The sequence below is a fragment of the Clostridium oceanicum genome, assembly GCF_039521385.1.
Classification (GTDB): Bacteria; Bacillota; Clostridia; order Clostridiales; family Clostridiaceae; genus Clostridium_F; species Clostridium_F oceanicum.
Window position 1 is genome coordinate 1 of record NZ_BAAACG010000016.1, and the last position, 57,671, is coordinate 57,671.

The window sequence follows — 57,671 nt, forward strand, 5'->3', positions numbered from 1 at the left end:
CCTTAATTACTGGTTGGTTTATAAGAATTCATTCTTATCCTCTGTTTAATTTTCAAAGACCTTGTCGCTTCATGCGACTTTTATATAGTAACATGTTTGAATTTGTTTGTCAACATGTTTTTTATTGACTTATTTGTCAATTTCTTGCCGTCTTTCGTGACGACAATTGATATTGTATCATAAAAGCTCGAAAAATAGTAATGCTGTATTGTTATATTTTAAAATTAAATTAAAAATTCTTTAATTTATTTATATTTTTTTCATTTTAAACATACTGATACACTAGGTATAGTTGCATAAATAACAATAAAACCACTTTAATCAATATAAGGCTATATTGATTAAAGTGGTTTATATATACCTAGTTATAACTTTTAACTAAATCATTTTTTTCTATCAATTTATATGTTATTAACTATTTCTTTAAACTTATTTCCTCTTATTTCAAAGTTTGAGAACATATCAAAACTTGCACAGGCCGGTGAAAGTGTTACTATATCCCCTTTATTTGAAATACTTCTAGCTACCTTTACTGCTTCTTCAAGTGATTCTACTATTTTTATAGGAATTTGAATTTTTTCTTTATCTATTACTTTTTTAAAAGCATCATATATTTTTTCTTTAGTATCTCCCATAAGTATTAAAGTTTTTACTTTTTTATAACCACCTTCTGCTAAAGGTTTAAAAGGTATTTTTTTATCATAACCTCCTGCTATTAAAATAACTGGTTTTTCAAAAGCATTAAGACCAGCTAAAGTTCTACTAGGACTAGATGCTATAGAATCATTATAATATTTTACTCCGTCAATTTCTCTTACTAGCTCACATCTATGTTCTACCCCTTTAAAATTAGTGGCTACATATCTCATACTATCTACTGATACATATTCATAAACCATACAAAATGCTGCTAATAAATTAGCTACATTATGCATCCCTTTTAATTTAACATCCTCTATTTTACATATTTTATCACCATATATAGTTAAAAATCCATCTTGTAAACATGCTCCATTTTCTATTTTTTCCTTTAAACTAAACTTAATTACTTTCCCTTTACTTTCTTTATCTATAGAATTAGTTAATTCATCATCCTTATTTAAAACTAATAAATCTTCTTTGTCTTGATGTTTAAATATGCTCTTTTTAGCTTCTACATATTCATTAAAATCTTTATGAACATCTAAATGATTAGGACTTAAATTAGTTATTAATGAAATTTCAGGTGATACATCTATAGTCATAAGTTGAAAACTTGAAAGCTCTAAAACCACCATATCTTCTTTTGTCATTTCTTCTATATTAGAAAAAAGAGGTGTTCCTATATTACCGCCTACCCATGTTTTATATCCATGCTTTTTTAATATTTCATATGCTAAGGTAGTTGTTGTTGTTTTTCCATCACTTCCTGTTACTCCAAGAACCTTTGCTGGGCAGTATTTTATAAACTCTTCCATTTCTGAAGTTATATATGCCCCTTCCTCTTTTGCACTTAAAAGTTCTGGTATATCCATTCTCATAGATGGAGTTTTAAATATAACATCGTATCCTTTTAAGTTATCTAAATAATTTTCTCCTAAAACTAATTTAACACCTATGTTAGTTAATTCATTATAAGTTTCTCCTAAATCTTCTTTAGTTTTTTTATCAAAACCGCTAACCTTAGCTCCTAATTTAGCTAAAAAATGAATTAATGGCTTATTACTTACACCTATACCTACAACAGCTGTCTTTTTACCTTTTATATATTCTTTAAATTCACTAAAATCTCTATTCATTTATAAACCTCCATAGTAAAAAACATAATGTTTATCTATCAATTTTATAATACTTGAGTTTATTTATATATGGTTAAAATATTAAAATCATATATTAACTAATCCCTCTACATTATATCATTTTAAAAATATATATAAATATCTTAATAGAATAAAATATATTTGTATTTGATATATTTATTTTATAACATATTTTTTAACTACAAACTAAATTACATAGATTATTATACATTATTTTAAAATGTAATAATAATCAAATAATTAATTTTTTTCTGAAAAGTAACTTTAATACATATTAATCATTTTTTCTTAAAAAAAATATCATATATTGTTGAAAATTAAAATAAAAAGTGGTATAATTTTTTTCGTGCCGTAAGAATCTAATATAATTCCCCAAGTTTTATTTAAACATATAACATATCCCCATGATTAAACCCTATTTCATTCTCAGGTGATTTAAAAATATCACCTGATTTTTTTATATTAAAATTTAAAAACCCTATATAATAAACTTTTTAAAGGTTTATTATATAGGGTTTTACTATATTTACATTAAAGTACTATTTTTATATAGTGTTTTAAATTAGAAATCCACTTTTTCTTCTAAGAATTTATCTAATTCATCTATCTTAACTCTAACTTGATCCATTGTATCTCTATCTCTTATTGTTACTGATTCATCTTCTAAAGTATCAAAGTCTATAGTTATACAATAAGGTGTTCCAATTTCATCTTCTCTTCTATATCTTTTTCCTATACTTCCAGCTTCATCATAATCAATATTGAATTTTTTACTTAACTTTTTATATACATCTAAAGCTTTATCAGATAATTTCTTACTTAATGGTAATATAGCAGCTTTATATGGTGCTAATGCTGGATGGAAATGAAGTACTTTTCTTACGTCACCATTTTCTAATTCTTCTTCATCATATGCATCTGCTAAAAATGCTAAAACAACTCTATCTGCTCCTAATGAAGGTTCTATACAATAAGGGATATATCTTTCATTAGTAGTAGGGTCTAAATATCTTAAATCCTCTCCTGAATGCTCTAAATGTTGTTTTAAATCATAATCTGTTCTATCAGCTACTCCCCATAGTTCACCCCATCCAAATGGGAATAAGAATTCAATGTCAGAAGTACAACTACTATAATGAGATAACTCTTCTTTACTATGATCTCTAAATCTTATATTTTCTTTTGTCATATTTAAATTTAATAAGAAATTCCAGCAATAGTCTTTCCAGTATTTAAACCATTCTAAATCTGTACCTGGTTTGCAGAAAAATTCTACTTCCATTTGTTCAAATTCTCTTGTTCTAAAAGTAAAGTTACCTGGTGTTATTTCATTTCTAAAAGATTTTCCTATTTGAGCTATACCAAAAGGTATTTTCTTTCTAGCAGATCTTTGGACATTCTTAAAATTAACAAATATACCTTGAGCTGTTTCTGGTCTTAAATATATTTCTGATTTAGCATCATCTGTTACTCCTTGGAAAGTTTTAAACATAAGATTAAACTGTCTTATATCTGTAAAATTCTTTTCTCCACATTTAGGACAAACTATTCCATTATCATCTATATATTGTTTTAACTTTTCATTTGACCAGCCATCTGCACTTGCTTTTTCTACTCCTTGCTCTGTCATATGCTCTTCTACTAACTTATCCGCTCTAAATCTTGATTTACATTCTTTACAATCCATAAGAGGATCAGAAAAACCTCCTACATGGCCTGAAGCTACCCATACTTCTCTATTCATTAATATTCCTGCATCAATTCCTATGTTTTGTGGAATTTCTTGAACAAATTTTCTCCACCAAGCTTTTTTTACGTTATTTTTAAGTTCTACTCCTAAAGGACCATAATCCCATGAGTTTGCTAGTCCTCCATATATTTGTGAACCTGGGAATATAAATCCTCTATTTTTGCAAAGTGATCCTATCTTATCCATAGTTTTTTCAAAAGCCATAAAATTTCCTCCTCGTATTTTAAAAATTTATATAAATGTTTAAAAATATATAACAAAAGGGCTATGCCATTAAAGGGACGAAAATATTCGCGGTTCCACCCTTTTTGGCAATAGCCCTACTTTTACAAAATATTACTCAAAAGCGCCTTTCATAATAAGTAATTAGTTGTTTTCACCTACCACAACTTCTCTAAAAACACTTATTATTACTCCTCTTTATCATCGCATTCTTATATTTAATTATTATTATAATATTATACTCTTAAATTTATTTATTATTCTGAGGTTTCATAGTTGGGAATAATATAACGTCTCTTATAGAATAAGTATCTGTTAAGAACATTATAAGTCTATCTACACCTATTCCAAGTCCTCCTGTTGGTGGCATACCTATTTCTAATGAATTTATGAAATCGTCATCCATCATATAAGCTTCATCGTCACCTAGTTCTCTTTCTTTAAGTTGTTGAACAAATCTATCCCTTTGAACTATAGGATCATTTAATTCTGAGTAAGCATTACATACTTCTCTTCCAAATACAAATCCTTCAAATCTTTCAGTAAATTCTTCGTTTCCTCTTTTTTTCTTAGTTAATGGTGATATTTCAACAGGGTAATCACATATAAAAGTTGGCTCGATAAGTTTTTCTTCTGCATATTCTTCGAATAATGCATTTAATATATCACCTTTTGTGCAGTCTTTTAAGTCTTTCTTTAATTCTACACCTTTTTCTTTAGCTACTTCCCTAGCTTCTTCATGTGTTTTTATTTCATTGAAATCTACACCAGAATATTTTTTAACTGCATCTACCATAGTTACTCTGTTCCATGGTGGAGTAAAATCTATTTCTGTTCCTTGGTACTGAACTTTTGTAGTACCTAATACTTTTTCACAAATATAAGCTACCATGTTTTCTGTTATTTCCATCATGTCATTATAATCTGCATAGGCTTCATATAATTCTATAGAAGTAAATTCAGGATTATGTCTTACATCCATTCCTTCATTTCTGAAATTCTTACCTATTTCATATACTTTTTCAAATCCACCAACAATTAATCTTTTTAAATAAAGTTCTGGTGCTATTCTAAGATACATATCCATATTTAATGCATTGTGGTGAGTTATAAACGGTTTTGCAGCTGCACCACCTGCTATAGGTGATAACACTGGTGTTTCAACTTCCATAAATCCTTTATTATCTAAAAATTCTCTCATAGATTTTATTATTGCTGTTCTTTTCATGAAAGTATCTTTAACTTCACTATTCATTATTAAATCTACATATCTTTGTCTATATCTTAAATCAGGATCCTTTAAACCATGAAATTTTTCAGGTAATGGTCTTAATGATTTAGCTGCAAGTTCAAAATCTGTTATGTGTATTGTAGTTTCTCCAGTTCTTGTTTTGAAAACAGTTCCTGTTATACTTACTATATCACCTATATCAAAAGATTTAAACTCTTTAAGTTTTTCTTCCCCTACATCATTTATCTTTATGTATAACTGAATTTTTCCATATCTATCATGGATATCAGAGAACCCAGCTTTTCCATGTACCCTTTTAGACATAAGTCTACCAGCTACAGTTACACTTTTTCCTTCTAATTCTTCATAATTTTCTTTAACTTCTTTTGAAGTATGAGTTCTTTCTACTTTATAAACATCGAATGGATCTTTGCCTTTTGATTGTAAATCTTTAAACTTTTGAAGTCTTTCCTTTATTAATTCATTTGATTCCTCTTCTATGCTGTGCATTATGTTATCTTCATTTGACATTACACTTTTCCCTCCAATATTTGATTAATGTCTCTTTATTTCTAGTATTTCATACTTACTTACTCCGTCTGGTACTGGAATTTCAATTATATCTCCAACTTTTTTACCTAAAAGACCTTTTCCCACAGGAGATTCATTAGATATTTTATTATTCATAGGATCAGCCTCTGCAGAACCTACTAAGCTATATTCTTCTTCGTCATCAAATTCATAATCTTTTACTCTAACTATTGTTCCAACACTTACAACATCTTTTGGAATTTCACTTTCATCTACTACAGTAGCATTCTTAAGCATATTAGATATTTGTATTATTCTTCCTTCTACAAAAGCTTGTTCATTTTTAGCTTCATCATACTCTGAGTTTTCACTTAGATCTCCAAAAGAAAGAGCAACTTTTATTTTCTCAGTAATTTCTTTTCTTTTTGTAGTCTTTAAATATTCTAATTCGTCCTCTAGTTTTTTTATACCTTCATAGGTCATAACATATTTTTTTGGCTCACTCATTTTACTCTCCCCTTCATATTGTACTAAATTCACATTTATCTATCAATTCATTTATAGTATTATTCTAAATCATATGAACATCAACATTTAAGTTATTATAAATCAGGGATATTCTTCTGTCAACATTTTACTTATAGGATTTCATATAATACTATAAATCTATAACATAATCATTATATTTTATTTTATCTATTGAAATTCCATTATATATAAGAGACTTTTCTATATCTTTCTCTTCCATCTGACAAAGTATACCTCCTAATAACTCTGGAGTAAAATCAATATCATATACATCCCATGGAACTTTATAGGTTACACTATTTACCTGCATAGATAAATTATTTAAATTCATATTATTTATATACCATATAGGAACTTCTTTATATATTTTTTCATTACCAGAATATATAAAAAAATCCGCTTTATTTAATGCGTTCTCTAAATTCTTAGTAATTATAGGTGTTATACCGTAATTAGCAATTATATATTCACTTATACTTACAAGCTTTTTCATATTTTCTGATACTAAAATCATATACTTTATCTTAGTAGATAAAAACTCTATAATTTTAAAATTTATTACATCTGCTGCATCATATATAACTATATAGGAATTCTTTATATTTCTTTTGTTTAATGTAAGTATTGTCTTTATACTTTCTACAACACTATATGAAAATAAATTCTTTTGAAAACTATTTAAAACTCTGTAATCTAATAATCTAATTGTATTAGGTGCAACTATACATTCTTTACTTTTTGATATCTTTAAAGCTTTATTTAAATTATTATAGTAAGATTTCTTATTATAATTACAGGGAAATTTAATCTTTATTATATCTAAATCTAAATCACTTATTCTATTTTCCTTTTGAAATATTATACTATATCTATCTTTTATCTTTGATATAAAACTATCCTTTGAATAGGCCTTTTTAATATCTGAATTTAAATGTAATACAGGTATCATATAACCATCCTAATTTATTAATATAGTATAATATTATGCTTTAAATATATTTAAATTCCTTTTAAATATTCTCTATATTTTTCTAGTACTTTAATCACATTTTCACTATTACCTTCAGCATTTATCTTATCTTTTACATCGGTACAATTTCTTAAACCTTTTATGTATGCAGCTAAATGCTTTCTCATTTCCCTAACAGCCTTGTACTCACCAAAATACCCTATGGCTTTTTTGTAATGGCTAATACATTTATCTATTCTTTCTGATGGAGTTGGATAATATACATCTAATCCCTTTATCTTTTGATAAATCTGTTTAAAAATCCAAGGGTTCCCTTGGCATCCTCTTCCTATCATTATTCCATCACAATTTGTTTTATTTATAAGCTTTAAAGCATCTTCAGCGGTAAACACATCGCCGTTACCTATAACAGGAATGCTTACTGAATTTTTTACATCCTTTATTATTTCCCAATCAGCTTTTCCTTCATACATCTGATCTCTTGTTCTACCATGAATAGCTATAGCATCTGCACCAGAATCTTCTAATACTTTAGCAAATTCTGTTGCATTTATATTATTTTTATCAAAACCTTTTCTTATCTTAACAGTAATAGGCTTTTTAGAAACTTTTTTCATAGCCTTTACAATTTGAGAAGCTAATTTAGGATCTTTCATTAAAGAAGATCCATCTCCGTTTTTAACTATTTTAGGAGCTGGACAACCCATATTTACATCTATAATAGCTACATCCTCAATGTCATTAAAAAATTCTACAGCACTAGCCATTATTTCTGGTTCATGACCAAATAGTTGAAGTGCCACAGGCTTTTCTTTATCTGATATTTTGCATAACTTTTTAGTATTTTCACTTCCATGATACAAAGCCTTAGAACTAACCATTTCAGTATAAACTAATCCGCATTGTTCTTCTTTACAGATTTCTCTAAATGCTATATCTGTAAATCCTGCCATTGGAGCTAAAAATACATTGTTTTCAAATAATATATTTCCTATATTCACAGTATCACCTTATCTATTCTTCTCATATATTACTCTAAGGCCTTCTAAAGTTAAAATATGATTTATTTCATCTATACTCTTAGATTCTTGTTTTATAAATTTAGCAAGCCCTCCTGTAGCTACTACAAAAGGCTCTTCTTGTCCTAAGTCTATCATTTCTTGTTTCATCTTGGTTACTATATAATCTACCTGCCCTGCATATCCATAGGCTATTCCTGCTTGTATACTAGATACTGTATTTCTACATATAATTGTAGGAGTTTTTACAAGTTCTACCCTTGGAAGTTTTGCTGCTCTTTCAAATAAAGCATCTGAAGATATTTTTATTCCTGGACATATAGTTCCCCCTAAATAATTTGCTTCTTTAGTTACTGCACAAAATGTAGTTGCAGTACCAAAATCAATAATTATCAAAGGTTTTTTATAAAGTTCATGAGCAGCTACAGCATTAACTATTCTATCTGCTCCTACTTCTCTTGGATTATCATATTTTATATTAATACCAGTTTTTACTCCTGGGCCTACAATTATAGGTTTTAATTTAAAGTATTTTAATATCATATGTTCTAAAGAATACATAATATTAGGAACAACAGAAGATATAATAACTCCTTCTATATCCTTAATATGGAAATCGCTATTAGTAAACAAATCCATAACTTGTATACCATATTCATCAGCGGTTCTTTTATCATCTGTAGCTAATCTCCAATTAACCATTAACTTTTCATTTTTATATATACCTAAAACTATATTAGTATTCCCAACGTCTAGCACTAAAACCACTTAAAGCACCACCTTCTATTTTGCAATATACAAAAACTAAATATAATTAATAAAGGGCAGCAACCTTTGCTGCCCTTTTCTTCATTTAACGTCAATTTAACAATTTTATTTTATCAGCTAAAATTATTTTGTCAAGTTTAAATTATACTTAGAATAATCCTAATATTTCACCATCTTTGGTTATATCCATCTTATTAGCCGCTGGTACTTTAGGTAATCCTGGCATAGTCATTATATTACCAGTTAATACAACTATAAATCCTGCTCCGCTTGATACCCTAACTTCCTTTACTGTTATATCAAAGCCACTTGGCTTTCCTAATAAACTTGGATCATCAGATAAAGAGTACTGAGTTTTAGCTACACATATAGGTTTATTTTGTAAATTTAATTTTTCTATTTCTTTTATTTGCTTTTCTGCAGCTTTTGTGTAATTAACAGCTTTTGCACCATATATTTTCTCGGAAATAATCTGAACTTTTTCTTTTATAGGTAAGTTTTCATCATATAAAGTAGTAAAATTAGATTTTTCTTTTTCCATAACATCTACTACCTTTTCTCCTAATTCTATTCCACCTTCTCCGCCTTTTTCCCATACTTCAGTTAAGGCAACATCTACTCCTAAATCTTTACAATACTCTTTTATATAATTTAACTCTTCATCACTATCTGTAATAAATTTATTTATAGAAACAACAATAGGAACATTATATTGTTTTATGTTTTCTATATGTTTTTCTAAGTTTTTGATTCCAAGTTTAACTGCTTCTACATTAGATTCATTTAATTCACCTTTTGCTACTCCTCCATGATGTTTAATAGCTCTTACTGTAGCTACTATAACAACACAATCTGGCTTTAAATTTGCAGCTCTACATTTTATATCCAAAAACTTTTCAGCTCCAAGATCTGCACCAAATCCAGCTTCTGTTATAGCATAATCACCTAGTTTTAAAGCAGCTTTTGTAGCTAAAACACTGTTACATCCATGAGCAATATTCGCAAAAGGTCCTCCGTGTATTATAGCTGGAGTATTTTCTAAAGTTTGAACTAAATTAGGCTTAATTGCATCCTTCATAAGTAATGCCATAGCTCCATTTATCCCTAATTCCTTGCAATATACAGGATCTCCCTCTAAATTGTATGCAACTAATATGTTACCCATTCTTTCTTTTAAATCTTCAAGATCTTTAGCTAAACATAATATAGCCATTATTTCTGAAGCAACTGTTATCATAAATCCATCTTCTCTTGGAAATCCGTTAACCTTTCCTCCTAAAGCAACTACTATATTTCTTAAAGCTCTATCGTTCATATCTAAAACTCTTTTAAATAGAATTCTTCTTTCATCTATTTTAAGTTTATTTCCTTGGTGAATGTGATTATCTATAGCTGCTGATAATAGATTATTAGCAGAAGTTATGGCATGCATATCTCCTGTAAAATGTAAATTTATATCTTCCATTGGCACTACCTGTGAGTATCCACCTCCAGCTGCCCCTCCTTTTATTCCAAATACTGGTCCTAAGGAAGGTTCTCTAAGGGCTATTACTGCATTTTTACCCATTTTACATAGTGCTTGGCCAAGTCCTACTGTTACTGTAGATTTTCCTTCTCCAGCTGGTGTAGGGTTTATTGCTGTAACTAAAATTAATTTACCATCTTTTTTATCTTTTAATCTATTAAACACATCTAAAGATATTTTACACTTATAGTTTCCATATAACTCTATTTCATCATCTTTTAGTCCTATTTTATCAGCAATCTTTGTTATTTTTTCCATATTAGCTTCTTGAGCAATTTGTATATCTGATTTACACATAACTATCCAACCTTTCAAATATAAGTAAAATTTTGAAATATTCTAAATTATTTATCTATATGTATTATGCCATTCCGTTCTTTTTCATAAACTCTTTAGAATTAACTATATATCTTACGTGATTTCCCTCTCCAATTTTTCCTACTTCATCCCATGCTTTAACATTAAAATATAGTTTTTTTCCATCAATCTTTGTAAGTGTAGCTTCACATTTAACTTTTAATCCAACAGCTGTAGCTTTTATATGTTTTATATCCACAGCTATGCCTACTGTTGAATATTCACTATCTAACTTAGAATCCACACAACTTTTAGCCGTATTTTCCATAAGTCCTATCATAGCAGGTGTAGCATATACTTCTAAGCTACCAGATCCATATTTGCTAGCAGTATCTTCAGAAGTTACTGTAGTCTCAAGTACACTCTCCATGCCTTCTTTTAGGTTTAATTCCATTACACATCCCTCATTTCTAAGTATCATATCCATAAAATTATTATACACAAAATTAATTGCAACATCTATATTATATAAAAAAGAACAGGAATATTCCTGTTCTTTTGTTTGTTAACCAGCATTAAAAATTTCTTCAAATTCATCTGCTTCTAATTTTTCTTTTTCAAGTAATGCCTTAGCTACTGAATGAAGTTTTGATATGTTGTCATTTAATAATGTTTCAGCATTATTATAAGCTTTATCTATAAATTGTTTTATTTCTTCATCTATTTTAAATGCTACATCTTCACTAAAACTTCTTTCTTTTCCAAGGTCTCTACCTAAGAATACTTCATCATGGCCTGAACTAAAGTTTATAGGTCCTAACTTTTCACTCATACCATAATCCATAACCATCTTTTTAGCTATTGTTGTTGCTCTTTGTATATCATTTTGAGCTCCAGTACTTATGTCACCTATTATAAGTTTTTCTGCAACTCTTCCTCCTAATAAACCAACTATCTCTTCTTGAAGCTTAGACTTAGACATATATGATCTATCTTTTTCCGGTAAGTGCATAGTATATCCACCAGCTCTTCCTCTTGGTACTATACTTATTTGGTGAACAGGATCTGCATGAGGTAAAAGCTTCATAACAACTGCATGACCTGCTTCATGATAAGCTGTTAATCTTCTATCCTCTTCATCTATTACTCTACTTTTCTTTTCAGGTCCTGCTATAACTCTTGTTACTGCTTCTTCAAGTTCATCCATACTTATTATAGATTTTCTTTTTCTAACTGAAAGAAGCGCTGCTTCATTCATTAGATTTTCAAGATCTGCACCTGTAAATCCTGGAGTTCTCTTTGCAAGTATATCTAATTTAACTTCATCTGATAAAGGTTTGTTTCTACAATGAACTTTTAATATTTCTTCTCTTCCTTTAACATCTGGAGCTCCTACAACTATTTGTCTATCAAATCTACCTGGTCTTAATAATGCTGGATCTAATATGTCTGGTCTATTAGTTGCAGCTATCATTATGATACCTTCATTAACACCAAAACCATCCATTTCAACCAACAATTGATTTAATGTTTGTTCTCTTTCATCATGTCCACCGCCAAGACCAGCTCCTCTTTGTCTACCTACCGCATCTATTTCATCGATAAATATAATACAAGGAGAATTCTTCTTAGCTTGCTCAAATAAGTCTCTAACTCTTGATGCACCTACACCTACAAACATTTCTACGAAATCTGAACCAGAAATACTGAAAAATGGAACTCCTGCTTCTCCTGAAATAGCTTTTGCAAGTAAAGTCTTACCTGTTCCTGGAGGACCTACTAATAAAACACCTTTAGGTATTCTTGCCCCCATTTCTATATATCTTTTCGGTAATTTAAGAAAGTCAACTATCTCTGCTAACTCTTGTTTTTCTTCATCTGCACCTGCAACATCGTTAAAGGTAACTTTTTTCTTGTCTGGAGTAGCCATTTTAGCTTTACTCTTTCCAAAATTCATTACTCCTCTATTTCCACCGCCACCTTGGGCCTGCTGCATGAATATAAACCAAAAACCTAAAAGCATAAGCACTATTAGTATCATTGGTAGATACTGAACCCACGCTGGAATTGATGTTGGCTTTACATAAATTTCTTTAACTTGACCATTCTTAGGATGTTCATTTATAAATTGAAACAATCTTTCTGAAGGAACTACTGTTTCATATTGAGTACCATCCTTCAAAGTACCAGAAACTGTCATTCTATCTTCTTTTACTTGAAAACTTTTAACATTATTTCCTATCCAACTTTTCTGAAATTCACTGAAGTTGATTACTGTAGAGTTATCACCAGTTCTAGCAAGCATCACTGCTGAAACTATAACTAGCACAAACACAATGACCCAGGCCGTTGCACTTGAAACTTTTTTCATATAGGCCAACCTCTCTTTCTAGTTTTATAATGTAAAATTGTATCACATGGAATATATGTTTACAACAATCTTATTATAAATTATTTATAAATTTCTTCTTTTAATATACCGATATAAGGTAAGTTTCTATAATGTTCTGCATAATCTAGTCCATATCCTACAAGAAATTCATCTGGAACATCATATCCTAGATATTTTACATCTAAATCAGCTTTCCTTCTATCTGGTTTATTTAATAAACAAGCTATATCTATACTTAAAGGCTTTCTGCCTTTTAGATACTTTAATAAATAACTTAAAGTAATTCCTGAATCAATTATATCTTCTACTATAAGAAGGTGTTTTCCTTCTATTTCAAAGTCTAAATCTTTAAGTATTCTAACAACCCCTGATGATGTAGTAGAATTTCCATAACTAGAAACAGCCATAAAATCCATAGTACATGGAATTGTTATTTCTTTCATTAAATGTGCCATAAAAGGGACAGATCCTTTTAATATACCAATTAGCATTAGATCTTTTCCTGCATAATCTTTGCTTATCTTTTTTCCTATTTCGGATACTTTATCTTTTATTTTTTCTTCTGATATTAGAACCCTTTCTATATCACTTGCCATATCCTTCATTTATATCCCACCTTTGATTATTATTTGTAAAATATTTTTTGTGTCTTTATCTACTTTAAATTTATTGCTTGTTCTATAACCTGTAATCCACGCTATTTCATCTTTAAAACATATAATATTTATTTTATCTCTTTCTTCTCTAGGTATCTTTAAATCTATAAATAAATCTTTTAATTTTTTATTTCCTTTCATGCCTAAAGGTGTAAACTTATCACCAGGTTTTCTATTTCTTAGTATAATATCTTTAGTATTAACTTTGTCAAAATCAAAATACTGAACTAATTCATTATCTTTATTTTTATAATTATCTTTATAAGATATATTCACCAAATTAAGTTTAACTAAAATATCTAATTTTTTCAAATAGTTATCTCCTAATTTTAAATTATAAAAAGATAATTCTTTTTCTTTTTTATTTTTACCATTTATAAATATATGTATATCTTTATATACATTTTCTGCCTTTATATTATTAGGAAGCATTATTGATTTTCCTGTTTCACTTTTTTGAATATTTATAATATCACTTATGTGCTTACTTTCAAAATTATATAAATTACCCTTTATATTATAAAAAACTTTTCTTATTATACGTGATAAGATAGCCTCTGGCTGTAAAAAGGCCTCCTTGGATATTATAACCTTTTTTCCTTTTCTATCACAGTATATTTTATATTTTTCATTAGCTATTTCTTTTAAGTATTCATTATCTTTAGAAACAGATAAAGAAAGCTTATTTAATGTTCCTATTATATCTTCATTAAAATTTTCCTTTATAAAAGGAATTAGCTGTAATCTTATTTTATTTCTAGTGTATATAGTCTCCAAATTAGTTCTATCTATTCTAGGTTTTAAATTATTGCTATCACAATAGTTTTCTATATCTTTTCTTAAGACGGAAATTAAAGGCCTTATATATATTCCTTCTCTTATAGCTTTTATTCCCCCAAGTCCTTCAAGACCTGTTCCTCTCATAATTCTCATAAGTACTGTTTCTGCTTGATCATTACAATTATGTGCTAAAGCAATTTTTTGAGCATTTAATTTTTCTTTTAATTCATAGAAAAATGAGTATCTTATTTCTCTACCTATACTTTCTGAAGATACACCCTTTTCTTTTGCTAATTTATTTATATTTGCTCTCTTTGAAAAAAACTTTATATTATTTTGAAGACAAAAATTTTCCACAAATTTTTCATCCTGATCTGCTTCTTTTCCTCTTATACAGTGATTTATATGCGCTACAAAAATTTCCTTTATTCTTAAATCTTCTCTTAATGAATATAAAAGATGTAACAAACACATAGAATCTGGTCCTCCAGAAACTCCTACTATAATTTTATCTCCTTTTTCTATCATATTATATTTTTTTATAGTATTTATAACTACATTTTTCACATTCAACACGTCCTAATCATTTATATTAACTTATTATATCATAAAATAAATGTAGCTTGAAAAATTTGAAATAAAAAAAAGAATATTAAAAACTAAGTAATAAAACTTAATATTAATAATATTCTACTAAAAAATTAATATAAAGAATAAACTTTCTGAACAACTATAGAAACGTCATCTTTAACTTTACCATTACTTAGTTTTTTTACTTGATTAATAAGTTTTTTACATAATTTTTCTGGATCAATACAATCTGTTTCTCTTAAATAATTTAATATCCAATCTACTTTTCCTGCAGATTTTGCCTCATAATCTAAAACACCATCACTTATCATTACAATTATATCTCCATTTTTTATATCTCTATTTTCAATATCAACATCAACTTTATCTAATACTCCAATAGGCAAAGTTTTAGATTTTATAACTTCTACCGCTTCCTCTCTTTTTATAAAACTAGCTACAGATCCTACTTTCATAAAATCTATTTTTCCTTCATATAAATCTATATTAGTTAAATCTACTGTAGAAAATTTTTCGTCTTCTGAAAATTTAATTCCCATTATAGAATTAATAGTATTTATAGCTGTCATTTTACTAAATCCTGCCTCTGTAAATTTCTGTATTAGCTCTACTACAGCTGTACTTTCTTTACCAGCCTCAGGACCTGATCCCATACCATCACTTATTATAGAAATAAAATTACCATCTTTTAATTTTTCAAAGACATAACTATCTCCATTATACCTTTCTCCATCTTTACATAAAGTATTTCCAAAGGCTTTTACATGATATTTTGGTGTTTCTTCAAATACTACTCTACATCCTTCTTTTTCTTTATCTATATTACACCCATCATCTCTTATTCTCATAAGTTTATTTGTTACTTTATTTATTAAAGGTAAAATTTCCTTTGAACATATTTGTCTTCCTCCACAAATATCCATTGATAAACTTATTATTAATCTGTTTTTTTCATCATTATAGCAAAACACATCTTTATACTTTATATCATTTTTATTTAAAATTCTTCTTATATTGTTATCTATTAAATTACTAAACTTTATTCTCTCATCAAAATCATCAATTATTTCTTTAACAGCACTTCCCATATTGTTCATTTGAGAAGATAAGACTTGTCTACATTCTCCAAGTCTTTTTTGCCACATTTCATTTACTATAAAATTATTAGTTAATTCTTTAGTATTTTTTATCATCTGTGTTCTCTTAACACACTTTTTTTGCAATTCATTAGGAATACCTTTTTTATTATCTTGATAATTTTCAATAAGTTCTGCTAAAGCATTATATGTGTAGTAAGTTTCCTTTTTCCAACACACATTTCTCATATTACAATTACTACAAACTCTATCTGCTAAATTTTGTACTAAAGAATCACTCTTTCCTTTCATTGCTAACTTTTGATTTTCTGCAAGCTTTGCTAAAACATCTCCTACATTGAATAAAATATCAGAAAAATTTTCTAGCTTATCATTTACTAAAGATTTTATCTTACCTATTTGATTATCTTGAATATTTTCTCTTTTCTTTTGAGCATCTAATTCAACTTCTAACTTTCTATAAATTTTTTTAGGTATAGCCCAAAATACAATAAGACCTAATAAAGCTTCTATTATTTTAAACTCATTCCCTATATTAGAATAAAATTTTAAAACACAAAAACCAATTATATATGCTGTTCCTGTTATTAACTTTCCTGTATCTTTAAAAGTTCCTGCTATAAGTCCACAAAGTCCATATACAGAAATAAATGTTAACATATCCTTTGAACCAAGTCCTACTATAGCTCCCATTGCTATTCCTATTGCAGCTGCACTGGTACTTCCTTTTACATAACCAATAATTACTATCAAAGTTAATGCTATAAAATTTCTTAAAGATACATTATTTATACTTATTCCCCATGTTCCTGAAACTGCTAAGGCCAAAGTTATTGCCATACTTATTATTTCTTCATTACTATAAAGATGCATAGTATTTATATCTCTAAAGCATATAATAGAATAGTTAATAATAAAATATATAGGAAATAAACATGCTATTTCAAATATTGAATTTAATAAAGAGATGTTAATAGATAAATTTAAAATAAATGCTTTATATAGTACTAATTCTGAAAATATAACAATATACATTATAGTAATAGTCTTTGTATTTTTTATATTTTTTGATATGTATCTAGCAGTAAGTATTGTTCCTATAATAGTTATATATATAGGCAAATCCTTTATACTATTGTACAAAGATACATATCCTATAAGTGTTCCAAAAGCAGAAAATAATACATATTTATACTCCTTTTGAAAAGACACTGCTAATAAAAAAGCTATGCCAAAAGGCGCCATAAGATTTATAAATTTAACTCTACTTATTAACAAAGCAGATACAAAATATAAAGTTATTCCTAATATATAATTAAAACTCAATGCATTCTTCTTTTTATGTTTGTCCACTTTTTTTGTCCTTTGATATGGGGATACCTCTGCACCATACTGCATGTATATAATCACCTCCGCTTAAATTTCTATTTCATTATAACAAAGGTAACTGGAAATTATTGTCATAAGCTGAGATGAGAGCAAATTTTTTTTAGGACATTTATTTCTATTATTCTTTTTTATTATTTCTTTTAGACATTTATATAAAAAATAATACAGTAAGATAAATAATTATATTTTTTTAAAGCTATTCTGGTGTAAAAATCCTTATAATTTTTACATAAACTAAAAATTAGTCGTTTAAAACAGTTTAATATAATATTTTTTAAAATTTTAAAACACATATTGATAACAAATCCTTCATCTCTACTTTTTAAATATAAATAAAACTTAAAAAATATTATTTATGGCAAAACAAAAGAGACTCATATATATATGAGTCTCTTTAATATATCATTGGTAGCGGGAATAGGACTTGAACCTACGACCCTTCGGGTATGAACCGAATGCTCTAGCCAGCTGAGCTATCCCGCCAAAAAATAGTCAAAAAATAAAATGGTTGCGGGGATAGGACTTGAACCTACGACCTTCGGGTTATGAGCCCGACGAGCTACCAACTGCTCCACCCCGCGATATTGGTGCTGAAGACCGGAATCGAACCGGTACGGGCTTATAAGGCCCGCAGGATTTTAAGTCCTGTGCGTCTGCCAGTTCCGCCACTCCAGCACATTAATATGCAATGAAATTATTAAATTTTAAATGGTAGCGGGAATAGGACTTGAACCTACGACCCTTCGGGTATGAACCGAATGCTCTAGCCAGCTGAGCTATCCCGCCACATGGTTGCGGGGATAGGACTTGAACCTACGACCTTCGGGTTATGAGCCCGACGAGCTACCAACTGCTCCACCCCGCGATAATTTGGTGCTGAAGACCGGAATCGAACCGGTACGGGCTTATAAGGCCCGCAGGATTTTAAGTCCTGTGCGTCTGCCAGTTCCGCCACTCCAGCACATTATTGCTTAATATTTCATGTCGTTTTTTCTGACGACATAAGTTATTATATATTATTATTCATCCCATGTCAACACTTTTTATAAATTATTTTGTATTTTTTATTATAAAAAGAAGAAATTAATAAAAAGGCCAATTTTGGCCTTTTCACTAACTAAGATTTTTTTTGTATCCTTTACTTCTAGAATCTTTATGTCTTTTTAAATCTTGGAATCTTTCTTCACTATCTTTTAAAAATTTTGATATTCTATCTTCAAAATTACCATCATTATTATTTTTCTTAGTCTTTTCTTTGTTCCAGTCTATTTCTATTGGTCTTGAAGATTTTTTTTGTTGTGGTTCTGCTTGCTTCATAGATAAACTAATTTTACCTTTTTCATCTATTGAAATAACTTTTACTTTCACTTTATCTTTTTCTTTCAAATATTCTCTTATGTCTTTTACATAGTTATTTGATACCTCAGATATGTGAACTAAACCAGTTTGACCATCTACTTCTACAAAAGCTCCAAAACTTGTAATATTTACTACTGTACCTTCAAGTATACTACCTGCCTTTAAAGTCATATTAATAAGACTCCTCCTTAAAATATATATATATTAAATTAAATTTAAAACTTTACTACTTGTTGTTTATTACAGGAGTCTCGCCTTCTTTTATAAATCTTAGTCTTTCTCTAGCTAATCGTTCCCTATAGTCTTTAGATTTTGACAATTTGACCTCATCCTGTAATTTCTGGTTCTTTTTCTTAGCTTTATCTAGTTGAACTTCTTTTTTATCAATCTCATTATTTATTTTATGCATAGTTATCCTTTGGGTTACAAATATAAAACACATATATACAAATAATAAAATTAACACTATATTCTTGAGCTTAAATTTATTCTTCATCAAATTTACTCCTTTATAAAGCATAAGCCTATAAGTATATTTTATTATATTTAAAATTTTCTTCAACCTATTTGGAGTAAATTTATTATATTTTTTATTTTAACTTATAAATAATAAATTTAAATGGGTATAAAATTATATTTTTCAATATTCTAAAAAACTTTCCTAAAAAAAACATTATATGTTTTAATATCTTTATATTATATCTGCTCAACAATATTAAATACAAATACAAGGCTACAAAAATCCATAAATAAATATACATTCCTATAAAAGCACAATCATTATATAACAAAAATATAAATACAACAATAGCAGATAAAACCCAAAATAGTATATCTTCTATAATTTTAATAAACTTTTTCAAGTTTTGGTTTCCTCTTATTATTCTATATATGTCAAAAAAAGATCCTATTATCAATCCTGATAATAGACTAAAAAATAATAACCCTAGTTGCTTACTTATAGATATAATCATATTATAAAGACTCCTATTTAAATAATCTTGATATTAAACCGTCTTTTTTCTTTTTTATTGTATCCCCAATATAAATACAAGAGTTGACAGTTCCAACTATAATTACATCTCCATTTTGTACATCTAATTTGTTCATTTTAAGGCCTTCACCTTTTATGTCTAAAGTTCCTAAGCTTGTATTTAAAGTTATTCTTTCTTCATTAAAACTCATAACTTCAATTACTCCGCTTAATACTAATTTTTTTCTATTTTCTAAATTTAAGTTACTTTTTTTATCTTCATATTTAATTTCTTTCTTTTCCATATATATCCCTCCACTTGTAAATATATATGCTTTAATTCCATTTCCTATTACTAAAGAAATTATAGATTTTTAAAATTAAAAAGCAAAATGCTTTAATTCATTTTGCTTTCACCTAAAGATATTTATATTAAGTCTATCCTACTATCTCATACATTTTACTAGCATCTTCTTTTCTAACATGTTCTGCTACAGCTAGAACCTTATATTTCAAACTTTTATTTGCATATTGTATTTCTATTATATCATCTTCTTTTATGTCTATTCCAGCCTTAGCAGCTTTTCCATTTACAAGTACTCTTCCTCCATCACAAGCATCTTTTGCTACAGTTCTTCTCTTTATTATTCTTGATACCTTTAAATACTTATCTAGCCTCACTGTGCTTCCTCCTATATTTATCATAGATACTTTTTAAATAGCTTTAAAATAAATAACTAATCTATATGCTAGTCTATTTTTTAAAACTACCTTTTTCTTTAAATTTAATAATAAAAAATTATTTAAAACCTAAGTTATTGTATTTGACAAAATAGCTCTAGAATCTTTCACCTATTATTTATTTTTATATGCCTAAAACAAAAAACCCAGATATAAACCTAGGTTTTTTGAATAAGTGTTATTTTTTATTTATTAACTCTTTCTTTTAGGTCTTTACCAGCTTTAAAAACTGGAGCAATTGATTCTGGAATAGTTATTTCTTCTTTTGTTCTAGGATTTCTACCTATTCTTGCTGCTCTTTTTCTAGTTTCGAAAGTACCAAATCCTACTAGTTGAACTTTTTCGCCATTTTCTAAACTTTCTTCTACACTTTCAACGAAGGCTTTTAAAGCTGCTTCTGCATCCTTTTTAGTTAACTTTGATTTTTCTGCCATACTTGCAATTAATTCTGATTTATTCACTTTTGTTACCTCCTTAATAATTAAAGTAGCTTTGAACTACTTAGAGTTTTCTACACATCGCTTATTAGCATATTCTTCACGAAGTTTGAAAATCCTTCTTTTAAAAGAATAAATTTATTTAAATAAATTCATAAAGACTAATTTTTTGATTCTTCCCACAAAGAATCCATTTCATTTAATGACATATCTTCTAAATTTTTATTTTTAGATTTTGCCATTTTTTCTATGTATTCAAATCGCTTTATAAATTTATCTATACTATAATTTATAGCACTTTCAGGGTCTATGTCAAGAAATCTTGCCACATTTACCACAGAAAATAATATATCTCCTATTTCTTCTAGTATTTTTGCCTTATTTTTGCTTTTGTATACATCTTTTACTTCATAATATTCTTCCGGTATTTTTTTCATAGCATCCTCAACATTATCCCAATCAAATCCAACCTTAGCTGCTTTATTTTGAACCTTATCTGCTCTCATAAGACCTGGCAAGCATTTTGGAACATGTTTAAGTATTTGCGTATGACTTTTCATACCTTGTTCTTTATTTTTAATTTTATCCCAGTTTTGTAGTACTTCATCTGAATCTTTTACACTTACATCTCCAAAAACATGAGGATGTCTCATAATCATTTTTTCACATATGCTTTTTATAACATCTTTTATATTAAAATACCCATCTTCTTTTCCTATTTGAGAATGGAATATTACTTGAAGTAAAACATCTCCAAGCTCTTCTACAAGCATATCTATATTATCTTTCTCTATAGCCTCTAAAACTTCATAAGTTTCCTCTATTAAATATTTTTTTAAACTGTCATGAGTTTGCTTTGCATCCCAAGGACATCCATCTTCACTTCTTAGTTTATCCATAATATCTAATAAATCATAAAAGTCATATGAATTGTTAACATCTTTAGGAACATATACTGATGTTAAATGATCAATATTTTCTTGTCTATCAAGCTCATATAAAGGAATTTCTTTTATTTCTTCCAAGTCTTCTATTCCTGCTGCCCTTACAAAGTATACCATAGTATCGTCTTTATAGTAATTCATAAGTTCTAATTTTACTTCTGAAGCTATAAATTTATCGTATACTTGAGTTATTATAGTACCTTCTCTTTTGTTCATCTTTTGACTTTTCATATCAAAGGCATCAATTATTTTAAGGCCATCTACAGGATCTATATTTAATCTTTCCATTAAGCAATCTATAAAACTTACTGCTGGAACAATCTTAAACTCTATATTATTTTCTTTACAAAGATTTATCAATAATTTAACAGATTTTTCTGCTACTAAAGGATGTCCTGGAACAGTATATACTATATCTCTATCACTTTTTTCACTTTCTGCTATTAATTCTTTTGCTATAGATGAATATACTTCTTCAAAATTATCCTTAGTCTCATACTTAATATCAAAAGTTTCATAATCAATACCTAATTCTTTTATATATTCAACTGTTGGATGTTTTTCTGTTCTTAAAAATACTTTATCTGCTTTTTTTAAGTTTTCTATGCACCCTAGTGTTATAGCTTCTTTAGATCCAGGCCCTAATCCAATAATTTTTATCATATTATCTTTTCACCTTCTATTTCTTTATAAATTTATTTTTTATATATTTATAATCTAATATGCCTACTGCACTTATAGTTATAAAATATATTATTACTCCTATAAATACTGATAACACACAAGAAATTCTACTACTCCTTGTATAATTATAGGCATAGAAATAAATAAATACAACAGCTATTATCATAAAAATAGATGCAAGCATTGGTTTTATAAGTACATCATAATAGTTTATAGATATACTTAGCTTCTTTTTTATGCACTTTAAGTTTAAAATTGCAGCTACTACATATCCTGTTATAGTTCCTATAACCGCACCATATATGTTTATATTAGGAATAGGTACTAAAACTAATGTTATTACTATCTTAAATAGGCAGCCTACAGCTAAATTTATAACAGGAGTCATATATTTACCTATGCCCTGTAAAATCGCTGTAGCGGTTTGTGAGAGGGCAATAAACGGAACTGCTATTGATAGATACTTTAATATCTTAAATCCAGCGTCCTGACCTGGAAATATTAAATTTAATATAGGTTTAGCCATAAAATTCAATCCTAAGCAAGAAGGAATTGCTATAATCATAGATACTCTTATAGCAAGTTCTAATTTTTTTAATATTTCCATCTTTCTACCTAAAACATATGCTTCTGCTATTATAGGTACAAGGGCTGCACTTAAAGCTACTGATAAAGTAAGTGGAACATTTATAAGTGTAAATGCTTTTCCTGAAAGCTGTCCATACAAAATAGTAGACTGTTTATAAGTAAAGCCTGCTTTTAATAATTCTTGAGGTACTAATGCAGAATCTATAAGACTCATTATTGTACCTACTGCTGAACCTATAGATATAGGTATAGCTATATATAAAAGCTTTCCCATTATCCCTATACCTTTTTTTCTATTTTTCTTTTTAATCTTTATGTTTATGGTTTTTCTTTTTATAGATAAATATTTTAATATAAGATATAATCCACCTAAAAATCCACCGGCTGCAGCTCCTACAGCGGCTCCTCCTGCTGAATACTCTATTCCTTTTGGTAAAAGTATATAAGCAAGTCCAACTCCTACTATAACTCTTCCTAGTTGTTCTATAATTTGAGAAGTAGCTGTATAGTTCATATTTTGCATTCCTTGGAAAAAACCTCTAAAGGCGCTCATTATAGATATAAAAAAAGGAGCTAATGATATTCCTATCAATGAATAATAAGATTTGTTATCCCATTTTAAAAATCTTATTATTTGTTTAGAAAAAACTATTAAATTAAAAGAAAATCCAAGTCCTAGTATAATCATTAAAACTATAGCTTTTTTTAAAACTAGCATAACACCATCATCATCACTTACAGCTTTCCTTTCAGATACCATTTTAGACACTGCAACTGGTATTCCAGAAGATGCTGCTATGAAAAACATATATAAAGGATAAGACATCTGATAATACCCTACACCTTCATCTCCTATAAGCATTTGTAATGGCCATCTAAAAAATAATCCTAGAAACTTTGCAATAATACCTGCAGCTCCTAGTATTAATGTTCCTTTTACTAGTGATTGCTTTTTCATAATAATACCTCCGCATTCCTACTATACATATAATTATTTATTCCAAGAAAATATTATTACTATTAAAGATATATTTAGCTATAAAATAATACTATTATGTAAATTAATTATTAATTCTTAGTAAAAACAAATCATTATTTTTAATAAAAAAACAGCATATAATATTAAATTTTTAACATTATATGCTTTATTTATGTTATATGAACTTTTGTATTTATTATATTTTATGTTATTCCTCCATTTGCTTTCCTAAGAATAAAGATGCTGTTTGAGCTAATTTGATTTCTAAATCATCAAAGTTTTTACCTTCTTCTTTTGAAAGTATAATAACAGATCCTATAGTATCTCCTTCTGCTATTATAGGTGATACAACTTCCGTAGAATATTTCCCTTCCATTTCTTCATCTTCAAATACTGGAATAACTTTATTTTTTTCTAAAGCTACTGGTTTTCTTTCTTCTATAATCTTTTCTAATTCGCTACTTACCTTTTTATCCATATATTCTTTCTTAGAAACTCCACTTACAGAAATTACGCTATCTTTATCAGTTATTAATATTATATTTCCAATAGTTTGATATAATGAATCTCCATATCCTTTAGCAAATTCACTTAAATCTCCTATAGGAGAATATTTCTTTAATATTACGCCTCCTTCTCTATCTGTAAAAATTTCTAATGGATCTCCCTCTCTTATCCTTAATGTTCTTCTTATTTCTTTTGGTATAACAACTCTTCCAAGATCGTCTATTCTTCTAACAATACCTGTTGCTTTCATCAACTGTTACCTCCTCTAATTAATATTAAATATGTTTTGTATGTATTATTATTATTTTTCTATTTTTGAAATTTTATGCATAATTGTAATTTAAAATTAAAAAATTACTATTATAGCTCTAATTTTGTAAATTAAAGCAAAGCAAAAAATACTATCAAAGCATTACTTTGATAGTATTTCATAAATATGTTATTTAATTTTTATAAAATTTAATCCATTAAATTTTTATCATATTTTTTAATTGTAGAAGCTTTTTTCCATTCATCTAACTTTTTAGTATAAACTTCTTCTTTTTTCTTTTGTTCTAATTTTTTCTTTATATCCTCTTTTACTTTTTCATATTTTTTAACAGGATATTCTTTTTTCTTTGTTACTTTTATTATATGATATCCAAATTGTGTTTTTACAGGTGCTGATATTTGTCCTTCTTTTAAAGCTTTAGCTGCATTTAAAAATGTTGGATCTAACTGCTGATCATTATATTGTACAGTTCCTAAACTTCCACCTTTTTCTTTAGAGCCAGGATCTTGAGATACTTCTTTAGCTACTTTAGCAAAATCTTCTTTTTTATCTAATCTAGCTTTAACTTTTTTAGCTTCATCTTCTGTTTTAACTAAAATATGTGAAATATCCATAGTATTAGGTTTTTCTGTATAATCAGATTTATTAGCATCGTAATCTTTTTTAATATCTGCTTCAGTTACTTTAACATCTTTAGTTATCTTATCTACAAGTTTTTGTACTATTATTGATTTTTTAGTAAATTCTTTGTAATATTCCTTTGTAATCCCTTGAGCTTTAAAGGCTTCTTCTAATTTTTTGTCATCGCCTTTAAACTGTTCTTTCTTTAATTTATTATACTCTTCATCTACTTTTTTATTTAATTCATCATCCTTTGGAGCTACTTTCAATTCTTCAGCTTTTTGAAGAAGTATACGTTCCATAATCATTTGATCTAAAGCTTTACCCTTTTGTTCTTTTACTACTTCTTTACCTTGTTCATTTTTTGCAAAATCTTTTCCATATTGAGCTTCCATTTGCTTGAAAAAGCTAGCTATTTGTGGGTTTTCATCTAACTCTTTTCTAGTTATTTTATCACCATTTACTTTAGCTACAGCGCTTTTTTGTTTAGCTTCTGGAGTTTTTTCTATCATATTACACCCACTAAAAGCTAATGCAAATATTATTAGCATCGATGCACTAATTATCTTTTTTATGTTATTCACGTCCTATTCCTCCACTTCTAAATGTTTATATCAATAATTTAATCACATAATTTTAATTATACTACAAAATTACATTTGTAAGTTGTTAACATTTATTGTATATTGTAAAAATTCCTTTATTATTGATAATATTTCTTCTTTTCTAGCATCATTTATTTTATATCCAATAGAAGGTTTATCTTCCAACTTAAATACTATATTTTTAAAATATTTATCCATAATTTTTTTCATTATTTTAGGGTCTAAACTTTCTTTTCTGTCAAACTCAAATATTATTTCATTTTTCTTTTCTTTTATTTCTTTTATTTGAAGTTTTTTACCTAAAGATTTTATATAAGCTACATTTATAAGATTATATACGGATTTAGGTATATATGAAAATCTATCTTTCAATTCATCTTCTATATCTATTACTTCATCTTTTGAATCTATAGCTGCAATTTTTTTGTATACCTGTATTTTCTGTGTTTCATTATTTATATAATCATTAGGTATATAGGCATCTATTTTTAATTCTACAGCTGTTTCTACAGGTTCTCTATCAATATCACCTTTTACTAATTTTATTGTATCTTCTAACATTCTGCAATAAAGATCATATCCTATAGAAGCCATATGACCATGCTGAGATGATCCCATCATATTGCCTGCTCCTCTTATTTCTAAATCCTTTAAGGCTATTTTAAAACCAGAACCTAATTCTGTAAAATCTTTTATTGCTTTTAATCTTTTTTCTGCTACTTCTGTAAGGATTTTATCTTTTCTATAAGTTAAATAACAATAGGCCATTCTATTAGTTCTTCCAACTCTTCCTCTTAATTGATAAAGTTGGGAAAGTCCCATTTTATCTGCATCATATATAATCATAGTATTTACATTTTGTATATCCATACCTGTTTCTATAATAGTTGTAGAAATTAATATATCATATTTTTTCTCCATAAAATCTAATATTACTTTTTCTAATTCCTTCTCCTTCATTTGTCCGTGAGCTACAGCAACTTTTGCTTCAGGAAGAAGTTTTGACACATAAGATGCCATTTCATGAATTTTTTCTACCCTATTGTATACAAAATAAACTTGACCGTCTCTATTCATTTCTCTTAATATAGCATCTCTTATAAGCTGATCATTATATTCTACTACATAAGTTTGAACAGGATACCTTTCCTCTGGAGGAGTTTCTATTACACTTATATCTCTAACCCCTACTAATGACATATGTAGAGTTCTTGGTATTGGAGTTGCACTTAAAGTTAATACATCTACATTTTTCTTAAGGTTTTTAATTTTTTCTTTATGAGATACTCCAAATCTTTGCTCCTCATCTATAATTAAAAGTCCTAAATCTTTGAATTTAATATCCTTTTGAAGTATTCTGTGAGTTCCTATTAAAACATCTATATTTCCTTCTTTAGCAGCTTTTATTGTAGCTCTTTGCTGAGCTGGTGTTCTAAATCTACTTATTACATCTACTTCTACAGAAAAATCTGAGAATCTATTTTTAAAGTTTTTATAATGCTGTTGAGCTAAAATAGTAGTTGGAACTAAAAATGCTACTTGTTTTCCATCCATTACTGCTTTAAAAATAGCTCTAACAGCTACTTCTGTTTTCCCATAGCCTACATCTCCACAAAGTAATCTATCCATAGATTTATTAGATTCCATATCATTTTTTATATCCTCAATGGCTAAAATTTGATCTGGAGTTTCTTGATATGGAAACTCTTCTTCAAATTGATTTTGCCATACAGTATCTTCAGAAAATTTATGACCAGTAAGTGTAGATCTTATGGCATAAAGTTTTACTAAATCCTCTGCTATTTCTTCTATAGATTTCTTTACTTTATTTTTAGTTTTAGTCCATTCTGAATTACCTAGCTTGTTAACTCTAGGTTTTTTTCCTTCACTTCCTATATATTTTTGAACTATATCAAGCTGTTCAACAGGAACGTATAACTTATCGTCAGACCTATAACTAAGTTCTAAATAATCCTTTTTATGACCTTGAAGCTCTAACTGCTTTATCCCTTTAAAAACACCTATACCGTGATTTGCATGAACTATATAATCTCCTGGTTTAAGTTCTGTAAAACTTTTTATTTTACTTGTTCCTTTTTTATTATGTCTATTAACTTTTTTGGTCCTTTTAATATTACCTAATATCTCTTTATCAGATATTACATAAAGTTTTAATTGTGGATATTCAAACCCAGTAATTTGATTACCAAATGTAATAACTACTTCTCCATATTTAATATCGTTTACTGTATCTTTATAGCTACTTTCTATCTCATTATCCCTTAGAGTTTTTGAAAGTCTTTCCCCTCTACTTCTACTTCCAGATAATATAAGAACCTTATATTTTTCTTCTTTCTTTTTCTTTATATCTTCTATTAAAAGCTTTATATTGTGATCATATCCATGTAAAGTTTTTTGAGAAAATTCCTCATTATAAATTGGATTAAACCCTTCATAAATTTTATTTATAGAATCTATATTTATAATTCCTTTTTCTTTAATCATAGAAACTACACTATTTTCATCTATTAATAAATTTGTCTGAGAAGGAAGTATATCTCCTCTTTCTAAAAACTTTTTATAGTTTTCATTAAATTCAAAATAAACACTTTCTAGTTTCCCTCTACATTTTTTTATATCGTCTATTATTAAAATAGTATTATCTATATAATCTAAAAGAGTATTTGTTTTTTTATAAAAATATGGTATAAAATTATCTATAGTTTCAAAAGACCAATTTTCTTTTAAAAATTCTAAATTTTTATTAGTAGTATTTTCTATCTTTATTTTATATTCGGGAGATAAACCTTCTTTAACTATTTCTAAATCTTTTTTTATTCCTTCATAACCTAATGTTATATTATCTTCTTCTAATATAACTTCTTTAGCTGGAAATATTTCTAAAGATTTAGATTTATCAACACTTCTTTGAGAATCTATATTAAAATTTCTTATAGAATCTATCTCGTCTCCAAAAAGCTCTATTCTATAAGGTTCAGAATATATAGGAGGGTATATATCTATTATTCCTCCTCTAACTGAAAACTCCCCTTTGTTTTCAACTATGTCCACTCTAACATATCCACTTTTTATTAAGTCTTCTTCAAATTGCTGTAGATTTATAACATCCCCTGTTTTTAGTTTAAAGGTATATTTTTTGTATAAATCTACTGGTATATAATTAGATGCCATAGCCTCTATAGAAGCCACTATTATTTTTTTCTTATTTGTCATAAGTTCTTTTACTACCTTTAATCTCTCCCACCTTAAGTCACCTGATATAGCATAAATGTTATAAAAAACAACTTCTTTAACAGGAAGATAATATACTTCTGTAGTATACAAAGATAAGTCTTCATATAGTTTTTTTGCTTCTACATCACTATAAGTTAATATCATTACAGATTTCTCTGTACTTTTGAAGATATTTTCCAAAAGATAGCTTTTACCAGAATCAGACACCCCACATATATTTATAGGATATCTATTAGACTCTATTTTATCTACAATGCCCTTAAATTTTTCACTACATTTAAGAGGTGCCAATAAGCCTTCCAATCTCATGTTAACTACCACCCTACAATTTAATCTTCTATTTTTGTACTATTAAACTTATTCATACTTTTATCTATTCCTTCTTTTGCTATATTAATAGCAGCATCCCCTGCAACTTGTAAAACTTTATCTATAGTATTCCTTTCTTCTTTTGAAAATTTCCCTAAAACATATGAAACTACATCAATGCTCGGATTTCCAATACCTACTTTAACTCTAGGGAAAGTATCTGTACCTAAATTTTGTATTATACTTTTAATTCCGTTATGTCCACCAGAACTTCCTTTTCCTCTTATTCTTAGTTTACCTATATCTAAGCTCATATCATCATATATTACTATTATATTTTTTTTATCTATTTTATAAAAATTAGCTGCTTTTATTATGCTTTCTCCACTTAGATTCATATACGTACTAGGTTTTAACAATAAGATTTTTTCTCCATTTATAACCCCCTGTCCATATACTCCTTTAAATTTTTCCCTATCTACATTTATATTATACTTTTCAGCAATAGCATCAATAGTATCAAATCCTATATTATGTCTAGTTTTATCATATTTGCTTCCTATGTTACCTAATCCAACTATTAAATACATAATTACACTCCTTAATTATATCTTAGACTCACTAACATACATTATACTATAATTAAAATAAAGAGACTAATTTAATAGTCTCTTTATTTTGGCTATTTATTTTACTTAAGTTCAGAAAGTTTTATAGTAAATTTCATTTCTTTCCCTTGCCTTAAAACTTTACATTCAACAGAATCACCTATTTTATGTTTATCTAATATTCCTGATATATCTTCAAAGGCTTCTACCTTCTTTTTGTCTAGCTCTACTATTAAATCTCTAGGTTTTATTCCAGCAGATTTGGCTCCTGCTTCAACAGTTTTTACTAAAACTCCTGAAATTCCAAGATCTCTTGAATAAGCAGTAACACCGCCTACACCTATATAAGGCCTAGCTACCTTACCATTTTTAACTAATTGTTCTACAATACTTTTAACTTCATTTATAGATATTGCAAGTCCTATACCTTCTGAATCACCTGTTTTTAAACTATTTATACCTATAACTTCTCCCTTTTCATTAGCTAATGCTCCTCCACTATTACCAGGATTTATAGCAGCATCTGTTTGTAGTGTTTTATAAACAGCTCCTTGATATTTTATCTCTCTGTTTACTGCACTTATTATTCCTGATGTAACAGTTCCTGCAAACTCTTCTGATATTGGATTACCAATGGCTATAGCTGTCTCTCCTACTTTAACTTTAGAAGAATCTCCAAATTTAGCTACTGGTAAATTTTTAGAATTTATCTTTATAACAGCTAAATCTGATCTTGGATCTTTTCCAATAACTTTTGCTTCTAAAATTTTACCATTTGAAAGTTTTACTGTTATTTTTTGAGCACCTTCTATTACGTGATTATTAGTTACAATATATCCATCAGCCTGAAATATAACACCGGATCCCTGTCCTTGATCTTGCATACCCATAAATCCTTCGGCTTTATTACTTACACCAACTACCGCCGGTCCTAAACTTTTAGCAACTTTTACTATATTATTGTCAGCAGCTTTATTTTCTGCTGTACCTTCTGTCTTTTCATCTTTCTTCTGTTCAAATATAGATTTATTAGTAGTAGAATATGGCTTATCCGCTAATTTATTTTTTACTATATAAGCTGCTGTAACTCCCCCTACAGTTGCTGATACAGCTATTATAATTATTACAGCTATTATATTTTTCATCATTCTTCTTTTTCTACTTTTTTTAAAATTTATAGAACCATGACAATCTTTTTTTGAGTCATCATCTAATAAATCATTTAATTTATCTTTGTCCATTAAAGACACCTCCACTTATTTAAGTAGTCACACTATACTCTTGTTAAAGTAAAGTTAAAAGTTACTCCCTCTAAAGACTTATTATCAATCCAAACATCTTCTTTATGTTGAGTTAATATGCTTCTAACTATAGATAATCCTAATCCAGTACTAACTTTAGAAGATCTTGCTTTATCTGCTTTATAGAACCTATCCCATATGTGTTTTTTATCTTCGTCTGAAAGTATTGGTCCATCATTAAAAACAGAAACTATAACTTTGTTTCCTCTAATTTTAGTAGTAACATTAACTCTTCCACCATCGCTTGCGTATTTTATGGCATTATCTATAAGGTTTATAACTACTTGTATAAGTCTATCTTTATCTCCCATAACAAAAAGCTTATCTTCTTCTAAGCTAACATTTACTCTTAAGCTTTTTTTGTCTATTTTTGTTTCAAATTTTATAATACTAGTCCTTATAATTTCATTAATATCTACTTTTCCTATATTAAGCTCTAAATTTCCAGATTCCATAGATGATAAATCTAATAAATCATTAACTAATCTTGTAAGTCTTTGAATTTCTTCATAGGTTATTTTTAAGTAGTACTTTTGTTTTTCTAAAGGAATTATCCCGTCTAAAATTCCGCCTATAAATCCTTTTATAGAAGTTATAGGAGACCTTATTTCATGGGATACATTGGAAATAAATTGCCTTCTGTTTGTTTCCACCTGCTCTATAGAATCTGCCATAGAATTAAAAGAATTAGCAAGCTCTCCTATTTCATCATTAGAATACATAACTACTCTTTTATCTACTTCTCCTTTAGAAATCTTGTCTGCAACATTATTTATTTTAGACAAAGGCCTTATTATTATTCTTTCAGAAAAGTAGTAAATTACAATAGAAGAAATTATTATTGCAAATATGGCTGATATCCAAATAATATTGTATACCCGTTTAAGGGGAGCTGTTATTTCACTTCTTGGAGTATGCATAACTATTGCTCCTACAAAGGTATTGCCCTTAAAAATAGGTATTTCAAAAGTGTGAACAGGACTATCAAACCACCTCTTATCATAGCTTTCTCCACTATTTTCTACAGATTCCCCTTTTCTCAATTTTTCTAGGTCTTTTGTTAAAACTTGAATACCTTCTAAACTTTTATGTTTAGGATTAGACACTGTATCAACATATCCATAGCTATCTGTTATCCATATATTTGCAGATAAGTAATTACTAATATACTGTGTAGTTAGCTTAACTTGTTGTTTTGATGTAATTCCTTGAGAGTATTCAGACATTGCTCTTACTATATATTGTCCTTCTGAGGATAACTGTTTTTTTCTTTGATCAAAATAATATCCTTGAAACCAATAAGATAAAAATGCTGCTATTATTATAAAACTAACAGATATTATAACTGTAAAAGTAGCTACTAATTTAGTGAATAAACTTTTTTTCATCTATTTCACCTCAAATTTGTATCCTACTCCCCATACAGTTTGAATTTGCCAATTTGATCCACCTTCTAATTTTTCTCTTAATCTTTTTACGTGAACATCTACAGTTCTAGAATCTCCTGGATAATCATATCCCCATACTTCACATAATAATTGTTCTCTAGTAAATACTCTATTTTTATTACTAGCTAAATAATATAAAAGTTCAAATTCTTTAGGTGGCATTTTTATTTCTTGTTCTTTATATAAAACACTATAAGAATTTACATCTACAACTAAACTATCAAATTTTAAAACTTCTTTATTATCACTATCTGCATTATATCTTCTAAGTACAGCTTTAACTCTTGCTAATAATTCTTTAGGTTCGAATGGCTTTACAATATAATCATCTGCACCTAATTCAAGAGCAAGAACCTTGTCAAAAGTATCTCCCTTAGCAGTTAACATAATTATTGGTATCATACTATCTTTTCTTATCCATTTAAGAACATCTACCCCATCTATATGAGGAAGCATTATGTCAAGTAATACTAAGTCAGGTTTATATTTTGAAAACTCTTTTTCTGCCTCTTTACCATCATGACACACCTTAGTATCATACCCTGAACTTTCCAAATACATCTTTATGACTTCTGCTATATTTTCATCATCATCTACTACAAGAACTTTTCCTATTTTTCCTTCCATTTTTTGAACCTCCTTCTATATCAAATAAATATTAAAATCATTTACTAATTACATATTTAATTTACCATATTATTTTGTGCAAAAATAATCAATTTTATAAAATTTACAAATAATTCACTACATGTAAATAAAATACCTATAGATGTTAACATCTATAGGTATAAACTAACTATGTAATAATATTATTGCCTATTAATCTTCAAATATTTCACTTACTGAAGAATATTCATATATTCTTTTAATAGCTTCTGCAAATACTGGTGCTACTGATAACACTTTAAATTTATCTAAATTTTTATCATCTGGTAAATCTATTGTATTTAACATAACTAATTCTTTTATAACTGATTTATCTATTCTTTCTATTGCAGGACCTGATAAAACAGCATGAGTACAACATGCAAATACTTCTTTAGCTCCCATTTTAACTAATGCATTAGCTCCATTAGTTATAGTTCCTGCTGTATCTATCATATCATCTACTAATATAACAGTTTTATCTTTTATATCTCCTATTATATTCATTACTTCAGATACATTAGCTTTAGGTCTTCTTTTATCTATTATAGCTATTGGTGCATGAAGTTTATCTGCAAATTTTCTAGCTCTAGTAACACTTCCAAGGTCTGGTGAAACAACAACTATATCTTCTCTCTCGTCAAAACCTTTTTCAACAAAGTATTTTGCAAGGATTGGAGCTCCTAATAAATGATCTACTGGTATGTCAAAGTATCCTTGGATTTGTGATGCATGTAAATCCATTGTTAATACTCTGTCAGCTCCTGCAGCTGTTAAAAGATCTGCTACTAATTTTGCTGTTATTGGATCTCTTGCCTTTGCTTTTCTGTCTTGTCTAGCATATCCATAATAAGGCATAACTGCTGTGATTCTTCCTGCTGAAGCTCTTTTAAATGCATCAATCATTATTAATAATTCCATTAAATTATCATTAACTGGAGCATTTGTTGATTGAACTATAAATAAGTCAGTTCCTCTTACTGTTTGGTTGATATTTACAGATATTTCTCCATCACTAAATGTTGATACTTGAGAATCCCCAACTTGAACTTTTAGTGCATCAGCTATTTCTTTAGCTAATTTTGGATGTGAATTACCTGTAAAAATTTTAATATTTTTACCCTGGCTTAACATTATATAAATCCTCCTTAAAATTTATTTCTTATATAATCCTTTTTTTTCTACCCAGCCTTCTTTGTTTATCTGTCTTGCCCTTGCAACAGCTAAAGCTCCTTTTGGAACTTCATTTGTAATTGTAGATCCTGCTGCTATATATGTGTTGTCATTAACTTTAACAGGTGAAACTAAATTTGTGTTACAACCTATGAAAGAATTATTTCCTATTATAGTTTTATATTTATTTTCTCCATCATAATTAACTACTACAGTTCCGCAACCGAAGTTACATCCACTTCCTACTTCTGCATCTCCTATATAAGTTAAATGAGATATTTTTGTTCCATCATCTATACTTGATTTTTTAATTTCTACAAAATCTCCTACTCTTACTGACTTACCTATAGAAGATTCTGGTCTTATATATGCAAAAGGTCCTACTGTAGTTTTATCTCCTACTGTGCTTTCTAATATAACAGAGTTTTCAACTGTAACTCCTTGTCCTATTGTACTATCTAAAATACGAGAATTAGAATATAAAATACAATCACTTTCTATAAGAGTATTACCTTTTATAACGTTTCCTGGATATATAATAGTATCATTACCAATTTTAACATCTACATCTATATAAGTGTTATTTGGATCTATTATTGTAACTCCATTAGCCATATGTAGTTCATTTATTCTTTTTTTCATAATATTTTCTGCTTGAGATAACTGTATTCTTGAATTAACTCCCATTATTTCTTCAAAAGGTATAGCAATAGCTCCTACTTTTTTTCCTGAATTTTTCATTATTTCTATAACATCAGTTAAATAGTATTCTCCTTGAGCGTTATCATTAGTAATTTTACTTAAGCTCTCAATTAAAGCTTCTATGTCAAAACAATACATAGCACTATTAACTTCGTTTACTTTTAGTTCTTCTTCATTACAATCTTTATGTTCTACTATTTTTTTTACATCTTTGGAGTTTTCTCTTATAACTCTACCATATCCTGTTGGATTATCTACAATAGAAGTAATTACTGTAGCAAAGCATTTTTCCTTTTTATGAAATTCAAATAAATCTTTTACTGTATCATCTGTTATTAAAGGTGAATCTCCTGTAAATATAGCAACTGTTCCTTTTTTACCTTTTAGAAAATCTATAGCACTAATAACTGCATGACCTGTTCCTAGTTGTTTTTCTTGAACTGAATAACTAACATTCTTTTCTTTAGTAGCTTCTTTTACTTTTTCTGCTGCATTACCTACAACTAAGTTGATGTCTTCTATTTCTGACTTTCTAATAGTATCAATAACATGATTAACCATTTCTTTACCACAAACTTTATGTAAAACTTTAGGTAAAGAAGATTTCATTCTTGTTCCTTGACCTGCTGCTAATATTATAGCACAATTATACATTATAGCACCTCTTTATCATTTTTTATAACATTTGAGTATTTCATTTTAAAAAACTTCCTATAATATTATATTTTATATAAAAATTAATTTCAACCTATTGAACATATAAACAACATATATATTCACAAAAAGGGAAAGGAGAATAAATTCTCCTTTCCCTTTTATTTTATATACTTCCTGATTATTCTTCGTTCTTATTTGCAGATGAGTCTTCGTTTTTAACTTTTTCATACTGCTCTAATATAGCGTTTTGGATTTTTTCTCTAGTCTCTGTATTAATAGGATGTGCTATATCTTTGAATTCCCCATCTGGTGTTTTCCTGCTAGGCATAGCTATGAAAAGACCGTTTTGACCTTCTATAACCTTTATATCATGAACTACGAATTCATTATCAAAGGTTACTGAAACTATAGCCTTCATTTTTCCTTCTGTCGCTATTTTTCTAACTCGTACATCTGTAATTTGCATAAATTTCCACCTCCAAAGATGCTTGTGTATATACTTTTATGTATATACAATAACATATTCTCTATGTTTTATATTTTTCCTCCTTTATTTTTTTAATTTTTATAAAATATTAAAATCTTTTGAAAATTATTTTATCTAAATTTCAAATAATGAAGAAGGCTCTACTAATATTTCGTTATTATCATCAAAACCTTTGAAATCTACTATTGAAAAATAATCGTCTACAAGCTTTTCTTGGATGTCAGTGTTATCTATTAATACTCCTATACCTAAGAGTTCACTTTCAAATTCTTTAAGTAAATTAGTTATACCTAAAGCTGTACCTCCAGCTTTCATAAAATCATCAATAAATATACATTTACTTTTTGGTTTTATAGAGTTTTTAGATACATACATATTTTGAACTCTTCCACTTGATCCAGAAACATAATTTATACTTAAAGTAGATCCTTCTGTAAGCTTATTGTTTCTACGAACTATAACTAATTCGACTCCTAACAATTTTGCTACTTCATAAGCTAATGGTATACCCTTTGTTTCCATAGTTATTACATGATCTATATGCTTTTCTGAAAAAAATGAAAATAATATATTAGCAGCTTTCTGTACTATTTGCGGGTTACACATTATATCTGTTACATATAAAAAATTTCCTGGTATTATTCTATCCTTATTTTTTAAGTTTATACATAAATTCTCAGCAAATTTCTTACTTTCCTCTTTTGATATCCCACTTACGTACTTAACTCCTCCTGCAGCACCTGATATTGTATCTACTCTACCTAAAGATAATTTAGTTAATATATCCTTTATTATAAATAAATCTTCACTTACTGTAGATTTTGCAGCATTAAACATCTGAGTAAATGTATTCAAATTGACTATCTTATTAGGGTTTTCCATAAGAACTTTGGTTATTATGGATATTCTTTGATTTCTTGTAAATTTTTCCATCATATCACCTATCTATTTCAAATTACGAATTATTTTTAATATATTTGTTTTATTATTCCTATTTTAAGATAAATAAGTAACAATATCAATACATATTTAATAAATTTTATAATATCAATATATTAATATGTTTTTTTGTTATGTTTTTGTATATAATTACATAATAAGAGTATTTATTAGGGAGTGAACTAAATGTCATTTGATTTGATAAAAGATAAGAATAAAAATATACATTTTATAGGTATCGGTGGAGTAAGTATGAGTGGACTTGCAGAAATACTTCTATATCATAACTTTAAAGTATCCGGTTCTGATATGAACGAATCGCCAAATACTGAAAAATTATCTAAAAACGGAGCTAAAATATATATAGGTCATAATAAAGAAAATGTAAAAAATGCAGATATAATAGTATACACTGCTGCAATATCTAAAGATAATCCTGAATTAGTTGAAGCTAAAGATAAAAATATTAAAACTATGGATAGAGCTGAATTTTTAGGACAATTAATGAAAGGACACAAATACAATATAGCTATTTCTGGTACTCATGGCAAAACTACTACTACTTCTATGGTTTCTCATATAACTTTAAATTGTAATACAGACCCTACAATTTTAGTAGGAGGAAACCTAGATATTATAAATGGTAATGTAAGAGTAGGTAAAAGTGATTATTTTATAACTGAAGCCTGCGAATATAAATCTTCTTTTCTTAAATTTCATCCTTATATAGGAGTTATACTTAATATAGATAAAGATCATTTAGATTATTATAAAGATATTGAAGATATAAAAAATGCTTTTTCTAAATTTATAAAGCTAATACCTAAAGATGGATATCTTATAGCTTATGATGAAGATAAAAATATAAAAGATATTATAAAATCTGCTTCTTGTAATGTAGTTACTTATGGTATAAATTCTGGTACTATTCAAGCACGTAATATAAAATTTGATGAAAAAGCTTGCGGAAGTTACGATGTATATAAAAATGATGAAAAACTTTTTTCAATAAATTTAAATGTACCAGGAAAACATAATATATTAAATTCATTAGCTAGTATATGTATATCTTTAACTTTAAGCTTAGAAAAAAATTCTATAGCCAAAGGTTTAGAAAGTTTTTATGGAACCCATAGAAGATTTGAGTTAAAGGGAAAAAAAGATGATATTACTGTAATAGATGATTATGCTCACCATCCTACAGAAATTGAAGCAACTTTAAATGCAACAAGAAACTATCCTCACAATAAAATATTCTGTGTATTTCAACCTCATACTTATTCAAGAACTATAAAATTATTTGATGAATTCACAGAATGCTTTAATAACACAGACGAACTTATTCTTGCAGATATTTATGCCGCAAGAGAAAAAGACACTGGAGAAATAAGTTCTGATATGCTTGGAGATTCATTAAGAGAAAAAGGTATAAAATGCACCAATTTTCATAACTTTGAAGATATAGTTAATTATTTAAAGAAAAATGCATCAAAAGGTGATTTAATCTTAACTGTTGGTGCCGGAGATGTATTTAAAATTGGAGAAATGTATCTTAATTCTTAAATAAAATATACTTAAAAACACTTCTAATTGGTAATACTATATGTATAACCTATTGGAGGTGTTTTTTTATGAAAAATTTTTTAATTTCGGCAATAGTAAATTTAATACTTATAAGTGTATCTTATTTATTGTTTAGAAAAATAATAAGCGGTCCTACTCGTAATAAGATATATGAAAAACTTTTTAGTTCCTTTTCTCTTTTTATAATATATGTTTTTGTAATTACTGCTGGAATAACCGTACTTACAGCATTAATATTATATAAAACTAGATTTGTAATATACCTTAACATAGTTGCACCAGCTTTAGTTTCTATTTTAGTAGGATTTCTTATATCTACAGTTCCAACAAGAGGTGTTGGTGATAAAAAAACTAACTAAATTTAAACATTACTATTATATATTATTGACTTTTTAAAGCTATTATTATATAATGGTAATGTTTTCGGGGTGTGGCGCAGATGGGAGCGCGCGTGGTTTGGGACCATGAGGTCGCAGGTTCAAGCCCTGTCACCCCGACCACAAAGAGTTACTTTTAGTAACTCTTTTTTTTATTTAAAATAAATTATTAAAAACAAAAAATTTTAAAGTAATATACTCTTTTATTATTTAATTTTATTTTTATTATTTTACTTAATTAGATAAATTTTCATATAAATAGTTAAAGTTTACTAATAATAAGTTACTAACTGGTAAAAATAATTAATATATTAAGGAGTGATATTGTGAAAAAAGAACATAATGAATTGTTTCAAAATATAGTAAAGTCTTATTTCAATAATACATTAGAAAAAGATTTAGAAAATTTATTATCAAAACATGATTCTGATGAAAGAGATCTTTGTAGTATTATTTCATCTTTATGTGGAGTAGAAGTAGATCCTAACACTACAAATTTTATAGAAGATTTAAAAAAAGCAATAAAAAACTATAACCCTTTACATAAAGTAGTAAACAAAATCAAAGATTGTTCTATGGATTGTGAAAAAATTAATGGTAAAACATTTTGTCAAAACTCATGTCCTTTTGATGCTATCTTTATAAACAAAGATACTAATTCTACATACATAGACAAAGATAGATGTACTGATTGTGGTTTTTGTGTAGAAGCCTGCCCTAATGGAAGTATTTTAGATAAAGTAGAATTTATTCCCCTTGCAAAATTACTAAAAGGAGATGCTCCAGTAATAGCTACAGTAGCTCCTGCCATTTCTGGTCAATTCGGTGACAATGTCACTATGGATAAACTTAGAACAGCTTTTAAAAAACTAGGATTTACAGATATGATAGAAGTAGCATTTTTTGCTGATATGCTTACATTGAAAGAAGCTGTAGAATTTGACCACCTAGTAAAAAATGAAAAAGATTTAATGATAACTTCTTGTTGCTGTCCTATGTGGGTTGGAATGTTAAAAAGAGTATACAATGATTTAGTAAAAAATGTATCACCATCTATTTCTCCTATGGTAGCTTCTGGAAGAGTTTTGAAAAAATTAAATCCAGATTGTAAAATAGTTTTTGTAGGCCCTTGTATAGCTAAAAAAGCTGAAGCTAAACAAGAAGATTTAGTTGGAGATATTGACTTTGTTCTTACATTCTCAGAACTTAAAAGTATTTTTGAATCTTTAAATTTAGATTTAGAAAATCTTAAGGAAGATCAATCTTCTGATTATTCTTCTAGAGGGGGAAGAATTTATGCAAGAACTGGCGGTGTATCAGAAGCTGTTAAAGATGTAGTTGATAGACTTTTCCCTGAAAAATCAATCATGTTAAAAGCAGTTCAAGCAAATGGTGTAATAGAATGTAAAAAGATTCTTGAAAAAGCTCAAAATAAAGAACTAGATGCAAACTTTATAGAAGGTATGGGATGCATTGGTGGATGCGTCGGTGGGCCTAAAGCTTTAATCTCTAAAGAAAAAGGAAAAGATAAAGTAAATGAATTTGCTGATAAATCTTCTGTAAAAGTATCTGTAGATAGTTCTTGTATGAATACCATTTTAAAAAAAATAGGAATAAACTCAGTAGAAGATTTTAAAAACCCGGAAAAAATAAAAATATTTGAACGAAAGTTTTAAAATATATTTACTATAAAATACTTATTAAAATTTCTAGTATCACCTGTTATAATTTAAATGAGGTGATTACTTATGAAAAATATAAAAGCAGCTATATTCGATTTAGACGGAACTTTAATTGATTCAATGGGAGTATGGTGTAAAATAGATATTGATTTTCTAAAAAAAAGAAATAAAGCAGTACCTAATAATCTAAAAAAAGAAATTGAACATTTAACTTTTGAAGAATGTGCTAATTATTTTAAAAATACATTCAATCTAAAAGAATCTCCTGAATCAATAATGAAAGAATGGAATGATATGGCATACTCTGAATATTGCAATAATATAAAATTAAAAAATGGTGTTGAAACTTTTTTAAATTTATTAAAAAGTAAAAATATAAAAATAGGATTAGCAACTAGTAATACTCTTAGTTTAGTTGAAATTGTTTTAAAAAATAACGGTATATATGATTTATTTGATAGTATAACTACTATATCTGAAGTAAAAAGAGGAAAAAATTTTCCAGATATTTATTTATTAGCATCAGATAAACTAAATACTTCTCCTAAGGAATGTATAGTATTTGAAGATATATTACCTGCAATAGAAGGTGCTAAATCTGCTGGTATGAAAGTAGTTGGTGTATATGATTACTACTCTAAGGATTATACAAAAAATATAAAAGCTAAATCAGATTACTATATAAATAAATATGATGATTTAGAAGATTTAGCAATATAAACATTTAATTAATTTTTTATTTTATGATATTTTCTTTTAAATAAATTATAATTTTTGAATATACTATACTGTATTGTAAGATTATACAGGAGGTTTTATATGTTTATATTCTTGTTTCTAGTAATAGTTATTGTATGTTTTTATTTATATTATACTTTCAATGATAAATACTATGATCAACAAAAACAAATTATGTTACTAAAAAAACAAAATATTAAACTAAAAAATTCAATACAAAATACAAATCATATAAATAAAAATATAAAAGTTAAATTTATTCCTTCAGATTATGAAAAAGCAACTACTAAAAAAGATTGTGATCTTTTTCTTTCACCAACAGATAATTCTACTGTAATATACAACATAAAACCAAATGAACTAGTTAATATATACTCTATAGCAGAAGTTTCAAATACATTATGGTTTGAAATTTCTATATTTTCAAAAGGTATGATTAATACAAAAGGTTGGGTAAAAAAAGATTTTTTAAACATACCTACAAATTAAAATAAAGGCACAAAAGTTTAATTTGAAACTTTTGTGCTTTTATCTATACTATCTTTTCATTTTCATTCCCTTTAAATAATCTATAGTCTTTTATTTGTCCATTAATATACTCTGGAACAACATCTATAATATCTTTTCTACAACAATAGTCTAAATCTTTTTCTAAATTTAGTTTTTTTATTCTCTTGTAATGATCTGCATTTTTTATAAACCCTATTATATCCTTATTGTTTAAATATATATAATGGCAAGTTTTTGCTATATCTGATAATTTAACATCTTTTTCTTTCTTTATAATACAATCTATTAAATATCCGCTACATATAAAATCATCTATAGAAAATTCTCCATAGGTTCCTGCATTTACTATAACTAAATCATTACCTAAATCAATAACCCTATCTGAAACACTTTTAGCATTTAATAAAGCTGATATCAATATATTTTTAGCCTTAACACTTTTATTTATTGCTTTAGTTCCATTAGTTGTAGTTAAAATTATATTTTTACCATAAACATTTTCTTTTTTATATTCAAGGGGAGAATTAGAACAATCAAATCCTTCTATTTTTAAAGCATTTCTTTCTCCTCCTAATATAAAATCACATCTTTTATTATTTGAAATCTTTAAAGCTTCTTCTACAGTAACAACTGGTATAACTTTAGAGCAGCCATTATTTATAGCTGTAGTAATAACCGATGTTGCTCTTAACATATCTATAACTACTGCAGTTTTATCTTTAACTTTACTATCATCTACATAATCAGCAGAAATAATTAAATCTATATTCATAAAATCCCCTCTTAAACTATACTCTCTTATAACTTATTCCTTGATATAAGTTTTCATCTTTTAATTTTTTATCAATAGAATTTAGTATCTCCCATTTTTTCAAACTCCACATAGGACCTATAAGTAAACTTCTAGGAGAATCACCAGTTAGTCTATGAACAACAACACTTGGAGGTAAAATACTTATAGATTCACATATTACATCTATATATTCTTCTAAAGTTAAAAACTTAAGTTCTCCTTTTTCATACAATTTAACTAGAGGAGTATTTTTCATTAAATGTAGGAGATGAAATTTAACCCCTTGAATATCTTTAGTTGATAAATATTTTACTGTGTTTATCATATCTTCTTTAGTTTCACCTGGAAGTCCAAATATAGTATGAACCACTACATCTATATTTCTCTCTCTAAGGTTTTTTACAGCTTTCTCAAAAACATCTATTTTATATCCTCTGTTTATAGTCTTTGCTGTCTTTTCATTTGAAGTTTGAAGTCCTAGTTCAATCCATACATATACTTTTTTATTAATCTCTTCTAACAAATCTAAAACATCTTCACCTAAACAGTCTGGTCTTGTAGCTATAGCAAGGGCTACTACTCCTTCTTCATTTATAGCTTCTTCATATTTTTTTCTTAAGATTTCTACAGGAGCATATGTATTTGTATAAGGTTGAAAATAAGCTATATACTTATTTGATTTCCACTTTTTATTCATCATTTTAAGTATATCTTGAAATTGATTATGTATTGAAAAATCTCTGTTTCCTGCAAAATCTCCTGATCCTCTTTCACTACAATATATACATCCACCTTTACTTATAGTTCCATCTCTATTAGGACAAGAAAACCCTCCATCTAAAGATACTTTAAAAACTTTAGATCCAAATTTATTTCTTAAAAAATAGTTTAAACTATGGTATCTTTTTTCATTCCATTTTAATTCCATTTTCATCACCTATTTTAATTTTAACAATAAAAATAAACAATGTCGAATCTATAGACATTGTTTATTTCTATAAGCTATATTTTTTTAAATTTAAAATCTTTTAAATTTAATTGCCATTTTCCTGTAACTTTAGAAACTTCTTTGTTGTTTTTATCTTTTGCTATTACATCAAAATTTATCTCCTCCATATTAAAAGAAGAAAAGATTACATTAACTTTATCCAGTGGATATTTATCTTCAAATTTAGAATCTATCATATCTCCACTATCTGTTTTATAAACTCTTAAATTTTTGCTTTTAGCACTTGTTTCATATTGAACTGCTACAAATTTTTCATCTGGAGAAAATACCATATAATCTATTTTACTATTCTTTAATAAATCTAAATCTGAAATTTCTTTTCCAATAGGAGGTTCCTTTACATTTGTTATACTTCCACCTTGAGAATCTCCTCCACCACCAGATCCTCCAGATTCACCATCTCCGCTTCCGCTGCCTCCTTGAACTGCTTTAGATTCATCTATAGTAACAAGTCCTATATAAGAATTTTTATCATAAGTAGAAATGGCTATAAAATTTTCACTATAAGCTAAAGTTATAGCACCTATATTACTTTTAGGAACAGGTATTTTTTCAAGTCTAGATTTATCATCTTTAGCATAAGTATAATCTGGTATACCTGATCCATCTATTAAAAGTTCTGTTTTTATATTATTCTTGTTTCTATATCTAATTTGATTTTTTTCTATAAAAGCTTCTTTTTCATTACTGGTATTAATTTCTTCTATTTTATAATCATTACCTTCTTTTACAACTTTAATTTTAAATTCTTCTACACAAGTATAAGGAATCTTTTCATTTATACTGACAACTTTACTTTTGAAAATTCCACTTTCTCCTATTTCATTTATTTCACTTATAAGGTATCCTTTAGTTTTTAAATCTGAATTTCTTTTTTCTGCTTTACTATTTGTGAGTTTTTTAGAATATAATTTTTTTGCACTATTCATATCATTATTCATAAGATATCTCATATAACTATCTACAACATTATTAGCTATCTTTACATCAAATTCTCTTCCTTCTTTACTATCCTTTGTTTTAGGTTTACATCCATAGGAAAATATCATCATAAAAATTAAAATATATATGAATAATCCTTTTTTATTATGAAATCTCAGCATTAATATTTTCACTCCTATCTAAAAAATAAATTCTTAGTTTTATTTTTTCCTAAAAATAAAATTTAATTAAAAATCATTATTTTTATTTTTATTTATATATTTATATAGAGAGATTTTATTAATTAGATTCAAGGAGGATTTATGTTTAAAAGGAAATTAACCTTAATTTTTCAGATAAGTGCAGTCTTTATAGGAACTATAGTTGGTGCCGGACTTGCATCTGGTCAAGAAATGACTCAATTTTTTACTACATACGGATATAAAAGCTTTATAGGTTTATCAATATGCTTTTTTATATATATTTTTATGGGTTCAATAATAATAGATATAAGCATAAAACATAAACTAAATTCTTATAACAGTTTAATTTCTTTAGTAAGTCCAGGATTTTTAGGAAAAACCATAGATTTGCTTACAGGATTATTTTTGATAAGTGGATCTGCAATAATCCTTGCTGGAAGTGGCGCTCTTTTAAATCAATATTTTGGAATATCAAGATGGATAGGAACTATACTTATGGTGATTTTTTCTTTATTTGTACTATTTAGAAATACAAAGGGTCTTATAACTATAAATTCCTTTATTGTTCCTTCTCTTATGATTGTAATAATAACAATATTTATACTCTACATGGCCTTATCAAAAGATGTTAGTTTGTCTTATATAAAAGATATTCCTAATTATAAAAATCATTGGTTAGTATCTACTTTAATATATGGTGGCTTCAATTTACTATGTTGTAGTGGTGTTCTTGTACCTTTAAGTACAGAAATTGGTGATAAAAAATCCTTGAAGTCTGGATTAGTAATAGGTTCTTTAGGTTTAACTATTTTATCTTTTATAATAAATCTATTACTACTTCTGAATGTACCTAATATATTTAAATTTGAAATTCCACTTTTATTTATAGCAAATAGATTTGGAAGAGTAATACAAATAATGCTGTTATGTATAATTTGGTTAGAAATGTTTTCAACAGAAGTATCTGATATATATAGCGTAGGAAAAACAATGGAACAATCTTTAGGTATATCTTATAAAAAATCAGTATTTATTATAATGTTAATTGCAATACCTATATCTCAATTAGGATTTGTTAAACTAATAAGTGTTTTATATCCTAGTTTTGCAGTAATAAGCTTTATATTTATGATTCAATGTATAGTTTTTTATATAAAAGATAAATAAAATTTGTAAACCTAATATCCTCATTATATAATTTATAACATAGTTAAATGTTTTGAGGTGTTATTATGGATAGATTAAAAAAATGTACTTTATGTCCAAGAAATTGTAATGTAGATAGAACTAGCTCTTCTTTAGGCTTTTGTAATGCTACAGATAAAGTTAAAATCGCAAGAGCTAGTCTTCATTTTTGGGAAGAACCTTGTATATCTGGAACTAAAGGATCTGGAACTGTTTTTTTCTCAAACTGTAATCTTAAATGTGTATTTTGCCAAAACCATAAAATAAGTCATGGTGGCTTTGGAAAAGAAATATCTATAGAAAAATTAAGTTCTATATTTTTAAATCTTCAAGATAGGGGAGCTCATAATATAAATTTAGTAACTCCTACTCACTACGCTTTTCAAATTATAAAAGCTTTAGATTTAGCAAAAAAAAATGGTCTTTCTATTCCTATTTTGTATAATTCAAATGGATATGAAAAAGAATCTACAATTGAATCTTTAAAAGGTTATATAGATGTTTACCTACCGGATTTTAAATACTTTAATGATAAATATGCTATAAAATACTCTAATTGTAAAAATTATTTTAAATATGCTTCATCTTCTATAGAAAAAATGTATATGCAAGTAGGTGCTCCTTCCTTTGATTCAAGCGGATTAATAAAAAAAGGTGTTATTATAAGGCATTTAATGCTTCCAGGATTATTATTTGATTCAAAAAAAATAGTAGATTATATTTATTCTAAATTTAAAGATAATGTATACTTAAGTATAATGAATCAATACACTCCTATAGATTCATTAACTAATAAGTATCCTGAAATCAATAAAACTTTAAATCCAAAGCATTATAAGTCTTTTATAAATTATTGTAGAGAATTAGGAATTAAAAATGCCTTTATTCAGGATTCAGAATCTTCCTCAGAAAAATTTATACCGGATTTTGATTTAAGAGGCATATAAGATATGTAGTTTTTATACAAAAAAGAGTACGTAAAAATTTACCGTACCCTTTTTATGTATTATAAAGAAAATTCAACTTTTAAAAGTTTAGCTAAAACTTTTATTTCTTTTACATTAGCAGTTTTAGTTCTTACCGTATCTTTATTACTTATAAGAAGTATTTTACTACTGTCTAATCTTTTTATTTGTCTTATAACTCTTTCTCCATTTAATTCTATTAAAAATATAGAATTACTATCTATTTCATGAGTTAAGTAACTAAATGCTATATCATCTTTACAAATTCTAAATCCCATCATTTCATTATCTTCTATTTTAAGAAAAAATACTTTACTAGCAGAATACCCTTCTATCTTTTTACCTATAACCGGTAATTGTTTTTTTCCTAAAACCTTATTTAAACTATATCCATATAAAGGTACATCTCTTATAACAGAATTTAGAGCATCGCTCCATACCTCATTAACTTTTTCTTTTTTAGGGAATTGTTTTGTCTCTACTTTTTCTTTTTTAAAGGATTCTTGTTCAAAAGACATAGTTATATCATTTATATCTTCACCTAATACTTTAGATATTCTAGTCATTAACTTTTCATTTATTATCTTTCTACCTGCTTCTATTTCAGTTATAAAACTTTCTGATACTCCAAGTTTTTTACCTAATTTCTTTTTTGTAAAACCCTTTTTAGTTCTAACTTGTTTTATTTTTTCACTTACCCTACTCATTTCTATACCTCTTTCTGTACCTTTTGTTTTCATTGAAGTCTCTTTTTTCTATGAGCTTACTTACTAAATATTTAAATTCTAAGTTTATAGATTTACTATCTATAATATGAAATATGGTATTTCTCTTTAAAATATTTTTTAAATCTTTAGTTAAAGTATCTAGCTCTTTGTCAGAAAGATTATTAAATAATATTATTCTTTCATCTAATACGTAACAATCACAAATATAGAAATCTATACCTGATATTATATCTTTAATCTTTATATTTCCCATGGTTTCATCTATAACCTTTAAATTACAACTACCATTTAAAAAACATATATTTTTTATCATATCTATTTCTTCTTTATCAAATCCATAAATTAGAATAGATTTCTTATTATAAAGAGTTATAATACCACCTTCTTCTAAAGGTTGATTTTATTAGGTTCTGGATATTCTTTTCCTTTAGTATCTACAGTAACACTTTCCATAATTTCATCTTCCATAGGTCTATCCATAGCATCTCTAGAAGCTCTTACTATTTCTTTTGCAACATCCATTCCTTCTATTACCTTTCCAAAGGCTGCATATTGTCCATCTAAATGAGGTGCATCATTAACCATTATAAAAAATTGGCTTCCAGCTGAATCCGGTGCCATAGTTCTTGCCATAGATAGTACACCTTCAGTATGTCTTAAATCATTATCAAATCCGTTAGATGAAAACTCTCCTTTTATAGAATAACCGGGACCTCCCATACCTGTTTTTTCAGGACATCCACCTTGTATCATAAATCCTGGAATAACTCTATGAAATATTAATCCATCATAAAATTCTCTATTTATTAAATCTATAAAGTTGTTTACCGTATTTGGAGCTTTATCTGGATAAAGTTCTGCTTTTATTATTTTATTGTTTTCCATTTTTATAGTAACTATTGGATTCATTTTTAATTACCCCTTTCAACTAATAGTTTATACTATTATATTTATGTAAATTATATCATAGCAAAATACCTTCATAAATAACTTTTATTTACTTACTTTGAATTTAATAAATTATAAGATAAATTAACTATATCATCCTCTAAAGAAGAATTATATATAGTTACTTTTCCATGGTCCTTTTTATCTGATAAAGAATTGTTTTCTAATAATTTTCTTTTTAATTCTTTTCCTGTTCCAAGACCACCATCTATAATTTCTACTTTTTCTCCAACTATTTTAGATAATGTTTTCTTTATAAAAGGAAAATGAGTACAACCTAAAACTATACTAGCAATAGGATATTTTGTATACTTTTCTACTTTATTTAATAGATATTTTTCAATATCCTCTCCTTCAACTATTCCTTTTTCTATATACTCTACTAACTTAGGACAAGGTATTGGCTCTATATTAGCTGTTTGTTTATAAATATGACTTAAATTTTTAAACTTTTTCTCTGCAAGAGTCATAGGCGTTGCCATTATTAATATTTTCCCTTTTTTATTAAGCTCTACTGCAGGTTTAACTGCCGGTTCTATTCCTATAATAGGAATATCATAGGTATCTCTTAAATCCTCTATAGAAGCACTAGTTGCAGTATTACAAGCTATAACTATAGCTTTAACTCCTTTTTCAATTAAAAAATCCACTGCTTTAAATGTTAAAGATTTAACTTCGTCTACCGTCTTTATTCCATAAGGAGCATTTTTTGAATCTCCATAGTATAAAAAGTTTTCTTTAGGTAACAATTTTACACTTTCTTTTAATACACTAATACCTCCAACTCCAGAGTCAAAAAAGCCTATTGGTTTATATTTCAAATCCAAGTTTATCACCTCGTACAAGATAAATATTTTATTATTTTTCGTATTTTATATTATAATTATAAACAAAATATATTATTCAAATAAAGTCATTATTAGTTATTGACATATAAACATATTAATTATAACATATAGGATATATTAAATTTTATAAATATTTTTGTCAATTATATTTTAGGAGGTAGCAATATTGGAAGATTTAATTTACTTTATTCCAAAAGAACTTCATTCAAAAGATAAAATGGCTAAACTTTTATCTGAGCATCCAGAAATAAAATTTGTATCTTTAGTATGTATAGATTTATCTGGAAATGATACTGATGAAAAAATCCCTATCAATCTTTTCTTAGAAGATATGGATAAATTCATTAACGGTTGTGTCCAAACAGACGGATCTTCTGTTGTTTTGCCTGGAATCGCAACTTTAAACAATGCTAAAGTTGATATGATTGTAGATATGAACGTCAATTGGTTTGTAGACTACAATAACGAAAATATCGACTCTAAAACTAACAAACCTATAGGAACACTAAGAATTCCTTGTTTCCTTTATCATGAAGACAGACCAGTAGACTCTCGTCACGTTCTAAAGCAATCAATCGATTACTTCAAATCTCAGCTTTTAACCCTTGTTAAAAAACATCCTGAATCTTTATCAAAATTCAATATTAAACCAGATGATATAGACAGCGTTATGGCAACTTGTGCCACTGAACTAGAATTTTGGGTTAAAACACCAAATGATGTAGCTGAAGTAGAAGAATTGTCAACATCTCAAGTTTTACATGAACAATATTGGAATAGAACTAAAGGTAATGTAAGAACAGCTTTAGAACAAGCTTTATCAATAATGGAATCTCATGGTTTAGAACCTGAAATGGGACATAAAGAAGTTGGAGGGGTTAAAGCTAAGCTAAGTAACTCTGGCGGATTTACTCATATAATGGAACAACTTGAAGTAGATTGGAAATACTCAACTGCTATGCAAGCTGCTGATAATGAACTATTAGTAAAAAGCATAATAAAAGAAGTATTTAGAAAAAATAAACTTGAAGTAACATTCCTTGCAAAACCTGTAGATGGTGTAGCTGGAAGTGGTGAACATACACACATAGGAATAGCATTAAAACTTAAAAATGGTAAAGTTATAAACTTATTCTCTGCAGGCCGTGATCATTTCTTAGGTAGATTTGGATATGCGTCTATAATGGGTATACTTAAAAATTACGAAATAATAAATCCATTTGTATCATCTACTAATGATTCCTTAAAGAGATTAAAACCTGGTTTTGAAGCTCCTATTTGTACCGTTACTTCAATAGGTCACTCTGTTGAAATGCCATCTAGAAACAGAACCGTTCTTTTAGGAGTTATTCGTGATTTAGAAAGTCCTTTAGCTACTAGATTCGAACTTAGATCTCCAAACCCTAGAAGTAATACATATTTAACTATAGCGTCACTTTACATGTCAATGCTTGATGGTATAACTTATGCATTAGAAAATAATAAAGATGAAGATTTACTTTTAAAAGAACTTTCAAAATCTCCTGAAGAAAAATGTGCTTACTTAGAAGAAGGAAGAGCTTATAGAAGTGAAGAAGATGTATTTGAAGATTATACTGAAGAGGAAAGAGAAAGAATATTTGCTAAAGCTCCTGCTACAGTATATGAAAACATTGACGCTTTTGAAAAACATAGTAACAAATTAGACATATTAAAAGAAGGTAACGTATTTACACCTGAAATATTAAATAGTTATAAATTGGCTGTAATTGAAAGATGGTTAGTAGAAATAACTAATAGAATAATTCCTAATTACATGGAAGAAATAAGAAGCTTCTCAAAATTACATCAAGATGATAAAGCTTTAGATGTTGATATTTCTACTTGGCATAGAATTAATGAACTACGTCAATATATAATGAAAGATACTTACAGTAAAAAATCTTTATTCACAAGAATAAAACAAGCTAAATCTAATAGTGATTACTCTCTTATCTCAAACTTACAAATAGAGTTAGAAGATAAAATGAGTAAACTTAGAAACTTATATTCTGATTACAAAAAGAATCTATTAGATATATAATAATATAAAAACTATATATTATTGCTGTTTTAATTTTAAAAAATAAATCTTCATATATAATAAAATAAAAAACCAGTGTTAATTTAACACTGGTTTTTACTATTTATATATTTTAATACTCTCTTAATGGAAAACTTTTAACTACCATTTCTCTTTTGTTATTTATAGGCTTCCAAAGTTCTATCTTATCTATTTTAACCATATCATATACTCTATCTTTTTTTAAATTGCTACAGGCTGTTACATATTCTTTATTGCTCCAATTTCTTGTAGCATAATTAGTATTAGCAAGTGACATATGTAAATCCCATTTGTCTATATTATGTCTTACTCTAAAGCCATGCAATTTAAGAGTATCATTAATATTTCTAATTATCCTTTTTATATACCCTTGATTAGTTACATTTAAATTTACAGATTTATATGGTGGCTCAAAACATATAGCTCCATTTATTTCTACTTTAAATTTTTTATATGGACTTAATATCTTCTTTATAACTTTCTCTAGTTTATCCATATCTGGATCTTCTAAAACCTCAAGAGTTATGTGAAGCATGGGTAATCTTTTATATATTTTATATTTTCTAGATATAGATCTTTGAATTTTTTCTATTCTAATATAATCGTCTTTATTAAGTAAGGCTACTAAATAGTATTTCATAATTCTATTAATCCCCCATAAACGCTTTTGTAAGTATTATATCACAATAATAAAACTTTTAGAATTCTAATAAAAATTGTTAGTAATATTTTGTCTTAATATTTATTATTTAAATATATAATATATCTTCTTTAACAGCTTCTCTTTTATATATGATAAACTAACTTTTTACATATTATACACATGTCTGAAGTTATTAGAAAAAACTAACAATTTTTTCAGTAAAAATTTATTAATTACATATTAACATTTTAAAATTTAATGTTAAAATATTTTATAGTTATGATATAATATATTTTGTTATGTAAGTTTTGAAATTAACTTGTAAGTTTAAATATATAAAATAATCGTAAAAGTGAGGATGGATTCGGGGATGAGTATATTAAAGATTAAAGGTGGAAACCCCCTCTTTGGGAAAGTAGAAATAAGTGGTGCTAAAAATGCTGCAGTGGCTATATTACCAGCGGCTATACTTGCTAGTAAAAACCATTGCACAATAGATAATATACCTAATATAGAAGATATACATTGTCTTGAAAGAATACTTGAAGGCATTGGTTGTAAATTAGAAAGAAATGAAAATTCATTAATAGTAGATAGCACTAATATATCTAGTATAAATGCTAATACTGAAGATGTTAGAAAGATGAGAGCTTCTTACTATTTAATAGGTGCTCTACTTGGAAGATTTAAAAAAGCTAGAGTGGAACTTCCTGGAGGATGTCCTATAGGAGTAAGACCTATAGATCAACATATAAAAGGATTTGAAGCCTTAGGAGCTCATGTTACTATAGAACACGGTGCTGTTACTGTAGAAGCAGATAGATTAATTGGAACTAATATATTCTTTGATGTTGTAAGTGTAGGTGCTACTATAAATGTAATGCTTGCTGCAACTTTAGCTGAAGGCAATACTATTCTTGAAAATGTTGCAAAAGAACCTCATATAGTTGATGTTGCAAACTTCTTAAACAGCATGGGCGCTAATATAAAAGGTGCTGGAACAGATATAATTAGAATAACTGGAGTTAAAGAATTAAAAGGATGTAACTATAGTGTAATTCCAGATCAAATAGAAGCAGGTACATATATGATTGCTACTGCAGCTTGCGGTGGCGAAGTTACTATAAATAACGTAATCCCTAAACATTTAGAATCAATTTCTGCTAAATTAATTGAAATGGGTATAAATGTAACTGAAGACGGAGATTCAGTTACTGTTAAATCAAATAAAGAATTCAAAGGTATAACTTTAAAAACACAACCTTACCCTGGATTCCCAACTGATGTACAACAACCTATGAGCTCTCTTTTAACTGTAGCTAGCGGAAGAAGTATAATAAATGAAAACATATGGGAAAGCAGATTTAAACATGTAGATGAACTGAAAAAAATGGGTGCTAATATAAAAGTTGAGGGAAGAACTGCTATACTAGATGGCGTTGATGCCCTTACTGGTGCTGTAGTAAAAGCTACAGATTTAAGAGCTGGTGCTGCTATGGTTATTGCAGGCTTAATAGCTACTGGTGAAACTAGAATTTTAGGGGTAGAACACATAGACAGAGGATACCCAAATATTGAAGAAAAATTTAAATCTCTAGGTGCAGAAATATCTAGAGAAGAAAAATAATTAAGTTATGATATTTTGTTCTCTCTATAGTGGTAGTAGTGGTAATTCTATGTTCATATCCTCTGGTAAAACAAAAATTTTAGTAGATGCTGGATTGTCTGGTAAAAGTATAGAAAAAGCGTTAACATCTATAGAAGAAGTTGCTTCTTCTATAGATGCTATATTTGTCACTCATGAACACATAGATCACGTTAAAGGTGTAGGCGTATTATCTAGAAAATACAATATACCTATTTATGCAAACACCAAAACTTGGATGGCTATGGAAAAAAATATTGGTAAAATCAAAGAACACAATATAAAAATGGTTGATTCTTCTAGTTTTTGTATAAATAATGATTTAGAAGTACTAACTTTTCCTATACCTCATGATGCTTCTTGTCCAACTGGATATAAAGTATCCTGTGGAAATAAAAAAGTAAGTATTGCTACAGATTTAGGCTATTTTTCTAAAGATATAGAAGAAATATTAAAAGATTGTGATGTAATTGTTTTAGAAAGCAATCATGATACAGAAATGCTTAAAGTAGGTCCCTATCCTTATAATTTAAAAAGAAGAATTTTAAGTAATGAGGGCCATTTATCAAATGATGACTGTGGAAAAGCTATAATAAATATCACAAATGAAAAATATAAAAATATAATTTTAGGCCATCTTAGTAAAACTAATAACTTTCCTGATTTAGCTTATAAAACTGTAACAAATATTTTAGAAGATGCAGGTATAAAACTTGGTAAAGATTTATCTGTATCTGTAGCAAAACGTGATATGCCTAGTAGTTATATAAAATTTTAGGGTAAGGTGATAAATTTTGAAAAAGTATAGAAAAATATTAATATTTTGTTTTTTATTTGTTCTATCATTCTCTTTTGTAGCCTGTGAGAAAAAAGACGAAGTAAGTATAAGTAACAAGAATAAAATTAAGCAAATAAAGTTTCCAAATGAAAAAGACAATAATATAGATTTAAAAATATATTTTGCTGATAATGACTCTGAAAGTGATTCTGATATCGCTAAAGAAGAACGTCTTTTAAAAAAAGAAGAGATTATAGGAGAACTTATAATACAAGAATTAATTAAAGGACCTGCTGTAAAAGGAAGTCTAAAGCCTATATTCCCTAAAGAAACAAGACTTTTAAGCTTTTCAATTAAAGATTCTGTAGCTTACGTAAACCTAAGTAAAGAAGCTTATCATGCACCTATGTCTTACAATAATGAAAAAGCTTATTTAAAGTGTATAGTTTGGTCTTTAACTCAATTACCTTCTATAAAAAAGGTTAAACTACTTATAGAAAATAAAAATATAAACAACCTAACTAAAAACTTTGATTTATCTAAGCCTATAGAAAGAGATGATTTGAAAAGTGACACACCAAAAGAAGGAATGTAAATATTGTTGTGAAAAACATGTTGATATAGCCTTTGATGACTTTATTAATTCTACAGAAACTTTCCCTTGTATGGATAAAGTATCTATAGAAAAATGTAGTTATTGTAATGAAAATGCTATATATATACTTAAAAAAAATGAAAACTCTGCGGAGTAAACTTAATATATATTATATAAAGGAGATTTGAAATTATGAGTTTATATGAACAGTGGACAAATATGGTTGTAGATTATGTTAAAACTAAAGGAGAAGCTGCCTTTTGGAAAGAATACGGAAGAATAGAAAAAGATATCTACACTAAAATATTATCTGATCGTACAAGTCATATAACTGGTACTTTAAAAGATTTGGCTGATGAAAATGATACTCCTATATTATTTTATTTAGGATTTTTAGATGGAATAAATGAAAGCTTAACTGAATCTTTAGATGTAGAAAAAATAGAAGAAAATTCAAATGTAGATATAACTTTAAACTTTGAAAAATTGTATTACAATATGTTAGATGCTAAAGCAGATTATCTTTACAAATTACCACAATGGAATGCTATACTTTCAAATGAAAAAAGAAAAGAAATTCATGATAGCTGGGTATCAACTAAAACTGTAATTAAAAAGGATGTAGTAGGAAGAAATGATCCTTGTCCTTGTGGAAGCGGAAAAAAATACAAAAAGTGTTGCGGAAAAAACGCATAAAATAAAAATATATAAAACTAATAGCCCTGCACTTTAGTGGATGGCTATTAGTTTTAAGTTAACTTACTCGGAGGATACTTATGAACATAACAGTTATTGCTGTTGGAAAAATAAAAGAAAAATATTTAAAATTAGCTATTGATGAGTATTCAAAACGTCTTAGTAAATACTGCAAACTTAACATAATACAATTACCTGACGAAAAAACTCCTGATAAAAGTTCTCTTAAAGATGAATTAATTATAAAAGAAAAAGAAGGGAACCTAATATTAAAACATATAAAAGATAACCAATTTGTAATAGCTTTAGATTTAAAGGGAAAGTCTATAACTTCTGAAGAATTTTCTAAAGTTATAGAAAACTGTGCTATATCTGGAAATAGTAATATTGTATTTGTTATAGGTGGTTCTTTAGGATTGAATAATTCCGTATTATCTAGATCAAACTATAAGCTTTCTTTTTCTAAATTAACATTTCCTCATCAATTATTTAGAGTTATGCTTCTTGAACAAATATATAGGTGCTTTAGAATAATAAATGGTGAACCATATCATAAGTAAGTTTTTATCTTACTTATAATTATCCTTTTCTAAAAATAATCATTTCCCTAGGACACATTTACCCTCAGTCTTATATAATAGTTATGTAAAGTTAATATAAAAACTGTTTCATTATTGAAATCTCTATTTAAATATTAAAAAAATGTACATCATAATAAATAAAACTTTTTATATAATCTACTAAAATAATAAGATATAAAATGAGGAGGAAAAGTGAAAGAAAAACTATCAATTGGTGAATTTGCAAAATTAAGAAATATTACTACGGAAACATTAAGATATTACGATAGAATAAATTTACTTAAACCTATTAAAGTAGATCCTAAAACAGGATATAGATATTATTCTATTTTACAGTATGAGGAATTAGGAACTATTAAAGAACTTCGTCAATTAGGTATG

The 57,671-nt window shown here is 27.3% G+C and carries 55 protein-coding genes, 7 tRNA genes and 1 other annotated feature (1 of these 63 running past the window's edge); of the genes, 16 read left to right on the forward strand and 46 right to left on the reverse strand.

Annotated elements, in window-relative coordinates:
* Positions 1–401 precede the first annotated feature (401 nt).
* The 38 genes from murD to purR all read right to left on the reverse strand — a co-directional run bounded on the left by murD (position 402) and on the right by purR (position 37,772).
* On the reverse strand, positions 402–1,778 hold the full coding sequence (murD, locus tag ABDZ71_RS15565; protein WP_343763042.1) for a UDP-N-acetylmuramoyl-L-alanine--D-glutamate ligase: 1,377 nt from the start codon (positions 1,776–1,778) through the stop codon (positions 402–404).
* 583 nt (positions 1,779–2,361) lie between these two features.
* On the reverse strand, positions 2,362–3,753 hold the full coding sequence (locus ABDZ71_RS15570; RefSeq protein WP_343763044.1) for a glycine--tRNA ligase: 1,392 nt from the start codon (positions 3,751–3,753) through the stop codon (positions 2,362–2,364).
* A 70-nt stretch (positions 3,754–3,823) separates the two neighbouring features.
* Positions 3,824–3,985: a binding site (T-box leader), on the reverse strand.
* Positions 3,986–4,021: 36 nt separating this feature from the next.
* Entirely contained in the window at positions 4,022–5,533 is a 1,512-nt protein-coding gene (lysS, locus tag ABDZ71_RS15575) for a lysine--tRNA ligase (RefSeq protein WP_343763046.1), read from the reverse strand.
* A gap of 24 nt (positions 5,534–5,557) precedes the next feature.
* A complete protein-coding gene (gene greA, locus ABDZ71_RS15580) occupies positions 5,558–6,040 on the reverse strand; it encodes a transcription elongation factor GreA (RefSeq protein WP_343763047.1) in 483 nt (160 codons plus the stop codon).
* Between the two features lie 151 nt (positions 6,041–6,191).
* Complete coding sequence (locus ABDZ71_RS15585) at positions 6,192–7,010, reverse strand: hypothetical protein (protein ID WP_343763048.1); 819 nt, start codon at positions 7,008–7,010, stop codon at positions 6,192–6,194.
* Between the two features lie 50 nt (positions 7,011–7,060).
* The gene (gene dusB / locus ABDZ71_RS15590) at positions 7,061–8,032 is read right to left on the reverse strand and encodes a tRNA dihydrouridine synthase DusB (protein WP_343763050.1); all 972 of its coding nucleotides are present in this window, start codon (positions 8,030–8,032) and stop codon (positions 7,061–7,063) included.
* A gap of 9 nt (positions 8,033–8,041) precedes the next feature.
* Positions 8,042–8,818: a type III pantothenate kinase gene (locus ABDZ71_RS15595; protein WP_343763051.1), complete on the reverse strand. Its 777-nt coding sequence runs from the start codon at positions 8,816–8,818 to the stop codon at positions 8,042–8,044.
* A gap of 148 nt (positions 8,819–8,966) precedes the next feature.
* Positions 8,967–10,640 carry a formate--tetrahydrofolate ligase gene (locus ABDZ71_RS15600; protein ID WP_343763052.1) on the reverse strand — a complete coding sequence of 558 codons (1,674 nt, stop codon included), beginning with the start codon at positions 10,638–10,640 and terminating at the stop codon, positions 8,967–8,969.
* 64 nt (positions 10,641–10,704) lie between these two features.
* Positions 10,705–11,094, reverse strand: coding sequence for a thioesterase family protein (locus ABDZ71_RS15605; RefSeq protein ID WP_343763054.1), 390 nt, complete (start codon positions 11,092–11,094; stop codon positions 10,705–10,707).
* Between the two features lie 111 nt (positions 11,095–11,205).
* Positions 11,206–13,011, reverse strand: a complete 1,806-nt coding sequence (ftsH, locus tag ABDZ71_RS15610) for an ATP-dependent zinc metalloprotease FtsH (RefSeq protein WP_343763055.1) — start codon at positions 13,009–13,011, stop codon at positions 11,206–11,208.
* An 80-nt stretch (positions 13,012–13,091) separates the two neighbouring features.
* Positions 13,092–13,637: a hypoxanthine phosphoribosyltransferase gene (gene hpt, locus ABDZ71_RS15615; protein ID WP_343763056.1), complete on the reverse strand. Its 546-nt coding sequence runs from the start codon at positions 13,635–13,637 to the stop codon at positions 13,092–13,094.
* A complete protein-coding gene (tilS, locus tag ABDZ71_RS15620) occupies positions 13,638–15,035 on the reverse strand; it encodes a tRNA lysidine(34) synthetase TilS (RefSeq protein WP_343763059.1) in 1,398 nt (465 codons plus the stop codon).
* 134 nt (positions 15,036–15,169) lie between these two features.
* The gene (gene spoIIE / locus ABDZ71_RS15625) at positions 15,170–17,554 is read right to left on the reverse strand and encodes a stage II sporulation protein E (protein WP_343763060.1); all 2,385 of its coding nucleotides are present in this window, start codon (positions 17,552–17,554) and stop codon (positions 15,170–15,172) included.
* A 397-nt stretch (positions 17,555–17,951) separates the two neighbouring features.
* Positions 17,952–18,028 (reverse strand) — tRNA-Met (locus ABDZ71_RS15630).
* Positions 18,029–18,050: 22 nt separating this feature from the next.
* Positions 18,051–18,126 (reverse strand) — tRNA-Met (locus ABDZ71_RS15635).
* Positions 18,127–18,130: 4 nt separating this feature from the next.
* Positions 18,131–18,220: transfer RNA gene (locus ABDZ71_RS15640), tRNA-Leu, on the reverse strand.
* A gap of 34 nt (positions 18,221–18,254) precedes the next feature.
* A tRNA-Met gene (locus tag ABDZ71_RS15645) sits at positions 18,255–18,331 on the reverse strand.
* A gap of 3 nt (positions 18,332–18,334) precedes the next feature.
* Positions 18,335–18,410: transfer RNA gene (locus tag ABDZ71_RS15650), tRNA-Met, on the reverse strand.
* A gap of 6 nt (positions 18,411–18,416) precedes the next feature.
* Positions 18,417–18,506: transfer RNA gene (locus ABDZ71_RS15655), tRNA-Leu, on the reverse strand.
* A 152-nt stretch (positions 18,507–18,658) separates the two neighbouring features.
* Positions 18,659–19,075, reverse strand: a complete 417-nt coding sequence (locus tag ABDZ71_RS15660; protein ID WP_343763061.1) for a S1 domain-containing RNA-binding protein — start codon at positions 19,073–19,075, stop codon at positions 18,659–18,661.
* Positions 19,076–19,130: 55 nt separating this feature from the next.
* Positions 19,131–19,400 (reverse strand): FtsB family cell division protein, encoded by a 270-nt coding sequence (locus ABDZ71_RS15665; RefSeq protein WP_343763063.1) that lies wholly within the window; start codon positions 19,398–19,400, stop codon positions 19,131–19,133.
* A 94-nt stretch (positions 19,401–19,494) separates the two neighbouring features.
* Positions 19,495–19,878 (reverse strand): spore cortex biosynthesis protein YabQ, encoded by a 384-nt coding sequence (yabQ, locus tag ABDZ71_RS15670; protein ID WP_343763064.1) that lies wholly within the window; start codon positions 19,876–19,878, stop codon positions 19,495–19,497.
* A 13-nt stretch (positions 19,879–19,891) separates the two neighbouring features.
* Positions 19,892–20,182 (reverse strand): sporulation protein YabP, encoded by a 291-nt coding sequence (yabP, locus tag ABDZ71_RS15675; RefSeq protein WP_343763066.1) that lies wholly within the window; start codon positions 20,180–20,182, stop codon positions 19,892–19,894.
* 133 nt (positions 20,183–20,315) lie between these two features.
* The gene (locus ABDZ71_RS15680) at positions 20,316–20,558 is read right to left on the reverse strand and encodes an RNA-binding S4 domain-containing protein (protein WP_343763067.1); all 243 of its coding nucleotides are present in this window, start codon (positions 20,556–20,558) and stop codon (positions 20,316–20,318) included.
* Between the two features lie 245 nt (positions 20,559–20,803).
* On the reverse strand, positions 20,804–21,079 hold the full coding sequence (locus ABDZ71_RS15685; protein ID WP_343763068.1) for an HU family DNA-binding protein: 276 nt from the start codon (positions 21,077–21,079) through the stop codon (positions 20,804–20,806).
* A gap of 137 nt (positions 21,080–21,216) precedes the next feature.
* Positions 21,217–22,662, reverse strand: a complete 1,446-nt coding sequence (yabN, locus tag ABDZ71_RS15690) for a bifunctional methyltransferase/pyrophosphohydrolase YabN (protein WP_343763070.1) — start codon at positions 22,660–22,662, stop codon at positions 21,217–21,219.
* Positions 22,663–22,678: 16 nt separating this feature from the next.
* Positions 22,679–24,229, reverse strand: a complete 1,551-nt coding sequence (locus ABDZ71_RS15695; protein WP_343763071.1) for a putative polysaccharide biosynthesis protein — start codon at positions 24,227–24,229, stop codon at positions 22,679–22,681.
* Between the two features lie 229 nt (positions 24,230–24,458).
* On the reverse strand, positions 24,459–25,007 hold the full coding sequence (spoVT, locus tag ABDZ71_RS15700) for a stage V sporulation protein T (RefSeq protein WP_343763073.1): 549 nt from the start codon (positions 25,005–25,007) through the stop codon (positions 24,459–24,461).
* A 209-nt stretch (positions 25,008–25,216) separates the two neighbouring features.
* Positions 25,217–26,233: a peptidylprolyl isomerase gene (locus tag ABDZ71_RS15705; RefSeq protein ID WP_343763074.1), complete on the reverse strand. Its 1,017-nt coding sequence runs from the start codon at positions 26,231–26,233 to the stop codon at positions 25,217–25,219.
* A 69-nt stretch (positions 26,234–26,302) separates the two neighbouring features.
* Positions 26,303–29,818 (reverse strand): transcription-repair coupling factor, encoded by a 3,516-nt coding sequence (gene mfd, locus ABDZ71_RS15710; protein ID WP_343763075.1) that lies wholly within the window; start codon positions 29,816–29,818, stop codon positions 26,303–26,305.
* Positions 29,819–29,838: 20 nt separating this feature from the next.
* The gene (gene pth / locus ABDZ71_RS15715) at positions 29,839–30,408 is read right to left on the reverse strand and encodes an aminoacyl-tRNA hydrolase (RefSeq protein ID WP_343763077.1); all 570 of its coding nucleotides are present in this window, start codon (positions 30,406–30,408) and stop codon (positions 29,839–29,841) included.
* 101 nt (positions 30,409–30,509) lie between these two features.
* Positions 30,510–31,667 (reverse strand): S1C family serine protease, encoded by a 1,158-nt coding sequence (locus tag ABDZ71_RS15720; RefSeq protein ID WP_343763078.1) that lies wholly within the window; start codon positions 31,665–31,667, stop codon positions 30,510–30,512.
* A gap of 32 nt (positions 31,668–31,699) precedes the next feature.
* Positions 31,700–33,115 carry a HAMP domain-containing sensor histidine kinase gene (locus ABDZ71_RS15725; protein ID WP_343763079.1) on the reverse strand — a complete coding sequence of 472 codons (1,416 nt, stop codon included), beginning with the start codon at positions 33,113–33,115 and terminating at the stop codon, positions 31,700–31,702.
* Positions 33,116–33,802 (reverse strand): response regulator, encoded by a 687-nt coding sequence (locus tag ABDZ71_RS15730; protein WP_343763081.1) that lies wholly within the window; start codon positions 33,800–33,802, stop codon positions 33,116–33,118. It lies immediately after the preceding gene.
* Positions 33,803–33,994: 192 nt separating this feature from the next.
* Positions 33,995–34,954, reverse strand: coding sequence for a ribose-phosphate diphosphokinase (locus ABDZ71_RS15735; RefSeq protein WP_343763082.1), 960 nt, complete (start codon positions 34,952–34,954; stop codon positions 33,995–33,997).
* A gap of 21 nt (positions 34,955–34,975) precedes the next feature.
* Positions 34,976–36,349 carry a bifunctional UDP-N-acetylglucosamine diphosphorylase/glucosamine-1-phosphate N-acetyltransferase GlmU gene (gene glmU, locus ABDZ71_RS15740; protein ID WP_343763084.1) on the reverse strand — a complete coding sequence of 458 codons (1,374 nt, stop codon included), beginning with the start codon at positions 36,347–36,349 and terminating at the stop codon, positions 34,976–34,978.
* A gap of 181 nt (positions 36,350–36,530) precedes the next feature.
* Positions 36,531–36,818: a septation regulator SpoVG gene (gene spoVG / locus ABDZ71_RS15745; protein ID WP_343763085.1), complete on the reverse strand. Its 288-nt coding sequence runs from the start codon at positions 36,816–36,818 to the stop codon at positions 36,531–36,533.
* 135 nt (positions 36,819–36,953) lie between these two features.
* Positions 36,954–37,772 (reverse strand): pur operon repressor, encoded by an 819-nt coding sequence (gene purR / locus ABDZ71_RS15750; protein ID WP_343763087.1) that lies wholly within the window; start codon positions 37,770–37,772, stop codon positions 36,954–36,956.
* A gap of 192 nt (positions 37,773–37,964) precedes the next feature.
* On the opposite strand from purR, the gene murC reads away from it, so the two are divergent.
* The 6 genes from murC (at position 37,965) to ABDZ71_RS15780 (ending at position 42,648) form a co-directional block, all read left to right on the forward strand.
* Positions 37,965–39,341, forward strand: coding sequence for a UDP-N-acetylmuramate--L-alanine ligase (gene murC, locus ABDZ71_RS15755; RefSeq protein WP_343763088.1), 1,377 nt, complete (start codon positions 37,965–37,967; stop codon positions 39,339–39,341).
* A gap of 68 nt (positions 39,342–39,409) precedes the next feature.
* A complete protein-coding gene (locus tag ABDZ71_RS15760) occupies positions 39,410–39,721 on the forward strand; it encodes a hypothetical protein (protein ID WP_343763089.1) in 312 nt (103 codons plus the stop codon).
* Positions 39,722–39,786: 65 nt separating this feature from the next.
* Positions 39,787–39,862 (forward strand) — tRNA-Pro (locus ABDZ71_RS15765).
* 203 nt (positions 39,863–40,065) lie between these two features.
* Positions 40,066–41,415 (forward strand): [Fe-Fe] hydrogenase large subunit C-terminal domain-containing protein, encoded by a 1,350-nt coding sequence (locus tag ABDZ71_RS15770; protein WP_343763091.1) that lies wholly within the window; start codon positions 40,066–40,068, stop codon positions 41,413–41,415.
* Between the two features lie 72 nt (positions 41,416–41,487).
* On the forward strand, positions 41,488–42,141 hold the full coding sequence (locus ABDZ71_RS15775) for an HAD family hydrolase (protein WP_343763092.1): 654 nt from the start codon (positions 41,488–41,490) through the stop codon (positions 42,139–42,141).
* Between the two features lie 99 nt (positions 42,142–42,240).
* Positions 42,241–42,648, forward strand: coding sequence for a hypothetical protein (locus ABDZ71_RS15780; RefSeq protein ID WP_343763094.1), 408 nt, complete (start codon positions 42,241–42,243; stop codon positions 42,646–42,648).
* A 43-nt stretch (positions 42,649–42,691) separates the two neighbouring features.
* On the opposite strand, the gene ABDZ71_RS15785 is transcribed toward ABDZ71_RS15780, so the two are convergent.
* The 3 genes from ABDZ71_RS15785 to ABDZ71_RS15795 all read right to left on the reverse strand — a co-directional run bounded on the left by ABDZ71_RS15785 (position 42,692) and on the right by ABDZ71_RS15795 (position 45,574).
* Positions 42,692–43,441: a 2-phosphosulfolactate phosphatase family protein gene (locus ABDZ71_RS15785; RefSeq protein ID WP_343763096.1), complete on the reverse strand. Its 750-nt coding sequence runs from the start codon at positions 43,439–43,441 to the stop codon at positions 42,692–42,694.
* 16 nt (positions 43,442–43,457) lie between these two features.
* Complete coding sequence (gene mnmL / locus ABDZ71_RS15790; protein WP_343763098.1) at positions 43,458–44,390, reverse strand: tRNA modification radical SAM protein MnmL/YtqA; 933 nt, start codon at positions 44,388–44,390, stop codon at positions 43,458–43,460.
* A 74-nt stretch (positions 44,391–44,464) separates the two neighbouring features.
* Positions 44,465–45,574, reverse strand: coding sequence for a head-tail adaptor protein (locus ABDZ71_RS15795; RefSeq protein WP_343763100.1), 1,110 nt, complete (start codon positions 45,572–45,574; stop codon positions 44,465–44,467).
* A 141-nt stretch (positions 45,575–45,715) separates the two neighbouring features.
* Between ABDZ71_RS15795 and ABDZ71_RS15800 the strand changes: the two genes are divergently transcribed.
* The gene (locus ABDZ71_RS15800) at positions 45,716–46,762 is read left to right on the forward strand and encodes a YkvI family membrane protein (protein WP_343763102.1); all 1,047 of its coding nucleotides are present in this window, start codon (positions 45,716–45,718) and stop codon (positions 46,760–46,762) included.
* Between the two features lie 65 nt (positions 46,763–46,827).
* Positions 46,828–47,727, forward strand: coding sequence for a radical SAM protein (locus ABDZ71_RS15805; protein WP_343763104.1), 900 nt, complete (start codon positions 46,828–46,830; stop codon positions 47,725–47,727).
* A gap of 59 nt (positions 47,728–47,786) precedes the next feature.
* Here ABDZ71_RS15805 and ABDZ71_RS15810 read toward each other — a convergent pair whose 3' ends face one another.
* From ABDZ71_RS15810 to murI, 4 genes are all read right to left on the reverse strand, one after another.
* Positions 47,787–48,452, reverse strand: coding sequence for a helix-turn-helix domain-containing protein (locus ABDZ71_RS15810; RefSeq protein WP_343763301.1), 666 nt, complete (start codon positions 48,450–48,452; stop codon positions 47,787–47,789).
* Positions 48,445–48,786, reverse strand: a complete 342-nt coding sequence (locus ABDZ71_RS15815; protein ID WP_343763106.1) for a hypothetical protein — start codon at positions 48,784–48,786, stop codon at positions 48,445–48,447. Before ABDZ71_RS15815 ends, ABDZ71_RS15810 begins: the two co-directional genes overlap by 8 nt.
* Positions 48,787–48,860: 74 nt before the next feature.
* Positions 48,861–49,382: a peptidylprolyl isomerase gene (locus tag ABDZ71_RS15820; RefSeq protein ID WP_343763107.1), complete on the reverse strand. Its 522-nt coding sequence runs from the start codon at positions 49,380–49,382 to the stop codon at positions 48,861–48,863.
* A 92-nt stretch (positions 49,383–49,474) separates the two neighbouring features.
* Positions 49,475–50,248 carry a glutamate racemase gene (murI, locus tag ABDZ71_RS15825; protein ID WP_343763110.1) on the reverse strand — a complete coding sequence of 258 codons (774 nt, stop codon included), beginning with the start codon at positions 50,246–50,248 and terminating at the stop codon, positions 49,475–49,477.
* 184 nt (positions 50,249–50,432) lie between these two features.
* Between murI and ABDZ71_RS15830 the strand changes: the two genes are divergently transcribed.
* Positions 50,433–52,331 carry a type I glutamate--ammonia ligase gene (locus ABDZ71_RS15830; RefSeq protein WP_343763303.1) on the forward strand — a complete coding sequence of 633 codons (1,899 nt, stop codon included), beginning with the start codon at positions 50,433–50,435 and terminating at the stop codon, positions 52,329–52,331.
* 112 nt (positions 52,332–52,443) lie between these two features.
* On the opposite strand, the gene ABDZ71_RS15835 is transcribed toward ABDZ71_RS15830, so the two are convergent.
* The gene (locus ABDZ71_RS15835; RefSeq protein WP_343763112.1) at positions 52,444–52,992 is read right to left on the reverse strand and encodes a 2'-5' RNA ligase family protein; all 549 of its coding nucleotides are present in this window, start codon (positions 52,990–52,992) and stop codon (positions 52,444–52,446) included.
* Between the two features lie 373 nt (positions 52,993–53,365).
* Here ABDZ71_RS15835 and ABDZ71_RS15840 point away from each other — a divergent pair, with 373 nt between their 5' ends.
* From ABDZ71_RS15840 to ABDZ71_RS15870, 7 genes are all read left to right on the forward strand, one after another.
* The gene (locus ABDZ71_RS15840; RefSeq protein WP_343763114.1) at positions 53,366–54,622 is read left to right on the forward strand and encodes a UDP-N-acetylglucosamine 1-carboxyvinyltransferase; all 1,257 of its coding nucleotides are present in this window, start codon (positions 53,366–53,368) and stop codon (positions 54,620–54,622) included.
* 7 nt (positions 54,623–54,629) lie between these two features.
* Positions 54,630–55,418, forward strand: a complete 789-nt coding sequence (locus ABDZ71_RS15845; RefSeq protein WP_343763116.1) for an MBL fold metallo-hydrolase — start codon at positions 54,630–54,632, stop codon at positions 55,416–55,418.
* 16 nt (positions 55,419–55,434) lie between these two features.
* On the forward strand, positions 55,435–56,013 hold the full coding sequence (locus tag ABDZ71_RS15850) for a GerMN domain-containing protein (RefSeq protein WP_343763118.1): 579 nt from the start codon (positions 55,435–55,437) through the stop codon (positions 56,011–56,013).
* Entirely contained in the window at positions 55,988–56,170 is a 183-nt protein-coding gene (locus ABDZ71_RS15855; RefSeq protein ID WP_343763120.1) for a CxxH/CxxC protein, read from the forward strand. The genes ABDZ71_RS15850 and ABDZ71_RS15855 overlap by 26 nt, the downstream gene beginning before the upstream one ends.
* Before the next feature lie 35 nt (positions 56,171–56,205).
* The gene (locus tag ABDZ71_RS15860; protein ID WP_343763122.1) at positions 56,206–56,709 is read left to right on the forward strand and encodes an SEC-C metal-binding domain-containing protein; all 504 of its coding nucleotides are present in this window, start codon (positions 56,206–56,208) and stop codon (positions 56,707–56,709) included.
* Positions 56,710–56,789: 80 nt separating this feature from the next.
* Positions 56,790–57,269, forward strand: a complete 480-nt coding sequence (gene rlmH, locus ABDZ71_RS15865) for a 23S rRNA (pseudouridine(1915)-N(3))-methyltransferase RlmH (RefSeq protein WP_343763124.1) — start codon at positions 56,790–56,792, stop codon at positions 57,267–57,269.
* A gap of 213 nt (positions 57,270–57,482) precedes the next feature.
* A protein-coding gene (locus ABDZ71_RS15870; protein ID WP_343763126.1) for a MerR family transcriptional regulator crosses the window boundary here: on the forward strand, positions 57,483–57,671 show its 5' portion. The gene runs 639 nt beyond the window's last position; 189 of the gene's 828 nt are visible here — the first part of the coding sequence; it begins with the start codon at positions 57,483–57,485; its stop codon lies off the right edge, out of view.

Excerpts from the sequence above, each read along its gene's own strand:
- murD (WP_343763042.1), bottom strand. The coding sequence starts at position 1,778 with ATGAATAGAGATTTTAGTGAATTTAAAGAATATATAAAAGGTAAAAAG.
- ABDZ71_RS15570 (WP_343763044.1), bottom strand. The coding sequence starts at position 3,753 with ATGGCTTTTGAAAAAACTATGGATAAGATAGGATCACTTTGCAAAAAT.
- lysS (WP_343763046.1), bottom strand. The coding sequence starts at position 5,533 with ATGTCAAATGAAGATAACATAATGCACAGCATAGAAGAGGAATCAAAT.
- greA (WP_343763047.1), bottom strand. The coding sequence starts at position 6,040 with ATGAGTGAGCCAAAAAAATATGTTATGACCTATGAAGGTATAAAAAAA.
- ABDZ71_RS15585 (WP_343763048.1), bottom strand. The coding sequence starts at position 7,010 with ATGATACCTGTATTACATTTAAATTCAGATATTAAAAAGGCCTATTCA.
- ABDZ71_RS15600 (WP_343763052.1), bottom strand. The coding sequence starts at position 10,640 with ATGTGTAAATCAGATATACAAATTGCTCAAGAAGCTAATATGGAAAAA.
- ABDZ71_RS15605 (WP_343763054.1), bottom strand. The coding sequence starts at position 11,094 with ATGGAATTAAACCTAAAAGAAGGCATGGAGAGTGTACTTGAGACTACA.
- ftsH (WP_343763055.1), bottom strand. The coding sequence starts at position 13,011 with ATGAAAAAAGTTTCAAGTGCAACGGCCTGGGTCATTGTGTTTGTGCTA.
- hpt (WP_343763056.1), bottom strand. The coding sequence starts at position 13,637 with ATGAAGGATATGGCAAGTGATATAGAAAGGGTTCTAATATCAGAAGAA.
- spoIIE (WP_343763060.1), bottom strand. The coding sequence starts at position 17,554 with ATGCAGTATGGTGCAGAGGTATCCCCATATCAAAGGACAAAAAAAGTG.
- ABDZ71_RS15660 (WP_343763061.1), bottom strand. The coding sequence starts at position 19,075 with ATGACTTTAAAGGCAGGTAGTATACTTGAAGGTACAGTAGTAAATATT.
- ABDZ71_RS15665 (WP_343763063.1), bottom strand. The coding sequence starts at position 19,400 with ATGAAGAATAAATTTAAGCTCAAGAATATAGTGTTAATTTTATTATTT.
- yabQ (WP_343763064.1), bottom strand. The coding sequence starts at position 19,878 with ATGATTATATCTATAAGTAAGCAACTAGGGTTATTATTTTTTAGTCTA.
- yabP (WP_343763066.1), bottom strand. The coding sequence starts at position 20,182 with ATGGAAAAGAAAGAAATTAAATATGAAGATAAAAAAAGTAACTTAAAT.
- yabN (WP_343763070.1), bottom strand. The coding sequence starts at position 22,662 with ATGATAAAAATTATTGGATTAGGGCCTGGATCTAAAGAAGCTATAACA.
- ABDZ71_RS15695 (WP_343763071.1), bottom strand. The coding sequence starts at position 24,229 with ATGAAAAAGCAATCACTAGTAAAAGGAACATTAATACTAGGAGCTGCA.
- spoVT (WP_343763073.1), bottom strand. The coding sequence starts at position 25,007 with ATGAAAGCAACAGGTATTGTTAGAAGAATAGACGATCTTGGAAGAGTT.
- mfd (WP_343763075.1), bottom strand. The coding sequence starts at position 29,818 with ATGAGATTGGAAGGCTTATTGGCACCTCTTAAATGTAGTGAAAAATTT.
- pth (WP_343763077.1), bottom strand. The coding sequence starts at position 30,408 with ATGTATTTAATAGTTGGATTAGGTAACATAGGAAGCAAATATGATAAA.
- ABDZ71_RS15720 (WP_343763078.1), bottom strand. The coding sequence starts at position 31,667 with ATGGACAAAGATAAATTAAATGATTTATTAGATGATGACTCAAAAAAA.
- ABDZ71_RS15725 (WP_343763079.1), bottom strand. The coding sequence starts at position 33,115 with ATGAAAAAAAGTTTATTCACTAAATTAGTAGCTACTTTTACAGTTATA.
- ABDZ71_RS15730 (WP_343763081.1), bottom strand. The coding sequence starts at position 33,802 with ATGGAAGGAAAAATAGGAAAAGTTCTTGTAGTAGATGATGATGAAAAT.
- ABDZ71_RS15735 (WP_343763082.1), bottom strand. The coding sequence starts at position 34,954 with ATGTTAAGCCAGGGTAAAAATATTAAAATTTTTACAGGTAATTCACAT.
- glmU (WP_343763084.1), bottom strand. The coding sequence starts at position 36,349 with ATGTATAATTGTGCTATAATATTAGCAGCAGGTCAAGGAACAAGAATG.
- spoVG (WP_343763085.1), bottom strand. The coding sequence starts at position 36,818 with ATGCAAATTACAGATGTACGAGTTAGAAAAATAGCGACAGAAGGAAAA.
- purR (WP_343763087.1), bottom strand. The coding sequence starts at position 37,772 with ATGGAAAAATTTACAAGAAATCAAAGAATATCCATAATAACCAAAGTT.
- murC (WP_343763088.1), top strand. The coding sequence starts at position 37,965 with ATGTCATTTGATTTGATAAAAGATAAGAATAAAAATATACATTTTATA.
- ABDZ71_RS15760 (WP_343763089.1), top strand. The coding sequence starts at position 39,410 with ATGAAAAATTTTTTAATTTCGGCAATAGTAAATTTAATACTTATAAGT.
- ABDZ71_RS15775 (WP_343763092.1), top strand. The coding sequence starts at position 41,488 with ATGAAAAATATAAAAGCAGCTATATTCGATTTAGACGGAACTTTAATT.
- ABDZ71_RS15780 (WP_343763094.1), top strand. The coding sequence starts at position 42,241 with ATGTTTATATTCTTGTTTCTAGTAATAGTTATTGTATGTTTTTATTTA.
- ABDZ71_RS15785 (WP_343763096.1), bottom strand. The coding sequence starts at position 43,441 with ATGAATATAGATTTAATTATTTCTGCTGATTATGTAGATGATAGTAAA.
- mnmL (WP_343763098.1), bottom strand. The coding sequence starts at position 44,390 with ATGGAATTAAAATGGAATGAAAAAAGATACCATAGTTTAAACTATTTT.
- ABDZ71_RS15795 (WP_343763100.1), bottom strand. The coding sequence starts at position 45,574 with ATGCTGAGATTTCATAATAAAAAAGGATTATTCATATATATTTTAATT.
- ABDZ71_RS15800 (WP_343763102.1), top strand. The coding sequence starts at position 45,716 with ATGTTTAAAAGGAAATTAACCTTAATTTTTCAGATAAGTGCAGTCTTT.
- ABDZ71_RS15805 (WP_343763104.1), top strand. The coding sequence starts at position 46,828 with ATGGATAGATTAAAAAAATGTACTTTATGTCCAAGAAATTGTAATGTA.
- ABDZ71_RS15810 (WP_343763301.1), bottom strand. The coding sequence starts at position 48,452 with ATGAGTAGGGTAAGTGAAAAAATAAAACAAGTTAGAACTAAAAAGGGT.
- ABDZ71_RS15815 (WP_343763106.1), bottom strand. The coding sequence starts at position 48,786 with ATGATAAAAAATATATGTTTTTTAAATGGTAGTTGTAATTTAAAGGTT.
- ABDZ71_RS15820 (WP_343763107.1), bottom strand. The coding sequence starts at position 49,382 with ATGAATCCAATAGTTACTATAAAAATGGAAAACAATAAAATAATAAAA.
- ABDZ71_RS15835 (WP_343763112.1), bottom strand. The coding sequence starts at position 52,992 with ATGAAATACTATTTAGTAGCCTTACTTAATAAAGACGATTATATTAGA.
- ABDZ71_RS15840 (WP_343763114.1), top strand. The coding sequence starts at position 53,366 with ATGAGTATATTAAAGATTAAAGGTGGAAACCCCCTCTTTGGGAAAGTA.
- ABDZ71_RS15845 (WP_343763116.1), top strand. The coding sequence starts at position 54,630 with ATGATATTTTGTTCTCTCTATAGTGGTAGTAGTGGTAATTCTATGTTC.
- ABDZ71_RS15860 (WP_343763122.1), top strand. The coding sequence starts at position 56,206 with ATGAGTTTATATGAACAGTGGACAAATATGGTTGTAGATTATGTTAAA.
- rlmH (WP_343763124.1), top strand. The coding sequence starts at position 56,790 with ATGAACATAACAGTTATTGCTGTTGGAAAAATAAAAGAAAAATATTTA.